This is a genomic window from Xanthocytophaga agilis (assembly GCF_030068605.1).
GTDB lineage: Bacteria > Bacteroidota > Bacteroidia > Cytophagales > 172606-1 > Xanthocytophaga > Xanthocytophaga agilis.
Genome location: NZ_JASJOU010000005.1, coordinates 1 through 57,671, shown reverse-complemented (window position 1 = coordinate 57,671; position 57,671 = coordinate 1). Strand labels below are relative to the sequence as shown.

Genomic DNA, 57,671 nt, shown 5'->3' with positions numbered 1-57,671 from the left:
CTTATGGTATAGTCCGTATTGATATCGAGCAGCTAAAAAAATATTTCTTCAACTATGTGATTCTGGATGAGTCACAAGCTATTAAAAATCCTGGGAGCAATGTAGCTAAAGCAGTACGCGAACTGCATTGTAGACACCGCCTGGTATTGACAGGCACACCTATCGAAAACAGTACGCTGGATTTATGGTCACAAATGTCGTTTGTCAATCCGGGTCTATTGGGTAATGAGCAATTTTTCCGGAATGAATTTCTGACTCCGATTGAAAAGAGAAATGATGATCAGAAGTTGAGACGTTTACATGCCATTATCCGACCGTTTGTCTTACGTAGACATAAGTCTCAGGTAGCTAAGGATCTGCCAGAGAAAATAGAGCACATTCAATACTGTAAGATGGAGCCTGATCAGGAAGAGGCTTACGAAGAAGCTAAATCTTATTTCCGGAATAAGATTCTGGAGAATATAGATGAGAAAGCAATGGCTAAGTCTCAGTTGCTGTTAATCCAGGGACTTACCAAGTTGCGCCAGATTGCCAATCACCCCAAGATGGTTGACCCTAGCTATGCAGGTAGCTCAGGTAAATTGCAGGATGTACTTCATCGCCTCGAGACAGGTATTAGTGAAAATCATAAGATTTTAATATTCAGTCAGTTTGTAAAACATCTGAATATTATTAGACATCATCTGGACAAAAAGGATATTACTTATGCCTATCTGGACGGTCAAACCAAAGATCGGCGTGGACAGGTAGAGTTGTTTCAGGAGAGCGAGGATATCCCAGTATTTCTGATTTCGCTCAAAGCCGGTGGCCTGGGGCTTAATCTTACAGCAGCTGATTATGTATTCATATTAGATCCTTGGTGGAATCCTGCTATTGAGGCTCAGGCAGTTGACAGAGCACACCGAATAGGACAGCAGCAGACGGTATTTACCTATAAGTTTATTACTAAAAATACGGTTGAGGAGAAAATACTGGCACTGCAGCAACACAAGATGCGTCTGGCTGGTGATCTGATCACAACAGAGGAATCCTTTGTGAAGTCACTTTCCAAAGAAGATATTTTGACATTACTTGATTAATAGAAGAAATTAAAGGTTTTTTTAACACTGACCAGGGTTCTGCTGAAATAGTATATTTTATCAAAACTCTGTCAGCGTTAAAAATGCAGATAGAATGATATGGCTTTATTTTTCTTGCATTTTTGATTTGCGCATAGTTCACAGCAAACTATTTTTTCGAAAGGGAAGGCAAGTTGTTCAATCAATGAAGAGATTGCATCTAACTCCGATCATTTTCTGTTTTGATCAGAGCTCCGATCAATTTTATGTTTGCGCATAACTCACGGCAAACTTTTTTTGAACGGAATTCCGATCACTTTTTCTTCTTGCGCATTATTCAACACACAAGCAGAATCTGAATGGAATTCACTGCAAAACTGCTGCTTGCATAAGACTATGCGCATCAAACAGGAACATTGTAGGGGAGAACTCGTGTATCTTATCTTGTCACCTATGTTTCTTGGAAATAAAGAAAGTGTCTTTGGTTCAGGTGAATACCCAATTCTATCGACGTAAGGATGCCACTCAGGAAACAACCCTTTTTTGTCTTTCTGTAATGATCTTCCTCCATGATGAACAGACATGGCACTACCGATGGCCGAGACTGGAGAGTATTCTATCTCTCAGAAACCAAAGAAGGCATTATTTGTCACACTTTTCCTGCTGTGGCGGGAAGTTTCTTGCAGAAGGACAGGAAGAAAGAAGAAAAAAAGAAACACCACAAACCTTACAGGCAATTCTTTTATGGAATCAAAAATAATTTTGAATCTATTAGTAGAGTCTGTATGTTAACGATTGCCTCACAAGGGTGACTAACCTGTATAGTACTCATACAGAACCAAACTCCTTCATAAAATAACACCCATTCAGTTACCAAACCTTTACAGGGTATGTTGTACAAAAACCTTATTATTACACTTATACCAGCTTTGTTTACATTTTTTGCGTACGCACAAAACAAAACCTCTATGCCCAATTATGATTATTCAGGTGCTTGGAAACAGGTACAACAATTTGAAGACAAAGGATTACCTGAATCAGCTTTGAAAGTAGTCAATGAGATCTTTCAGAAGGCTAAAACTGAGAAAAACTCTGCACAACTTGTCAAAGCTGTTATTCACCAGTTTAAGTTTACCGATTACAAAGAAGAGAATGCGTTTGTTAAGAATATCAATGAATTACGAACGCAGATTGTTTTTGCTGACTTTCTGGTAAAGCCTGTACTGCATTCCATGCTGGCAGAGATGTACTGGAATTATTACACCAATAACCGCTGGAGATTTCGTAATCGAAGTGAGACAGTAAACTTTAACAATGAGGATATTGAAACATGGGGTCTGGATAAAATTATACAGGAGACTTTTCATGAACACCAGTTGGCTTTACAAAATGCTGAGGAATCAAAGAAGTTAAAAATAGATGTATATCAGGAAGTTTTGCATAGTGGAAACACCGAAGGAAGAGTAGTACGTCCTACACTTTATGACTTTCTGGCACATCGGGCTTTGGGTTTTTATACTAGTGAGGAAGTTGAAATTACCAAACCTGCTTATTCCTTTACAATCAGTTCCGGAGACTATCTGAAAGATGCACAGTCTTTCGCAAATCTACAGTTGACATCACAGGATACACTTTCTCAGAAATTCCATGCTTTACAGATCTACCAGGAACTGATTCGGTTTCATTTGAAGGACGCAGATCCGGATGCGTTGGTTACATTAGATATAGAAAGGCTGTCTTTTGTGAAACAACATCTGACATTGACCACTAAAAATGAATTGTATCTGGCTGCCTTACAAAGTCTGGAAGAAAAAACAATCAAAAATCCTGTTTCAACTCATATCACTCATGCCATTGCTCAGGTATGGGTAGAAAAAGGTGGTCAGTATAAACCTTTACAGTCTGATGAGCATAAATTTGATTTGAAGAAGGCGTATGAGATTTGTGAGCAGGCAAAAAAACGTTTCCCTCAATCGGATGGCGCTGCTTTATGTCATAATCTGCAAATCTCTCTGGAGCAGAAATTGTTAGCTGCGAAAGTAGAGAAGGTTAACTTGCCCAATCTGCCTTTTCGTACGTTAGTTACTTACCGCAATGTAACAGAGGTACACTGGCGTCTCGTAAAAGTGAATCGTGAAGAAGTGCATGCGCAACGAATGAAGTGGCGTAATAACTATAATGTAGATCAGGAGCAAAAGTTTCTGGAGTGGTCTACAGCCAAACCAGCTCTGAAAACAGGCAAATACACATTATCAGATGACAAAGAGTATCAGCCTCATAGTGTAGAGATAAAACTGGATGGTCTTGCAGAAGGCGAATATATGGTTTTGCTAAGTAATACTCCAGATTTTAAAACTACTAAAAATGGCTTGGCTTATGCTTTCACTACGATCTCTTCACTTAGTTATATACACCGTAATCTGGATGAAGGTAGTACAGAGTTTTTTGTATTGCATCGTCAGACAGGGGAGCCTATGGCTGGTGTACAGGCTCAGGTATTTGTACAAAAATATAGTTCCAAGCTACAGGATTATGTATACAACAAAGAGAATGTATATGTGACAGATGCCAAAGAAAGATTTGTGGTTCCCTATCGCAATGCCAAAAGCTATGACGACCGTAATTTCTTTGTTGAGTTTAGTACTCAGAAAGATAAACTAAGCATGCGGGATATTGATGATGAAGGTTACTATGGAACTCATCTGTATCAGTATCCGCATGGCAAAGCTGAAACACATACAAATGCCATCCTGTTTCTGGATCGGGCTATTTATCGTCCTGGACAAACCTTGTATTACAAAGGTTTGGTACACAATACCGATGGAAGGACTTCCACGATTCTTCCTAACTATACTACAACTGTTACTTTCCATGATGTAAACCATCAGGTTGTAGCTACACAAACGGTAACTACCAATGAGTATGGAACCTTTAGCGGAACATTTACTACTCCTTCCAAAGGATTGATGGGGCAAATGTACCTGAATGTATCGGGAATAGGCACTGTTTATTTCTCGGTAGAAGAATACAAACGCCCTAAGTTTGAAGTAAAATTTAATCTGGTGAAAGGGTCATTCCGTTTGGGGGAAACAATTCAAACAGAAGGAACTGCACAAGCATATTCAGGAGCCAATATAGATGGCGCACAGGTTGCCTATCGGGTTGTTCGTACTGCACGATTCCCTATCTGGTGGTGGTACTGGAGAGGGTATTATCCCACTTCTCCTGAAATGGAGATTACTCATGGTGTAACTCAGACAGATGCTACAGGTAAGTTTCAGGTTTCGTTTACTGCTATTCCGGATGAGTCCATTGACAAATCATCTGATCCTACATTTGATTACAAAGTATATGCAGATGTGACAGATATCAATGGTGAAACACATAGTTCCCAGATGATAGTAAGTGTAGGATACAAGGCATTGGTAGTAGGAGTAGACGCACCAGATATAGACAAAGCAGATGCAAAGGCATTGGAAAAGAAATGGGCTATTCGTACCACTAATCTTTCTGGTGAGTTTGAAGCAGCAAAAGGTACTATTAAGATCTGGAAGTTAAAAAATCCTTCCCGTGCTTTCCGCGAACGTCTTTGGGAACGCCCTGACAAACATATTTTCTCTCAGGAAGAGTACTATAAACTGTTCCCTCAGGACTTATATGCCGAAGAGTCAAATTTTTATAAATGGGAGAAAGAAAAGGAAGTGCTGTCTATTGATTTCAATACCAGTGAAGCAAAAGAGTTTGCCGTAAACAATCTGAAGAGCTGGAGTTTGGGCAAATACCAACTGGAAATTACTTCTACTGATAAATACGGACAGGCAGTAAAGGAAACCTCCTATTTTACTGTAATGGACTCCGATGGAAAAACATTAGCTTATCCAACTATGTTTGAAACATCCAGTCTGAAGGCTACAGCAGAGCCAGGTGAAAAGGCTATACTGTTGGTTGGTACAGCTACAGACAAAGCAAAGATGTTGTATGAAGTAGAACAGGACGGTAAGATTCTTTCACAGGAATGGATAACACTCAAAAATGAACAACATCGGTTTGAAATACCTATAAAAGAGGAGTATCGTGGCAATATTATGGTTCATTATAGTTTTGTCCGGGATGGCAGGTTGTATACAGAGAATACCACCATTGTAGTGCCGTATACAAATAAGCAACTGGATATTCAATTTGAAACCTTCCGTGACAAACTTCAACCTGGACAACAGGAACAATGGAAGTTAAAACTGGCTGGCAAACAAGCGGATAAAGTAATGGCTGAAATGGTGGCTACGCTATATGATGCATCACTGGATGTATTCCGTCCACATGGTTGGTATGCCAGTTTCTACAATGCTGTGTCTGGTCGGTTAGGCTGGCAAAGTCAGAATGGATTTGAAGAAGACGATTTCAGAAGTTTTCAGAAAGAGTGGAGCCGTTCAGATTATCGGAGCTACTCCGGACCGTCTTATGATAACCTGAACTGGTTTGGCTATTATTTTGGTGGAGGAAGTAGATTATATAGAAGTAAAGGTTTAATGGCAATGGAGAATGCAAAGCCTGGCGCACCCATGATGAAGCAAAAAAAATCTGCTATGAAAGAAGAAGAAGAATCAGCTGATTTGGCAATGGCAGAAGCGGCACCTGCGGTAGTTGCGGATTCTGATGCTAAAAATTCTTCGCGTAAACAAGATAGTGTAAAAGGAGGAATTGAAACCAATGAAGTAGATATGTCCAATGTTAAAGTTCGGACAAACTTTAGTGAAACGGCTTTCTTCTATCCAAATTTGTTAACAAACGATAAAGGTGAGATTAGTATCAACTTCACCATTCCGGAAGCATTAACCCGCTGGAAGATGCTGGGTTTTGCCCATACAAAAGAGTTGCAGTCCGGTAGTGTGGTTAAGGAACTGGTTACCCAGAAGGACTTGATGGTAGTTCCTAATCAGCCTCGTTTCTTCCGGGAAGGCGACAAGATGCAGTTTGCTGTAAAGATTACCAGTCTATCTGATAAAGATCTGAATGGGCAAGCCCAAATGGAGTTTTTTGATGCTCTTACCATGCAGCCTGTTACTTTGCTGACTAGTAAAACAGAGAGTCAGAAGAGTTTTTCGCTGAAAGCCAAACAAAGCACTAGTTTAGAGTGGAGTATTGCTATACCTGAAGGTATTCAGGCTATTTCATATAAAGTAGTTGCCAAAGCTGGCGATTTTTCAGATGGAGAATCTATGGTGTTACCTGTAGTAACCAACCGCATGCTGGTTACAGAAACAATGCCTTTGCCAATCCGAGGCAAGCAAACCAAAGAATTCAAGCTGGAAAAACTGGTAAACAATAACTCTAAAACACTGAAAAGTCATCGGTTTACATTAGAGTTTACTTCTAATCCGGCATGGTATGCTGTACAAGCACTACCTTATCTGATGGAGTATCCGTATGAATGTGTAGAGCAGACCTTCTCCCGTTTTTACGCCAACAGCATGGCATCACATATTGCCAATTCCAATCCAAAAATCAAACGTGTATTTGATACCTGGAAGAATTATCAGCCAGATGCGTTGCTTTCAAACCTGGAAAAAAATCAGGAACTGAAGTCAGCGCTGTTGGAAGAAACTCCCTGGGTACTCAATGCCAAAGACGAAAGCCAGCGTAAGCGGAATGTAGCTTTGTTGTTTGATCTTAACCGTATGGCAGATGAGCAGGAGCGTGCACTGGATAAAGTACAGAAGGCACAGCTTTCCAGTGGTGGATTCTCCTGGTTCCCCGGTTTTCCTGAAGATCGTTATATGACGCAGCACATTGTGTCAGGCTTGGGACATCTGGATGCCTTGGGGGTGAAATCAGTACGTGAAGACAATCGTACCTGGCAAATGACCCAAAAGGCAATAGGTTTCCTTGATAGTAAAATGCATAACGACTATGAGTATCTGAAAGCGGAAGCTAAAAAAGGTCGTATCAAACTGGAAGAGAAACACATTGGATACTTTGAATACCATTATTTGTATACACGAAGTTACTTCAAAGATGTAGAAGTAAATAGTGCATACAGAGAGGCCTTCAATTATTATCTGGGACAGGCTAAGAAATACTGGCTGAACAATAATACCTATATGGAAGGCATGGTAGCACTGGCACTGCATCGTTTTAATGACAAGACAGTTCCTGCTGCCATTATCAAGTCGCTGAATGAACGGGCTTTGAAGTCTGAAGAGATGGGAATGTACTGGAAAAATGAATATGGTTACTACTGGTATCAGGCTCCAATCGAAACTCAGGCATTACTGATTGAAGTATACGATGAAGTTGCCAATGATCAAAAAGCTGTAGATGAGTTGAAGGTTTGGTTACTAAAGCAAAAGCAGACACAAGACTGGAAGACGACCAAAGCCACTTCGGAAGCTTGTTATGCTCTGTTGCGTAGAGGAAGTGATGCACTGGCAGACGATCGTTTGGTAGAAGTAAGTGTAGGCAAAGAGAAAATAGATCCACTGAAACAGGATGCTACAAAAGTGGAAGCAGGTACAGGTTACTTCAAAATGGCCTGGACTGGGAACGAAATTACACCAGACATGGGTAAGATCACAGTTTCCAAACCAGCAGACGGAGTTGCCTGGGGAGCAGTATACTGGCAGTATTTTGAGCAACTGGATAAAATTACTCCTGCTGAAACTCCATTAAAACTGAAAAAGCAACTTTTTTTACAAACGAATACAGACCGTGGACCTGTTATTTCCCCTATTACAGAAGGAACAGAACTCAAAGTAGGAGATCTGGTGAAAGTACGCATAGAATTAAGAACTGATCGTACAATGGAATATGTGCATCTGAAAGATATGCGTGCTGCCGGATTTGAACCTGTAGAAACTATTTCCCGAAGTAAATATCAGGATGGATTGTGGTATTATGAAAGCCCAAGAGATCTGGCTACCAATTTCTTTATGGGATATTTACCTAAAGGAACCTATGTGTTTGAATATTCGCTGCGGGTTTCTCAGAAAGGAGATTTCTCAAATGGAATAAGCACCATTCAGTGTATGTACGCACCCGAATTTAGCAGTCACTCAGAAGGTGTGCGGGTGAAGATTGCGAAATAGTACTAAGAGAAGTCTAACAAAAAAGCCCTTGCAGAAATTCTATCTGCAAGGGCTTTTATATTTTAAGCAGGTTGCTGAAGAAACTCACGGGTTTTTAGTGCTTCTTTAAATTTTTGCTTTAGAATGCGTTGTTGCCCTTTATCTTTCACTTCCTGTAAATCTATCTCGTGAAATTCGTTTCCAATCCATAAGTAGATTACAAACATACTCATTTCTGCTTTCTTAATTTCTGCCCAGTTGTATTGCCTGACTTTAGAGAAAAGAGAAAACTTATAACTTATCTTCTCCTCATTAAGTAGAAAAAAGGTTCCCAGTGGTAAAGAATAGAGATTACGCCCTCTATAAAGATATATTGCTCCAATTGCCAGCCCGAGGCATAATAGCGCATTGACTAGCGAAATGACCAGATAAATATCAGTCTGTGTCAGTCCTAAAATAAATAAGAAGACAGAGCCCATTCCAAATAGAATTCCTATGATAAGTAGGATTTGCCGCTCTGTTTGTGAAGGTGTAACCTGATTATATGTATCCAGGTCTACATAAAAATTTTCCATAGGCTTGTGGCGATGCCCCGAAAGATACAACGCATTTTTATTACTATCCTAATTTTAGTTTAGATATTAGTATACTTAAATATTGAGGTAGGCAAAGGTTGCGTATCTTGTCAGTTATGTACAAAAACTACGCCTGATGAAAAGCAGATAATACTGTTGGTTTGAAAATATCTTTGAAGAGATAAGTATCTGCAAAATGAAGTGGATAATATCTGATCTGGTTAAGAGAATTAGTATATTCGGATTTCTCAAGAGATTGATCGTGAGCGGATTGTTACAAAGATAAGCTAGCACAGGAACCCATTACTATTTTGCTTTCGAAAACATTACTTTTTGTTGTCCAGTTGTATCAATAGAAAGAAAATACATTTATTTCATAAATCTTGTCTCTCATAATGAATACGTTAAAACATATTGCTATCACAGAGAATGAACTGGGTTCTGATGAACAGATTTCATTGTTACATGTGGATGAGGCTACATTAAAAAAGCGAACAGATACATTACCTCTCTTCATGAATGATAATCTGTTTAATATTAAACGGTATTTTTTTCTGCGGTTTGGGAAGCTGTTTAACGTAATGGTATTTTATGATATTGATAGTCCGAAAATCAATAGTTGGATTCAGAAAGAGTATAAAGATGTACTGGAATCAATATATACCTATAAAAGTGAAGCATTAAGTGTACGCAAAAAGTCAGATATAGAGACAATCTTTGTGCTGAAAAATGAAATGATTATTCTACTGAATGAATATGAATTGTTGTTGTTACATTCAGATTCATCTTCTGACGTATCTGCGCTGACTCAGAAGCTACCTGAATTTGTCCGCAAACATCTGCAACGTGAAATTTATATACTTACAGGAAGTGAATATTTAAGGCTCAATTCTGTAAAGGTAAATCCAACTAAACTCAACATTCATACACATTACAATGATGATTTTGAACCTGTTCATAAGGTTATTTTGAAGCGTCTGAATAAGAAAAATGATAAAGGCCTGGTGTTATTACATGGTTTGCCTGGAACAGGGAAAACAACGTATCTACGCTATCTAGTTGGAAAGGTAAATAAGAAGGTCGTATTTCTACCCCCAGAACTTGCTGTAAACATTGCCCGTCCGGATTTTATGGAATTATTACTGGATAATCCCAATTCCATTCTAGTGATAGAAGATGCCGAAAATATTATAACAGATCGTTCACAAACACAGAGTTCTGCTATTTCTACCTTACTCAATTTATCTGATGGTCTACTCTCTGACTGCCTCAATATTCAGATCATTTGCACTTTTAATACACAACTTTCCTCTGTTGATAGTGCATTATTGCGGAAAGGCCGGCTTATTGCCAAATATGAATTTGGAGAACTTATACAGGAAAAAGCTCAAAAACTATCAGAGTCATTAAATTTCTCTACAAAGATTACTAAATCCATGCGTTTATGTGATATTTACAATCAGGAAGAGCAAACATACGAAGCACCCAAACCAAAAATTGGTTTCAGATAGTTTATCAAAATATTACTCGTTTATCAAATAGATATGGAAATTAATCATGATCAACACGATCAGGAAGCTGAAGCGCAGATTATCAGTGATATAGAAAAGTACGGGTTTCATATTGGAATAATTGAAAGCGATGGCTATTTGCCTGCTTTTGCTTATACAATCGGCTTATATGAGACCTATGAACATCCGGAAATTGTGTGTGTTGGATTAGAGCCAGAATTGTTGGGAGAAGTACTTAACAATGCAGGATATCTTATTGAGAAAGGATATAATCTTGAGACAGACTGCGCCTATGCAGACTTTCTGGAAGATTTTGATGTGGAATTTATAAAGGTAAGCAAAGAGTATTATTCTGATTATTTTGGATATGCCAGATGGTATTATGAAGGATCGGATTTTCCAGTTCTTCAATTGGTATGGCCTGATAACAAGGGGGTATTGCCTTGGAAAGAAGGATTTGATCAAGATCTGAAATTTATACAACCTTTACTGGATCGCAATGCGGATTTTCGATTTTTAGAAGAGCACAACCTTGCTGTATTTACAACCCAACATGTGCTTGATGGTAAGCCAATACTCTATGTATATCATAATGAAGATGGTGACTGGCAGTTCCATAGTGAAGCAGATCCACAGGAAAATGAGGGTATAGTGGTTAGTCTTAAAAGCTTGGTTGAGTTAGATTCCTCTTTAAATCAGATCTATTATCTACCCTATGGATGGCGTGCATGGCGCAATAATGTGCAGGATACATGGCATACAGAAGAGTGGGCAGAAGGATAATACTACCTGAAAACTTGCACATTATAAAGGATTTATGTGCCTTATAATACACGTTATATACCTGCCAAATAAATTTTAAACCTCCGCTTGCTTTAGATTTTCAAATACCATACCTTTGCAGTCCTATTTTTGAAAGCATAGGTTTTTACCTACTTTAAGATACTATTTTCACTCATGGATCATTTAAGTTACAAAACAGTTTCAGCTAATAAGGCTACTGCACAAAAAGGATGGGTAGTGATTGACGCTGAATCTCAAGTGTTGGGACGGTTGGCAAGTCAAGCTGCCAAGATCATCCGCGGCAAACACAAGCCTAGTTTTACGCCTCATGTAGACTGTGGTGACAATGTTATCATCATCAACGCCGACAAAATCCGTTTGACCGGCAATAAGATGACTGACAAAGTATACATCCGTCACACAGGTCATCCCGGTGGTCAGCGTTTCAAAACTCCCCGCGAATTCATGCAAAAGAATCCGGCTAAGATTGTTGAAATCGCGATCAAAGGTATGCTTCCTAAAAATCGTTTAGGACGCAGATTGTTCACTAACTTGTACGTATACAGTGGTTCTGAGCACCCTCATACTGCTCAACAGCCAAAAGAAGTAAAAGTTGGTAAATAAGCTTGCCTGTACTTCTTCTGGAAATCAGGTGATCGTTACATCCAATATAGCTGATAAACGAAAACAAATTAAAAAATAAACAAATGGAAGTGGTTAATACCATTGGTCGAAGAAAGACCTCAGTAGCTCGTGTATACCTGAAGCCAGGTAAAGGCGATATTACTGTTAATGCCCGTAGTTTTACAGAGTATTTTCATACAGAAGTATTGCAAACTATCGTTAACCAACCTTTTGCTACTATTCAGGCTTTGGGAAATTACGATGTGAAAGCAAACGTAAAAGGTGGAGGTACTACAGGTCAAGCTGAAGCATTACGTATGGCGATTGCCCGTGCGTTATGTGAAGTAAACGCTGAGTTTCGCCCAGCCCTGAAAAAAGAAGGTTATCTGACTCGTGACCCTCGCATGGTAGAACGTAAGAAATACGGTCGTCGTAAGGCTCGTCGTAGATTCCAGTTCAGCAAGCGTTAATCTGCTTTTGTTCTTGGCGCAGGTGGTTTCAGACCATTCCTAATAAGAACACTATTTTATTTTATTTCATTTGATTTAGCGGTGGCTTGCAGAGACCGATGCCCTGCTAATGATCTAAAACTCTGTAAATGGCTCAATTAGAATATAAAGACCTCCTGGATGCCGGTGTGCATTTTGGTCACCTTACCCGTAAATGGGATCCCCGCATGGCTCCATACATCTTCATGGAGAAAAATGGAATTCACATTCTTGATCTGAACAAAACTCTGGCTTGCCTGGATGATGCTACTCATGCTGTTCGTCAAATGGTTCGTTCTGGACGTAAGATCATGTTTGTTGCTACAAAGAAACAAGCACAAGAAGTGGTTTCAGAAGAAGCAAAACGCCTTAAAATGCCATACGTTACAGAACGTTGGTTAGGTGGTATGCTGACTAACTTCGCTACAATCCGGAAGTCATTGAAAAAAATGTCTTCTCTGGAGAAAATGATGAAGGATGAGTCTTACCAAAGTATTGCAAAGCGTGAGCGTTTGACACTGAGTCGTGAGAAAGATAAATTGGAGAAGTTGTTGGGTGGTCTGGCTGATTTAACTCGTTTGCCAGCAGCGTTGTTTGTAGTAGATGTAAAACGTGAACATATCGCTATTGCTGAAGCTCGTCGTTTGGGTATCCCTGTTATCGCTATGTGTGATACTAACTCTAACCCGAACCTGGTTGATTTCCCAATCCCAGCCAACGATGATGCTTTCAAATCAATTTCTTTAGTAACATCTGCAATCGGAAAGGCTATCGAAGAAGGATTGATGGAGCGTAAGAAAGACAAAGACGATCAGAAATTACAAGAAGAGGAAGATACAAAACGTGCTGTAGATGAAGCTCCTTCCGTTGCCTCTGTAGACACAGACGAAGCAGAAGGTTAATCCAAACGCTGAGTTTGTTTGATATATATCATCTATCAGAAATTGAACATTGAATCCTCAGTGTTCAATTTTTTTTAGATATCTACTATAGTTTACCCTAATCTGGTTAAATACATGACTGGATTAATCATTTGTTAATAAACAAGAATTCATTTATTGAAGGTAGGTTTTTATTTTGCAGGCTAACCTAATGGTTGCTTTGCTTTACGAAAACTTAACTCATTAACTTTTCACACATAACTATCCTGATTGATTATGGCAATTACTGCACAAGATGTTAACAAACTACGTCAAATGACCGGAATGGGGATGATGGACTGTAAACAAGCCCTGACCGAAGCAGATGGAGACTTTGACAAAGCAATTGAAATTTTACGTAAAAAAGGAGAGAAAATCTCTTTGAAACGTGCTGATAACGAGACAAAAGAGGGTGTTGTTTTCATTCAGACAAACGCTGCACAGACTGAATCTGTTATTTTTGGTTTGGCTTGCGAAACAGAATCAGTTGGTAAAAATGCTGAATTCCTAAGCCTGGGTCAGAAAATTCTAGATGTGGCTACATCTACTAAGCCTGCTGATAAAGATGCGTTGGTTGCTTCTAAAATAGATGATCGTACGATCCAGGAATATATCACTGAACTGACTGGTAAAATCGGTGAAAAAATCGATGTGGTTGGTTATGCAATTGTAACAGGAGAGAAAATCATTAGCTACCTGCATAGCAATAGCAAAATTGGTGTATTGGTTGCATTGAAAAACATCAATGGTGCGGAAGTAACAGATGCTGGTAAAGATGTTGCTATGCAAATTGCTGCAATGAAGCCAGTTGCTCTGGATAAAGACGGAGTACCTACTGACGTAATCGAGAAAGAAATTGAAATTGGTAAAGAACAGGCTCGTAACGAAGGTAAACCAGAAGCAATGTTAGAGAAAATTGCTCAAGGCCGTTTGAACAAGTTCTTTAAAGAAAGCACATTGTTGAACCAGGAGTTTATCAAAGATGGTTCTAAAACAGTTGCTCAGATGTTGGATGGTATCAGCAAAGGATTGACAGTTTCCGCTTTCCAACGTGTACAGATCGGATAATATAAATTTAGCGTATTCCTAAAAAATGGCTCACAAGATTATCTTATGAGCCATTTTTTTATCGGTTGCAGATCTTTTTAAATGTACACATAGTACATAATTTAACATTGGAGGTACGTTCAAAGGGCTGAGCTGGATCAAGAAGCTTGAACAGTAATTTCTGCAAATACTCTTCCGAATGTTTAACAAAAGATTCTGGTGTTCCTTCTCCCATTTGCAGGTGATCTTCCAGTAGACCATCTTTCAGGTTTCGAAATGAGTAAATACCTGCAACAAGCTGGCTTTGCTCCAGAGGTATATGACGATCTGCTAACTGAAGGCCTTTATCCTGTGCTACCTTCTTAGCAACAATGTATTTGTAGAGCCATAACTGACGAACTTTACCAGCTTCGCTATCCTGTAATAATAATTCTTCCTGTTCAGAACCATTTGTTTTCAGGTGTTTCTTCTCCACCTTACCTGTCTTGTAATCAATAATTCGTACCTGATTGGCAGTTTTGTCAATACGATCAATTTTGCCTGTAAGCTTTACGTACACAGGATCACCATGTACAAAAGTTTGCAAATCAGCAGTCATTTCTTTTTCTAATCCAAGAATCTCTACTGGAAAGACATTTTCTTCGACCTGTTGTTGCAAAAAGTTCTGAATCAGACGAACAGCAACTTTGTACATCACATGGTTGTATCCACTTTCAATGCTATAATCCGGGTAAGCATTTTCGAATTCATGTCGCACACGTGCTTCTAATTGTGGAAACAGGATCTCCAGGTCTTCTTTCTGAATAGCGGTTTTTCTTTCTGACATCTCACGATCCAGGCTTTCCAGTGTTTTGTGTACCAGATCTCCGAACTTTCCTGCATCAAGTGTTTCTCCAACTTCTTCTTCCATATGTAGCTTGAGTACATGTGCAAAATAGTATTTCAATGAGCATTCAATGAAGGTATTGACATGTGAGGGGTATAGTCCTTCTCCCAGCCTTTCACGTATCTTAGTGAGTATTGGCTCTGATTTTTGCACTTCATAATTGAGCAATACATCACTGAGTTCATTTTCCACAACTCTAACAGTAGGATAGTGGAGTGTAATATTGGGATTATAACGTACTAGCTCGCTTTCTATCTGTTGTATAAAACGACTCTTCTCATTTTTATTGGAATCTGAAGGTTGTGTGTACAATAGGTAAATTGTATCAGAACGTTGCAATAGCCGATAAAAATGGTAGCTCATAACCGCTTCCTGGGTCCGATAAGTAGGAAGCCCAAATTGAGTACTGGCGTCAAATGGAATTAACGATTGCTGCTTTTTACCTTGAGGAAGCGTATTCTCATTGGCAGACAACAAAATAACTGTATCAAAATCCAGTGTACGAGTTTCCAGCATACCCATAATCTGTAGATCGCTGACCGGTTCACCACTGAATGGGATCTTGGTTTGACGAAATAACTCATTAAGAAATAACCTGAATGAGCGTAAAGTAAGCTTTTCTGCATTAGGACGAGCTGCACGATCTTTCATGATATCGTCCAGCCGCTGGACCATTTGACGGAACAGATACAGATATTCAATCTCAAGTGCATCTTTTCGGTCCTGGTATACCTGGCGCAGATGTTCAATCAATTCATAAAAACACTTAAGTGCCTGTTGAGATTCCCCATGCCAAGGAGTAAACAGTGTAAGAAAGAATGGGTGATTTTCTGACAGTGCAAAGAGTTCGTCTGCTGTAAAGAAGACTTTATTATGAAAAGAGATTTGATACAAAATAGTATGCACATAACTATTGTGTTCAGTGCCATCCGCATTTCTCTGACGTTGTAACAGGTAATCATACTGTCGTATGAAGGGATGAGTTAATACTTTAGTTATATATCTGTGACTAAGTTTTACTGTCTTCTGTCCGTCACGTTTTTCAAGATAGGTTAAGTGATGCAGTTCAAATAGTGCCTCAACTAATGTATACAAACCGGAGTTTTTCAGCGATAACCCCATTGTCACATTAAAATCCTTGATTTCTGCTGGGAGAGTATTTAACAATGGCATTAACAGATTTTCATCTGGCAATACAATTGCTGTCATGGCTGACGTTGATTCTTCTTCTATATCTGTAAAATCCAACTGGATCTGTCCATTGGATTTTACAGTCTGGTTTTCCAGTAGCTGGTTGCGGTAAATCTGCATAGCAACTTTTGCCTGAATACTCACATTAGGGACACCAATAATGTAAATGTTTTTAGTCTGATGGAGCAAGTCATGTGATTGCCAGTTCCATTCTCCGAACTCTCCGCTATTTCGGTAATGGCGTAACGTATCACCTGCTTTCACATTCGTATTAGCATCCATGTAGTAGTCATCTGTATCCCATAAAATTTCACCTCTACCTTTCTTTGCCAATTTTGTGAAGATCTTTTGTTCAGACTGACTTAAAGCATTAAACCCAATAAATATGTATTTATAGACAGATTCATTGTCCAATAATATGTCGAGGTTTTCTGCAATGCGACGATACAACATACCTCTATACCCTTTTCCCTGTTCACTGAGACGTTCTTTTAAACGCAGGTAGACGTTGTGCAGATTATTCCAGAGCTTAAAATAATTAGGTAATGTATTGGTAAATGCTTGTGGCGTTCGTCCATCTGGCATGTCAGGTAACCATCGTTCAATGGTTTTGGCTTCAGATAAATACTCAAATAGCTGCGTTGCTTCGATCATGTATTGATCAATATGGTCAAAGTCCTGAAGCAGCGTATAGGCCCAGGAGGTAAACCGGTCAAACTGAATCTTGGGATCTGTTTCTCGGCAGGTGTCAAACAGTAACCAGAGCAGTTGTATGGGATCAATCAGTTCCGCATCTGCTGTCTGAGCTATAAAATCATCTATTGGTTGTATATTGGGAGACCAGACAGGCTGATCTGTTTGCATAGCTAAAGCTCTCTTAAAAAAATAACAGGCACGATTAGTAGGTAATATAACAACCACCTGCTCCAGATTAGCATGGTATTTAGTAAAGATATATTCTGCAGATTGCTCAAGAAACGTTTTATTCATTGACCTCACCCCCATCTCCTTAGCTGTAAGGAGAGTTTTCGATATGCAAAGGAATTTAACTCAGGAAGAAATGAAATGCGAGTTTTTACAAAATTAGGGTTTATCTGCAAGATCTTCCCATTTTAAAGAGTAATTTTCTTATTTTAATGAAAGGAGGGTATAAGAGTAGGGACAGACTGCTAAAATACAGCCTCAGATATCTGAGAAGTTATATAAAAGAAAAGTTAACAGATAGTGTTTTATATTAGGAGGATTTTAAAGAAACGGAAAGTTTTATAATCAGATATATTTAACGTTTGTTAGTCCACTATATGGATTTATTCTCTAATGAAAATCTCAAATAGTTTTTGACATTTGAAGAAACATAGTATATTTCAAAAGTTACTAATAAGGCCTCGGCCTGATTTTATGGATTTATCAGTTAATGTTCCTGCATTTATCTTTCCTACAATATCATTACTCATGCTGGCGTATACGAATCGTTTTATGGCGACTGCCAGCCTGATTCGTAATTTACATGCTCAGTATCAGGATAGTCATGACCCTAAACTAATTGCACAGATCCATAATCTGCGGCAGCGTATTAATTTGATCCGAAACATGCAGGTAGTAGGGGTGATGAGTCTGTTTTTAAGTGTAGTGAGTATGTTTTTGATTTTTAATGAAAGCATGAAATGGGCTACCTATGCTTTTGGAGCTTCCTTAGTAACTCTCATGGTTTCATTGAGTATCTCTGTTGCAGAGATTTATAAGTCAACTAAAGCATTAAATATCCAATTAAGTGATATGGAAGAGAGTCTTCCCTCTGAATTTGGAATAGACTTACCTGATAGAATAAATTTCAAGAAGAAGCATAAATGACACAAGGTGGTAGAGTATTATTAATCATGTGCTGTGTGCCCAATCATTGGCCGAGAAGTTTAATCTTCAGTTGAGATTGACTGGGATTCTGTAAGGTAATGTTCTTGTAATTCCATGACTAGTTTTTGAACTGCTTCTTTGAGGCTAAATGGAGATTCGATAGTGACAGCATTAGTGTACATAAGTAGCCAGTGAGCCATGCCCATAGTAGAGCCTACCAGAAAACGCATGCGTACCTGATTCCCCAGATCTTCTTCTGATACAAATCCATATCCATATCTTTGTGGAGCTGCATAACGCAGTATTTCCTTATCAAAGATAATAACAGCTTCCTCCAGATGTTCAGTCCTGGCAAGACTATCCAGGTAATTTTGAAGAGTATCGGAAGACCGGCTTTTAAATGTTTTGGAAAATGTCAGACTTTTGATCCGATCTACACGGAAGTCCCTGTAATCATTTCGAAGCAGACAATAGGCAATCATATGCCAGTCTGAGTTATAATAGAGCAATCCTACAGGCTCTACTGTTCGTTCGGTAAGTTTTGTATTGTATGAAGAGAAATATTCTATGGTTACTGTCAGGTGTTGGGCTAGTGCCTGTTGAATGTCAGCAAGAAAATGGCTGTCGAAGGTTTGGGGTGCAGTACGTGTATTAGAAACTACTTTTATTCGCTGATCCAGATCTTCCAGACTTTCTTTGGAATGTGACTTTAATACAGATTTGATTTTATATAAAGCTGATTGGAAGGCAGTATCTACTGATTGATCGGCCATATTCTCTATTAATTTAGCTCCTAATAAAAGTGCATGTGCTTCTGTATTAGAAAACATTACAGGAGGTAGATGATATCCTTCCATTAGATAGTAACCTATCCCGGCTTCAGCTCCAATGGGGACTCCTCCTTCCTCTAAAGCCCGTATATCCCGGTATACAGTACGTAAGCTAATCTCAAACCGATCTGCAATCTCCTGTGCTTTTACAATTCGTTTGCTTTGTAACTGGGTCAGGATAGCCTGTAAGCGATCTATACGGTTCATATTTATTTCTGATAAAAGGTTACAAATACAAAAATAATAGGATTTTGGCAGCATACACTTTTTATATTTCCTAGCTTCCTTACCATTCATCCATATTTTTTTCCTTTCAACCTATGAAGAATACTTATCTTATAAAGTACCTTGTTTTGCATAGTACCTTCTTTTACCTTTGTGATGTTCAGTAAATAAAACAACGAGTGAATAACACTATGGCAGTTTGATTCATCAATGCTTTTATCATTCAATTAGTGAGAACATATGAACGTCGAAAATACACAAGTGCAGATGCGTAAAGGGATTCTGGAGTTCTGCATACTTCATATCATATCCCGTGGGGAAGTTTACGCATCCGATATGCTGGAGGAGCTGACTGCTGCTAAGATTATGGTAGTGGAAGGGACACTATATCCTTTATTAACACGATTAAAGAATGCAGGATTAGTTGAATACAAATGGGTTGAATCAGTTTCTGGCCCTCCTCGCAAGTATTATACACTTACAGACACAGGCAAACAGTTTCTTATAGAGCTACAAAAGACATGGGAGGAACTGGTATCTTCTACACAGCAGATAATCCAGCATAAGAATGGGAATACTTCAAACGGAAATCTATTTTCAGAAGAAGAATATGCTCCTTAGAGAAAATAGTCAGGTTACCAGCTGTTACGATATTCATAAATAATTGATAATCAAACTTAGTATAGATCAGAATCTATTGCAGTCGGCTTCCAAACTTTATACATATGAAAAAGACAATCAGTATTAATATAAGTGGTATGATCTTCTACATTGAAGAAGACGGGTATGAGAAACTGAAGAGTTATTTGTCCGGAGTACAACGCTATTTTTCCAATTATGAGGACGGAGTAGAGATTATATCAGATATTGAAAACAGAATCGCTGAAATATTTTCCGGTAAGCTAAATGCCGGCAAACAGGTAATTACATCTGAAGATGTAGATAATTTGATCGCCACAATGGGTAATATTCCTGATTTTGAGGCGATCGCTGACGAAGAACTTGCTACTACAACTACGAAAACTAAACAGAACAACAACGCTTACAATGAGGCTGCTAGCTTGAACAATGCCAAACCCAAACGATTATTTCGGGATCTCGACAGAAAGGTGCTGGGAGGTGTTTGTTCAGGCATAGCTGCTTATTTTGAAATTGACCCTGTCTGGATACGCCTTTTATTTGTAGGAACATTACTGGATTTATTCTTCTTGCCAGGTTCTTTCTCAGGTACTGCATTCGTTGCCTATGTTGTACTTTGGATTGTAGTTCCTGGTTCGAGAAGTCTGGAAGAGAGCCAGCCTTTTAAGAAATTATATCGTAATCCTGATAATCGTACTCTAGGTGGAGTATGTAGTGGGCTTGCTGCTTATTTTAATACTGATGTGACCATTATCCGGTTGTTATTTGTGTTGGCAGTATTATTATTTGGAACAGGTATCCTTCTATACATTGTATTATGGATTAGTATGCCAGAGGCAAAATCTCTTACAGAAAAGATGGAGATGCAAGGGGAGCCTGTGACATTAACCAATATAGAGGCCAATGTAAAAAAAAACATTCAAGGTGATGTAAATGCTCCTGAGAATACAGCCACTAAAATTATCCTGTTTCCGTTTCGGGCAATAGCTGCCATCTTTGAAGCATTAGGAAAAGTGTTAGGACCTTTGGCGGTTTTTCTGGTAGAAGCTGCACGAATATTTGCAGGGTTAATGGTGGTTATCATAGCTGTATCCTTGTTGTTTGCTGCTCTTATATTTCTAGGTATAGGAATTGGATGGGATGCTCCTGATTCAATTGTTGTGGGTAGTATGCCGGTAGCTATGTTTCATAACACATTCCCGTTCTTTGGCTGGCTGGCTGCATTTGCTGGCATGGGAATTCCTGCCATATTTTTGGGAGTCATTGGCCTGAGTTTATTGTCAAAACGTGTTGTATTGAATCAACCTGTTGGTTGGACACTATTTAGCCTCTGGATATTGGCACTTTTGGGAGTTGCGTTTACAGTTCCTAGAGTAATAAATGAATTCAGACGAGAGGCTACCTTTGAAAAAACTACAGAATACACGGTTGGTGACAAAGGTTTATTTATTGATCTAAATGATGTTGGTGATGACTGGAATCAACGTGCCAGACTGGAGATTGAAGGGTTTAGTGGGAACGAACCTAAACTGGAACAGAAATTTGAAGCAAGAGGATCTTCAAGAGAAGATGCCCAGGAAAATGCTCAGATGATAGACTATAATGTAGTGCAAAGAGATACAACACTGATCTTTGATTCTCATTTTGAATATAAGAAAGGGGCAAAATTTCGTCACCAGGAATTACATATGAAGTTATATGTTCCTTATGGAAAGAAATTCCGGATGGACCCTGAACTGGAGAATATTCTTGAGAATACATTATATCGGAATGGATATAATACCTCACAAATGAACGGAAATATTTTCCAGTTTACGGAGAGAGAAGGATTGGTTTGTATTACATGTAACCAGGGAAAAGAGTTTGATAATGAGGAATTTTATAGCAATAGTACCAGACGTGATTACAGAGATTTTAAACACTTACGTATTAGAGGACCTTTTCAGGTGATTGTTGAGCAGGACGATAGATATCGAGTAGCTATAGAAGGTAATGATGACGACATTGATGATGTTGAATTTGATAAGAATGGAGATGAGCTGGAAATTACCTGGAGAAAGCCTTTGTTTAAATGGGAAGAGTGGAACCGGGAGGAAGGGCCACGTTTAACAATACATATTACTATGCCTGATGCAGAAGGGTTCGATTTCTCAGGTGCAACTTCATTTGAGGTACATAATTTTGATGATTTACATGACCTGGATATTGATATCTCTGCAGGTGCAAGAGGTGAAATAGATGTAGATGCTGATGAATTAAAGGTAGATGTAAGTTCTGCCGGACAATTAACTTTAAGAGGAAACACAAAAGATCTGAATGTTGACGTGACCAGCGCCGCTCAGCTATCAGCATTTGACCTGGAAGCCGAGAATGCTGATGTTAATGCAAATAGCGGCGCTTCTGTTGAACTTAATGTAAATCAACAGTTGGAGGCAAATGCCAATAGTGGTGGCCACATCCGCTACCGTGGCGATGCTCGCGTAAATGGTAAAGCAAATAGTGGAGGCTCTATTGATAAAGAATAGATTTGCTCCTGTTTGTTACAAAAAAAGCAAGCCAAACGATCGTTTGGCTTGCTTTTTTTGTAACTTGTTTATTATGAGAGGGGAACGAAAAAAGACATATGATTCAGAAGGGCATAAAGCTTTACGAAAAGAGTTAATCAATAGCTTGACTGAGAAAGGAATTACCTCTTCAGAGGTGTTGGAGGCAATAGAGAGAGTGCCACGGCATTTCTTTGTACCCATAAGAACATCACCCGAAGATGCCTATGCTGATCATGCACTGCAAATCGGCGAGGGGCAGACAATTTCTCAACCATATACAGTAGCCTATCAGACACAGTTGCTGGATATTAAGGAAGGGAATAAAATTTTAGAAATAGGTACAGGGTCTGGGTATCAGGCTGCAGTATTGTACCAATGGCCAATTGAACTGTATACAATAGAACTTAATCAAACACTTTATCAAAGAACTAAAGAATTATTTGACCAATTAAATTATTCTATTCACATATTTTTGGGCGATGGATCGTTGGGATTGCCAACTTATGCGCCATTTGATCGTATACTGGTTACAGCAGGTGCACCATCTATTCCTGAGGATTTATTACATCAATTGAGTCCTGGTGGGAAACTAGTGATACCTGTAGGACAACCTAAAACCCAGAAGATGTATCGAATAACATGTAATGTTTTTCAACAGTTTGATACAGAAATATTTGACTTATTTAGTTTTGTGCCTCTTTTGGGTAAATACGGTTGGAAATAATTTTTGATTTTTTTGATATTCCGTTATTTTTGTTCGCAATTACGCTGTGCTAACCATTTTTTTATGAGAAAAGATATTTTACACTTTACATGTGGATTCGTTTTATTGGCATTTTTTCTGGCTACAAGTGTAGCCGAAGCCCAGAGATCCCGCCAACGGGGGCCTTTGCGAAATTCCCGCTTGTATAGTGGGCTTAGCAACTATGGAGTAATGAAGCTTTCTGTTGGAGTAGGAAGCGCAACTTACTTTGGTGATTTGTGTGAAACAGGAGATTGTATAAGCGTAAGACCTTACTTTAATCTGGGATTTGATTATCGTTTTGGCGGACGGGTTCGCGCACGTATGGAAGGTGCTTATTTTCGCTTAGCATCAACTGATGCAGGAGGGAAAAATGCTGTACGGAATTTGTCTTTTCGTTCAGGAAATATAGAAGTAGCAGCTACTGGTATATTTGAGTTTTATTCCTATAATAAATTCTTTAACCAACGTCCTCTTTTCAGTCCTTACTTATTTGCTGGTATAGGTGTTAGCTATTTTACTCCCCGTACCAAGTATCAGGGAAGTTGGTATACCCTGCCCCGTTATGATACAGAAGGTGTAGACTATAGCCAATTTACACCTGTGATTCCTTTTGGCTTTGGTGTACAGATCGCATTGGCAAATGAATGGGATTTAAGCCTTGAAGTTGGCTATCGGAAGATATTTACAGACTATCTGGATGATGTAAGTACGGTTTATCAGAACAATGCAACAATGGATCCGATTGCTGCTGCATTAGCAGACCGGACAAAAGAATTGGGTAGTGCCGCTCCTACCTATGACTCAAATGATAAAATTCACTGGAACGAAGGACATAAGAGAGGTAATCCTGATAGAAAAGATTCTTATATTATTGTTGCTGCGAAATTAGAATATACAATCAATCCATTGGTTAAAACCCGCCGCAGTAACGTTAAATTCAGAAGACCTAAATTTTCTGGTGGTACAGGCGGTTCTCGTCAGAAGAAAAGAAGGTAGATCAGATACATATATTGTGTGAGGCAGTCTGGATAAATACAGACTGCCTTTTTATTTTGGTATAAATCGTTTTACCTTCGCATCCATATTAAAATGGCCTTCTAAATGACAGAGAAAAAACTTGTTAAAGAGTCACTTACCACAATGACCGAAATGGTATTTCCTAATCATACCAACGGTTTAAATAATCTAATGGGAGGGTGGCTGATGTACTGGATGGATATTGTAGCTGCTATAGCTGCTCAGCGACATGCCAGTGCAATTGTAGTAACAGCTTCTGTAGATAATATCTCTTTCTCAGAACCTATTAAGGTAGGAGATGTAGTAACGCTAAGAGCACAAGTTACCCGTGCCTTTAATACCTCAATGGAGGTATATATTGAGGCGTGGACGGAAAATATCCCTAATCGTCGAAAGTTGGCTACCAATAAAGCTTTTTTTACATTTGTTGCTTTGGATAAAGATGGTAAACCAACGGCAGTACCTGAGGCAGTACCTGAAACAGATGGAGAAAAAGCTTTGTTTGATGGGGCTTTACGCAGACGTCAGTTACGGTTGATTCTGGCTGGACGTATGACTCCCAATGATGCAAATGAACTGAAAGCAATTTTTGATATAAAAGAATAAATGAAATGCCCCTCATCAGAGGGGCATTTCATTTATTGCATAGCACTGTAATATAATGTGGAAGTATTTTCAGGTTTTAATGTTTCGATTGCCATTTGATGAAGGGTGGCAGGTGTAATAGCTTCGATTCGTTCTGTCTCCCGATTAACCTCTTCAACATCTCCCATATTAGCATAAAAGGCAAGGTTCATTGCCCGATTAAGTAGCTCTACTTCTGAATAGATCAGAGAGGATTCAGCTTGGTTCTTCACTTTTGTTACCTCTGCTTCTGGAATACCATCTGCTACTATTTCTTCTATAATTTCCTGAATCGCAGCATCCGCTTTTTCCAAAGAAATACCACCATTGATCTGTCCCTGAATTACCATGAGGCCAGGATCTATAGAGTTAAGTGTATAAGCAGATATATTACTGAAAAGTTTCTGATCCTTAACCAGATTATCATACAAGCGAGATGACTTTCCTCTCCCGAGAATGTCACTTAGCAGATCCGCATTGAAATAGGCTGAAACCTCTGTTTTTCCTGCAATATGAAATGCTTTATAAATGGCATTCAACGGTACAGGAGCCTCTACTGCAAGTTTGCGTTCAGCAGTTTGTATAGGTTCTTTAGGCAACTCACGAACATACGGTTTTCCGGCAGGAATAGGCTCAAACCATTTTTTGCACAATTGCTTTACTTGTTCTAAGGTTATATCTCCTGCAACAACCAGAACCGCATTATTGGGCAAATAGTACTTATAAAAAAAGTCCTGTACGTTCTGTAAAGTAGCTTGTTCTATATGAGAAATATCTTTTCCAATAGTCGCCCAGCGATAGGGGTGTACTTCATAGGCTAGTGGCCGAAGTTTTAACCATACATCTCCATAAGGTTGATTAAGATATCGCTGTTTGAACTCTTCTATCACCACTTTTTGCTGAACTTCCAATACCTTTGGATCAAAAGAAAGACTCAGCATCCGATCACTTTCAAGCCAGAAAGCCGTTTCGATATTAGCTGCTGGCAATGTGATATAATAATTGGTAATATCAGGAGAAGTGAACGCATTGTTTTCTCCACCTACTAATTGTAAAGGTTCATCATAGGATGGAATGTGTTTACTACCACCAAACATGAGGTGCTCAAAAAGATGTGCAAACCCCGTTCGATTTTCATATTCATCTCTTGATCCCACATTATAAAGTATGTTCACTGCCGCCATGGGTGTACTATGATCTTCATGTACATATACCTGTAAACCGTTGTCTAATATAAAATTTTGATAATGAATCATGATAATTTCGTTGGTTTTAAGATTCTATTTCAGGCAACCTATACTGCTAAACCCTGATATGTTAAAAAGGTTGCACAACCCGAAAGAAATTGAAAATTATGAATATAAACAAATGAACCTTTAAAGTAGTAATTTCTTATAACCCATACTTCAGAAAAGTATGAGTTGAATTTCTAAAAAACATTTGCACATTTGCGATACGCTATTGTTTTACCTATATGAAATTTGATCGCAAGCATTACTCTGATGATACATTACATAACCTCTATCATGCTTTGGTAAAACCTAGGCTAATAGAGGAAAAAATGCTGATTTTGCTTCGGCAGAACCGTGTTTCAAAATGGTTTTCCGGTATAGGTCAGGAAGCTATTGCTGTGGGCGCCACTGCTGCTCTGGAATCAGATGAATATGTATTGCCCTTACATCGCAACTTGGGCGTATTTACGGTGCGTAATTGTCCGTTGCCTAAATTGTTCGCACAATGGCAGGGGAAGAAGGAGGGGTACACAAAAGGAAGAGACCGGTCTTTTCATTTTGGGACACACGATGAACATATTGTTGGTATGATTTCTCATCTGGGCCCTCAGTTGGCTGTGGCATGTGGAATAGCTCTGGCAGATAAACTGGCTGAGAATCCGAAGGTTACCCTGGTATTTAGTGGAGATGGAGGAGCAAGTGAAGGTGATTTCCATGAAGCATTAAATGTGGCAGCTGTATGGGATCTGCCTGTTATTTTTTTAGTAGAGAATAATGGATATGGACTCTCTACACCCAACAGCGAACAGTTCAGATGTCGTTCCTTTATTGATAAAGGAATTGGTTATGGAATGGATGCATTTCAGGTAGATGGTAACAATATTCTTGAGGTATATGACACTGTGCAGCAACTGGCGCGTAATTTAAGGAAAAGACCTCGTCCGGTTTTGCTGGAAGCGTTGACCTTCCGAATGCGGGGGCATGAAGAAGCTTCGGGCACAAAGTATGTGCCTCAGGAGCTTTTTGAGGAATGGGGAAAAAAAGACCCAGTTTTAAATTATGAGAACTATATATTGGAACAAAATATTTTGACAACTGATGAAATTGAGAAAGTGCGTCAGAATATCCGACAGGAGATAGAACAGGCATTGTCTATGGTTTTCGATCTTCCTGAAGTCAATATAGATACAGAGGAAGAAATGGCAGATATGTATTATACTCGTGTCACTTCAGGGAACCCTTCTAATGAGAATCCGCCAGCAGGTGAGCGGGCAATCCGATTTGTTGATGCTATTTCTGAATCATTGCGGCAAAGTATGGAGCAGTTTCCGGAACTGATACTTATGGGGCAGGATATTGCAGATTATGGCGGGGTATTCAAGATTACAGATGGTTTCGTAAGCAAGTTTGGTAAAGACCGAGTTCGTAATACGCCCTTGTGTGAATCTGCAATTTTAGGTGCTTCATTGGGTTTATCTATCAAAGGATATAAGGCTATGGTAGAAATGCAGTTTGCCGATTTTGTAACAAGTGGATTCAATCAGATTGTTAATAATCTGGCAAAGAGCCATTATCGATGGGGACAAAATGCAGATGTGGTTGTACGAATGCCTACTGGGGCTAATACTGCGGCAGGGCCCTTTCACTCTCAGTCCAATGAAGCGTGGTTTTTTCACACTCCTGGATTAAAGGTAGTATATCCTTCTAATCCCTATGATGCCAAAGGATTATTAAATGCTGCATTAGCTGATCCTAACCCATATTTATATTTCGAACACAAATATCTTTACCGATCTATTTCTGGTCCAGTCCCTGAAGAATATTATACAGTACCTATTGGAAAAGCTGCCTTGGTAAGTGAAGGTGAGGATCTAACAATTGTAACCTATGGATTATGTGTACACTGGGCAAAAGAAATTATTGCTGAGTTGGGAGTAGATGTCTCTGTTGATATCATTGATCTGCGTACTTTATTGCCCTGGGACAAAGAAGCCGTAGCAAAGAGTGTCCAAAAAACAGGCCGCATCTTAGTAGTACATGAAGACACACTTTCAGGAGGAATCGGAGCAGAGATTGCTGCCTGGATAGGCGAAAATTGTTTTATGTATTTGGATGCACCTGTTATGCGTGAAGGTAGTCTGGATACGGCAGTACCGTTTTCTCCTGCATTGGAGAAAAACTTTCTACCTCGAAAACGTATGGAGGAAAAGATTAAGAAATTACTGGCTTATTGATTTAAAAGACCCGCAAACAAAAAATCACACAGAACGTTTGAATCTGACAAACGGCCTGTGTGATTTTTTACAAAGTTATTTACCCTATATTTTTTGCTGGTACTAGATAATTCAGAAAAGGCAACTTTCAGAACTTATTTTTTCTTTTTCCCCATGGTAGACTTATTTCCAGAGCTACCCAACCACAATAATCCGTCTATAATCAACTTGTTTTGTGTCTCGTTGGCAAATGTAAAGGATAGCTCCTTATTGGTGCCATGCTCATAATCTATATCATTGTGACCCATATTAAGATATATCATCTTGTATTTTTTGTTAGTCCAGATTACAGGATAGTATCCACTATGCCATATTTCATGGGGTTTAGGTCCGGTGCCTAGGGGAAAGCTGGTTGAATCAATAGATAATAGTATGTCAATATCTGGATTCTTGCGCAAATCATTGCTCCAGCGATACCATTCATTGGGAGAAGATTTAAAAGTAACAGGCAAATTTTGAACAGCAGGATGCCTAGGTTTTTCTACGCGTAATACGGCTGAAGTGGGTCTCCATGTGTTACTGCCATATGATCCTGAACCAAGAAATGTATTGTGGTACCAGTCCCAGTTTTGGGGATAGGTAGATGGCGTCAGCGCAAAGCCTGCAAAATGAAAACCCATCCATGCACCCCCATTTTCCATGTATTTTTGAAATGCTTTCCGTTGGGCAGGGAGTTCCGGACGTGTGTCCAGAAATAACACTACCTGATAGCCAGATAAAAAGTTCTCATTCAGATTGTTCCAGTTAGAAGTAGTGTCGTATGTAAAATTGTATTTGTCTGCCATTTGAGGAAACCACTTATTGGCTTCGTGAACGAAACTGATATGAGCCTGATCGTTCTTTGCTGTATAAAAGGCAATTGCTTTGAATTTGGAAGTTGCTGTTTGAGCCTGAAGTAGACAAAGACCTGTAAGAAAGTAAATACATATTTGTAATACTGGTTGCAAAAAGTGTGTGAGTGGTTTCATACTAATGTGTGAGTAGTTTACTAATTTGGGTTATAACTGAGAGTACAATTTTAAAATCCAAAGGAAAGACCTGCGGTGAGGGCTTCCTGATAATTCTTTTCATTGAATCTATAATAGTAAGGTGATTTATGTGGTCCTACACTTTTTCGTTCTTCTAACTTTTCTAAAATACCCAATCCCATTATTTTCTTTTGGAAATTGCGGCGATCCAAAGGTTTGTCTAATATTGTTTCATATAGTTTCTGTAATTCGGGCATAGTAAACTTATCCGGAAGCAGATTATATCCAATAGGTTGGTAATGTAGTTGTGATTGAAGTGTCAGCAACGCCAGATTTATCATATGATCATGGTCAAAAATTAGTGCTGGTAGTTGATGAATGTCCCACCAAACACATTCTTCTGTAAAAAGATCAGGTGTAGGAGTTGCTTTTGAAAATTCTACCAAGGCATAGTATCCAATGGATACAATTCTTTCCATTAACCAGTTATTAGGTGGTATAGGTATTTGTACAGCATTGAGAAAATACTGACTACTTTGCGTTTTCAGACGATCCGGATCTCCAAATGTCTGGTACTGCTTCAAAAATATTTTATCTAGGCCAGTCCGTTCTTTCAAAATACGTTGTGCTGCTATGTCAATGTGTTCATTCCGCTGTATATGTCCACCTGGTAATGCCCATCCATCCAGATATTTTGACCGCAAAAGCAGAATCTTTAATTGATTGTCATGAAATCCAAACACTGCACAGTCTATTGATAGGTGTGGAACGTAATTAAGATGGCCATTAAAAATGAAGTCGTGTAGTTCTGTTGTTACATTCATACTGAACAAATCTAATATTTTTTATTGCGTAACTAATACATTCTATATTTTTTAGTATTATTGTGTATTAAGTACGCAATAAAAATTTTCTGAGTCAACTTCTTGCCTTATAACGATTACAATCTCCCGTTCTAACACCTGTTTATCTTTCATATTTAATTCTTTTTTTATGACCAATTATACTCTTTCACTATGGTCAATTACGCGAATGGTCTTCCCAGGTATTATTGCTTTGGGTTTATGGAATTATCATTCCAAGCCAGAAACCATCCAGACTGTAGTACAGCCTACTCCACCTGAAGAGAATCGTTTTACCAAGATTGTTCTGGCAGAAAAGCTGGATGAACCTATGGAAATGGCACCCTTACGTGATGGAAGGGTATTGTTTATTGAACGGAAAGGTAATGTAAAGCTTTACAGTCCAGACACAAAGCAGGTAAAAGTGATTACAACAATACCTGTGAGTACCAAATACACAGATAAGGAAGGAAAGCAAACAGAAGCTGAGGATGGATTGCTGGGACTAACTCTCGACCCAGGCTTTGAACAGAATCATTGGTTGTATCTTTATTATTCACCTGCAGGAGAAACGTCTGAAAATATATTAGCCAGATACGAACTGAGAGGCGATGAACTGGTGATGGATTCAAAGAAGGTTATTCTCCATGTTGCCACACAAAGAGAACAATGTTGCCATACAGGAGGATCTATGGCATTTGATGGAAAAGGAAATCTATTTCTTTCTACTGGAGATAATACAAGTCCACGGGCAACAGGATTTAGCCCTTTGGATGAACGACCAGGACGTAACCCCTGGGATGCACAGAAATCGTCCAGCAATACCAATGACTTACGTGGAAAAGTACTTCGTATCCATCCAGAACCAGATGGTAGTTATACTGTTCCGGAAGGTAATTTGTTTCCCAAAGGTACTGCCAAGACTCGTTCTGAAATTTATACGATGGGGCATCGCAATCCCTATCGTATCTCAGTAGATAAAAAGACTGGCTATCTGTATTGGGGGGATGTAGGAGCTGATTCCGGGGTAGATTCTACCGGGCGGGGAGCCAGAGGTCATGATGAATTTAATCAGGCAAAACAACCAGGTAATTTTGGCTGGCCTTATTTTCAGGGAAATAATAAACCTTTTTGGGATTATGATTTTGCTACCGGAAAATCTGGCTCTCCTTTTGATCCTACCAAACCTGTTAATAATTCTCCTAACAACACCGGACTTACTGAGTTACCTCCTGCCCAGAATGCTATGATTTGGTATCCTGCCAATGAGTCAATTCTTTTTCCTCAATTGGGCAAAGGAGGACGTAGTGCTATGGCAGGCCCTGTCTATTATAAAGATGATTTTCGTACTGCCAAACGAGCTTTTCCTGACTATTACAATGGCAAACTGTTCATCTATGAATGGATGCGGGGGTGGATTCTAGCTGTGACATTGGATGAAGATGGAAATTATCTGCGTACAGAACCTTTTATGCCATCACACAAATTTTCGAACCCCATTGAACTGGAGTTTGGACCAGAAGGTGACTTGTATATGCTGGAATATGGAACTGGGTGGTTTCAAGGCAATGACGATGCTCGGTTAGTACGGATTGAGTACAATGGTGGTAATCGGAAACCTATCGTGGAAGCTACCGTCGATAAGAAAATAGGAGCCAATCCTCTGGCTGTTAAGTTTTCTTCAGAAGGAACACAGGATTATGATCGCGATGTGCTTACATACGACTGGTCTATTACAGACAAAAAGGGGATGTCTGTACAGTCATTTAAAGAACCTAACCCTGCATTTACTTTCACAAAGCCAGGTGTGTATAACGTGGTACTTACTGTATCAGATGGGAAAGGTGAACCCTCTACCCGTTCAATGGAGATTGTTGCTGGAAATGAAGCACCTAAACTCACTTTTTCTATGAATAAGGGAAATCGGTCATTTTATTTCCCCAATAAGCCATTTGAATACGCCGTTGCTGTAACAGATAAAGAAGATGGCAGCCTGGCCAATGGAAAGATTTTACCTGCTCAGGTAGCTGTTACCATAGATTATCTGAAAGATGGAGTAGATCCTGTAGAAATCGAGGCTGGCCATCGTACTGCTGAAGCTTCAGCTTCATTGGCTACTGGCAAGAAATTGATGGATGCCAACGACTGCAGGTCTTGCCATTTTGTAGATAAGAAATCTGTTGGACCTGCTTATCAGTTAGTTGCACAAAAGTACAAAGGTAACCCTCAGGCCATAGATCGCTTAACTACCAAAGTAGTACAGGGTGGTGGTGGTGTTTGGGGAGATGCAGTTATGCCTGCACATCCGCAATTATCTGTTTCAGATGCCAAAGAGATTGTGCAGTATGTGCTTAGTCTGGGAGACTCCAAAGCCGCAGCAGTGTCGTTGCCTGTAAAAGGAAGCTATACTCCTAAAGCTACTACAGGTAATGATCAGGGAGCATATATTATCAGGGCAGCCTATAAAGATAAAGGTGCCAATGGCGTACCATCTGCCAGTGCAGAAGATGTACTGGTATTGCGTAATCCATCTGTTCCTGCTGGCAATGCAGATAAATCAGGAGGAGTTCAGAAATTTAAGCTTCCTGAGCCACCTGTTGAAATGGTAATTGCTATGGCACCTGATAACTACATTGGATTTAGCAAGACTGATCTGACAGGTATAGACCATGTTACTTTTGTTGTAAGTGCCCCTGTTCAGCAATTAAATGCTGCAGGAGGAGTTATTGAAGTGTATCTGGATTCCCCAACAGGACCGATGATTGGACAAAGTCCCGCTATAGTACCTAAAGATACACCAATTACAGGAACTTCATTTACGCCTGATATGGTCAATGCCAAACTTACTCCTACTCAGGGTATTCATGATGTATACTATGTATTTAAGAATGATAAGTCTGGCGGAAAACCATTATTTATTGTTTTAACGCTGCAATATAGTGCGGGAGAGAGTGTTGCATCTGGAAAGTAATGTAAAAGAGAAGTGATATAAACTAACAGAGTCTGATTTATACAAATACATGTATTCTTTCACTTTTTAACCCTATTATTATGAATACACATACATCACGTCGCAGATTTATTGAGAAATTAGGTCTTTCGGCAGCTGGTCTCGGATTGGCTGCGACTATACCTGAAGAATTATTTGCAACCCCTAAAAAGATGTTTTTTGACATCTCATTAGCTCAATTTTCTCTGGCTGGTTCTTTGTTTGCTGGCAAGCTATCAAATCTGGACTTTCCGGCTATGGCAAAAAATGATTTTGGAATCAGTAATGTAGAGTATGTCTCTATGTTCTGGAAAGACAAAGCTACAGATCAAGCTTATCTAAAAGAACTTAAAATGCGTACAGATGATCTGGGAGTTCGTAATGTATTGATTATGGTCGACTCAGAAGGAGACTTAGGTGATACGGATGATGCCAAACGAAAACAGGCTGTGGAGAATCACTACAAGTGGATTGATGCCGCTAAGTTTCTGGGCTGTCACTCAATTCGGGTGAATATTAGCGGCAAAGGAACTGATGATGAAATTGCGAAGGCAGGAGTAGATGGGTATGGGCGATTGGTAGAATATGGAGCCAAAAATAAGATGGGAGTGATTATTGAGAACCATTTTGGTCCATCTACCAATCCTGACTGGTTAGTGAAGCTTGTTAAGCAGATAAAGAGTCCCTATGCAGGAGTATTACCTGACTTTGGAAACTTCACCCGCCGTACAGAGCCCGAAGCACAGACGATGGAGGCATTTATGAAAACGCAGGTAATCAAGGAATATGATAAATATGATGGAGTAACGAAAATGATGCCTTATGCCAAAGGTGTTAGTGCTAAAACGCATGTGTTTGATGATAAAGGCAAAGACACAGAGACAGATTTTAATCGCATGTTGAAAATTATTAAAGATGCTGGATTCAAAGGATTTATTGGCATTGAGTATGAAGGTGGTTTTATGAAGATGATGGGCGCTTCTGGAAATTACCTTACAGAATACGAAGGCATCATGGCAACAAAACGTTTGCTGGAAAAAGTAGGTGGGCAACTTTCTTAAATCACAACCTGAACTGCCATGGAGATACAAGATACCTGTACTTGTGGCTCCATGGCTTTTATTTGAAACACTAACATATGTCCACCAGAAACTCACTCTTTCGTAAAATAAGTAAAGTAATTGGATTCGTTGTGTTAGGTATAGCCCTGCTAATGGGAGCTTTTGTGATTATGGGATTATATGTGACCCGCAAGTTACCTTGGCAGACCCCTATCTTTGATACTGTACGTCCTGCAGATCCGGGGATTATAGGTAGCAAAGGGGTACTCATTTTTTCTAAGACCAATGGTTTTCGGCATGAGTCTATTGAAAAAGGTATTGAAGCTTTTCAAAAAGCAGGTAAAGAAAGAGGGTGGGATGTAAGGGCAACAGAGAATGGTGCATTCTTTACAGATGATTACCTAAAGCGATTCAAAGTAGTGGTATTCCTTTCCACAACTGGAGATATATTGACTCCTGAGCAAAAGAAAAGTTTTGCCTCATTTATTGAAAACGGGGGCGGATATGTAGGAATTCATTCAGCTTGTGATACAGAATATGACTGGACGTGGTATGATCACCTAATAGGGACACATTTTCGGGATCATACACTATTTCCAGAACAATTGCCGGAAGCTGTTCTTGTTACAGAAATAAAAGATCATCCTACCACAAAGCATCTGCCAGCTCACTGGAAAAAATCGGATGAATGGTATAATTTCAAACAGAATGTACGAGGCAAAGGAAACATACAGATTTTACTATCTGTAGATGAGAGTTCCTATCCGGCTTCTTGGCCAAAAGCAATGGGTGGAGATCATCCTATCTCATGGACTAACCAGATAAATAAGGGGCGTATGTTCTATTGTGCACTAGGACATACCGAAGAAACATTTACAAATCGTTATTCATTTCTGCATTTGGTAATGGGCATTGAATGGGCTGGACAGTTTGTTGAATAACATATTGTTTTACTTAAACCATAATATAGTCTACAAAGCCTGTTCGTTTATATCATCAACTTACATGCTTTGTAGTTATTCGTTTCTATTCATTTTAGTGAAAAAATGTTAAATATTGTGCGAGCAATCCGGTCTTTGAAGATACTAGTGTATATTTAAAGCATGATTAGGGATTGTAGATATTTGAGAATTGCTTGTATAGCTATTATATGCCTTCTCTCCAGGGCTGGACACTGTTTGCCCATTCAGGACTCTTCCACTGCTGTAGTCACTAAGATTGAACAGATTGTACGGTTATCTCCTACTGTACGAAGTATGATTAACGAAGAGAGCTTTCCTGACTATATTACTCAGGACGCCAAACTACAGGCCGGTATTATCACAAATGTAAAGTCTGCTATTCGTCGTAAATTTGGCGTAAAAGATGTGGTGATAAACCAGCCTGCCGGAAACTGGCTTGATTTCAGAAATATAACGGTTCCTGTACAAGTAGATGTCAATCGTGGGAGTGGTGCAATCTATGTTGCTATTCAGCAGGTAATACAGTTGACTACCACTTCTGCTGATACGCTGGGAATGACTGTTAAAAACTTTATGAGCACGTGTTCTATTCTGGCACAAGATAAAGATGGAAAAACTTTGTATACAGCCAAGTTAATCCAGCCTTTTAGTACTGCCAACCGGGCCGGACAAGTGTATGGGATAGTGGAAATCAGTGCAGAAGACTGGGAGAAATTGCTTATCAATGCTATTAACACAGGTTTTGAGAATACAAACAAACGCTTGCCTCATCAAACATTCTATCGTCCTGCTACAGAAGTTTCAGCCTATGGTTTAACAGGCGCATCTCCCCGTTTTTATATTTTACAGGAAACAGAAAAGACTGCAAGTAGTTTCAAAGGATCTAACCGTGAAAAGATTATTTCCTTCCGGCAGTCTGGACGTGTGCCAAGAGTATGGCAATTTAACCAAAGCTATTCATTAAATGAAAATTTTTTAAGAGGGGAATACCGTACTCGTATTTTACTCAATGATAAAGCATACGGAACTGAATATGAAATTACTGTTACAAGTAATGTAACGAAAGATTCTACGAATATATATTCTCGTACTGTGTCTCCTATACAAATCCGGTGCACTGCTCAACGATTACTGGTAGGAGATTATACCTTGAGTGAAAAACGTTTTGAAGGTCAGGTTGGATATGATGTTTTTGGGATCAGGGCAGTTGCTCCCCGAAATACATTTGAGGTGACTATTAACGATAAAGTGAAGGCTTTGATCCAACGTGGTGGCATTCGGAATCAGAATGGGCAAAAACGCCTTGATACCTATACATTTATTAGCAGAGACATGGATGATAATATGACAGACAAGATATTTTTATCTTATCTCATTTTTCAGATAGCAAATGAACTGGGAAGGGATTTTCTAGGATATTGATTACTATTTTCTTTTATAAAGAGAGCCTTACTAAAAAGGCTCTCTTTTCTTTAACGGGATATATTCTCCATAGATTTTAACCTCGCTTCCAGTTCTCGTTCCTTACGGAACATTTCTTCCTGGGTAGCAGCTAGTTCTTCCATATTTTGACGCATCTCTTCTTCCTGCGATTTTAGCATCTCTGCTTGCTCCTGTGATTCCTGCAAAAGCTTTTCCGTTCTCATAGCAGTTTTTGCATTCATAATGGCGGAGGCCATAAACTCTCCTGCTTTTTCCAGAAAACGAACCTGATAGTCTTCAAATTGATTAAAGCCCGCAAGTTCTATCAATGCTTCTACCTGGTCATTGTATCTCATTGGAACAATAACTAAGCAGCCTGGGGTGGCATCACCTAATCCAGAGGTAATTTCAATATAACCTTGAGGAATATCCGTAAGTAGGATAGATTCTCCTTCGAGATAGGTTTGCCCCAGCAGTCCGGTGCCTGCAGGTATTTGTTTCTGTATAAACTTCTTTCTGTCAAAAGCATAACAGGCTGTTAATTCCAGATATACATCTTTCTCGGTGCCCTGTACAACAAATAAACTTCCTTGTTGTGCATCGATATATTTTGTGAGAAAACAAATGACCTCATAAGAGAGCTTCTCTATATGGTGCTGATGATTGCGGACTATTTCAGAAAAACGAGCCAAGCCTTCATTGGTCCAGTTTCGTTTTTCTTCTTCTGCTTTTAGTTTTTTCATTTGCTCTCGCATTTGTAACAACTCTCCAGCAAGATTAGACTGATTGAGATAGATATTCTGCTGAGTGAGACCTTGCCAGTCTACATTGTAATTTCCCTGACTTATTTCCTTAACAAAGGAAGATGCTTTCTTGATATTATCAATAGAATGTTCAATGCTCTTATGTGCTTCATTCGTATTTAAAGCAGTGCCTGGATCAAAAAGATACTTCCGGTTATTAGCATCCAGATTAGTCAGAAGCTGAAATCGTTGTGTTCCTTCCTTCCGAAGCCGTTGAATAACGAATAAGATAGATGGAATACCAATTAACGTCAATAAAATTTGAATGTATAAATTAGTGCTGTTGGCATTTGCATATTCTTGTTCTGCTTCGCGCAGACGCTTTTCTTCAAATGCATTAATTGTAATCAGCAGCTTTTCGTATACTTTCCAGAGTGAGAAGCCTTTGTCCTTACTGAACTCTGTCAGAAAGTCCTGCATGTTATCTTGCTTTATCAACTTTATCATGGATTCATGAAATGTTGCATAGTCACGCATAGCTTGTTTCATTGCCTTCAATTGTTCCCAACCTTTAGGATCATTGTACTGCTGTACTCGTAATAAGCTATCCAAGCGTGTAAATGCCCGTTCCATGTCACCACGAACTTCTGATGGTTTGATGTATAGAAATCTATCCTCATGAATAAGAGCATATCCTCGTAAACTCACATCAATGTGCCGTACAGGAAGTTCATAACAGTTCTTTAACTCTCTGGCAACAGCTTCAGCCTGTAGCTTCATATTTGTAGTATTTTGTACCACAGATCTATTATAAATACTAAGGAAACTACCTAAAAATAGTGTAGCAAGCGTAATTAGCAATGAAATGTATATGACATACCGTCTCTGAAATAACTTGCGTACCAGCATAATGGAGAATAATAATGAATGGATAGACTCCTTAATGAAAAATAGAAGGGCTTGTTTTTCAGGCAAATGTAGTTTAATCAGATCAATACTAACACTGATGTTTTGTTGGTTTACTAAGAGGCGTAATATGAAATGGTATTTTGTTTGGGTGATACCTTAATGAGAAGAATAATTTGGTTGTTAGGTAAATAGAATCAATGCTGAAATTATTTTTTGAGGATATTTACCCTGTACTTACCCGTTTTTCAGAATTACTTTTAGAGTAAGGGCAAGGGTTGGTAATGATAGAGCTATGTAACTTTTAGTAAAGATTTAAAGTCTTGACAGTCTACGGAAGTAAAATACGTGTTAAGTTCACATGTTTACTGCAAAAATGCTATTCCATTAGTTCATGTGTGAATCTTCTACTATGTGATAGAAGGTAAATGAGTATTTTTTAAGCTTATACTGGTTTATTTGATTTTGTGTTATCTCTGATTTCCCGCAGCAGATCTCGAATTTCTGTCAGAATAGCTGTTTGGGATTCAGGTGGTGATGTGCCTGGATTCTTTGTAAGACTTCTTTGAGTTAATACTTTGCTTCGAAATTCGTGAGCATTGATAACACCAATAAGTTTCATCTGGCTTCCATACTGGTGAGAAGATCCAGCCGTTTCTACTTTAATCATTGATAAGTGCCATGCTTTTAGAATGGGACCTTCCAGAAACGTCAAATCCTGAATATTTTCGAGTGGAATAGTTTTCTCAATCTGAAAGATAATACCATTACGAAGACGGAGGTTCTTTGTGGTTAAGACACATACCATATTTTCGTAAAACTTGCGGCTATACCATTGTCCCCAGCCTAAAACCCATACCAATGCTACAGGTATGCCAATCACAGTAGATACTAGGATAACGAGTATGTACCAGAAGATATATGTTTTTACTACAGGGTTAAAATCTGCCTTTAAAATTTCGGATTCATCAGGAGACAGATGAAATTCAGTAGACTGATCCATCAATGTAGATTAAATAAAGAGAGAAAAGATATAAAAACTCCCCTGACATCACAGATATCAGAGGAGCAGAGAGGTATAGTTTTAATTAAATAGCATCAGATAAACTGGTAAATGTAAAATCGCGAATCTTAAGTGGTGGTATCAGATAATTTATATCTGATTCTGTGCTTACAACACGCTCTGATTTTCCAATAGCTTCCAGATTATTAAGCATAATGATTGGACTTTCATTAAAACGGAAGTTTTTAACAGGATATTTGATTTGTCCGTTTTCAATGTAGAAAGTACCATCACGGGTAAGACCTGTGAGTAACAATGTCTGAGGGTCCACTGGACGAATATACCAAAGCTTGGTAACTAAGATGCCTTTTTCTGTACCTTTGATCAACTCTTCCAGAGATGCTGTTCCTCCAACCATAATCATATTGTTGGGTTGAGGAATTGCTTTTACGCCTTTCTTTTGAGCCCAATACCGTGAGTAGGATAAGTTCTTGACTACACCTTTTTCTATCCAGTTAATTTTTTCCTGAGGTAGACCATCACCAGACCATGGAGAGGCAGGTAAGTCAGGATTGGTAGGGTCAGAGTAAAAAGTGACACGTTCATCTACAATCTTTTCTCCCAATTTAGTTTTACCTCCCGCTTTACTAAGAGAGGAACGCCCTTCGTCTGCACTACGTGCATCCATATCAAAGAAAAGGTTCTCCAGGAGAACTGCAGCTGCTGTTGGCTCCAGTATAACAGTATATTTACCCGGTTCAATGGCTTTTGCTCCAACAGAATTTACAGATTTCTGAATAGCAATAGTCGTAGCCGCTGCTGTATCCAGCTTTTTAAAATCGCTGTAGCCGCGTATAACATATCCAGAACCTGTACCTTCCTCTGTACGAACAGTTAAGGAAAAGTTTACATTTGTGCTTGGATAGTAAGCAAAGAGGCCTTTGGAATTCATCATAGCAGAATATCCGCTGCGATCTTCCATGAAACCGGCCGCAACCAGTTTCTTTTCCTGAGCCAGCTGGAGACTCTTTGCTACCGCTTCGGCCCGAACATCGGGAGATACGGCGGCTGTACTGTCAAAGTATCCGGTTGCTTTAATGTATTGTTGAGGACCTAGTAATCCTACATATTCAGGGTTTTCCGGAGCTAGTTTTGCTAGTTCTTCTGAACGGCGTACTACCTTTTCCAGTGAGGCATCATCGAATTCATCAATAGTGGCTGTTCCTACTTTCTTCCCAAAAGCAGACTGTACAACCAGGTTTTTATTGATCAAAGATCCACTGGTAGAAACGGAACTGCGGGCATAACGGATGTTACCTCGTTGTTCTCCCGATATATTTACTTCACATTCATCTGCTTTAGAATAGCTTAATACTTTCTGAAGCAATGCCTTAGCTTCAGCTTCTGTTAATATAACTGACATAATTATTCTTGTGTAGGTGTGGTTGACTTTATTTTCCTTTTCTCATGCATTAGATAGAGTTACGAGTATAGTTTCTTCTATCTATACCATTGTACTCTCCATACCATAGACACCATTGTTATAGCTTACGGGCAGTGTTGATGACATTGACACCATTAAAGCGGGCAGTAGAACTTCCATGTGATACTGCACTGGATTGAGAAGGTTGTCCTTTGCCATCAAAGAATGAACCTCCCAGGCGGTAGTCTTTCTCGTCGCAAACCTTTACGCAAGAATTCCAGAATTCCTGAGTATTGGATTGATAAGCTACATCTTTCAGCATACCTACAATCTGACCATCTTTTATTTCATAGAAAAGCTGTCCACCAAACTGGAAGTTATATCGTTGCTGATCAATAGAAAATGACCCATCACCAATAATATAAATACCACGTTTTACATCTTTAATCATTTCTGCAACTGATAATGGTGTTTTTCCGGCAGCAAGAGAAACATTTGCCATCCGTTGAAACTGTACCGAACTCCAGCTATCGGCATAACAGCATCCTTGGGATTCAGCTTCGCCGATGATATGCGCCTGATCGCGAATAGCCTGGTAATTAACAAGGATACCATCTTTAACCAGATCCCATCGTTTAGTTTTTACGCCTTCGTCATCATATCCTACAGCGCCTAATGATCCTGGTTGAACTTTGTCGGCAAACAGATTGACTTGTTTGCTACCATAGTTAAAGTTTTTTGATTTCCATTTATCAAGTGTAGCAAAGGAAGTACCGGCAAAGTTGGCTTCGTATCCAAGCACGCGATCGAGTTCCAGCGGGTGACCTACTGATTCGTGGATCGTAAGCCATAAGTGAGAAGGATCTAATACCAGATCATATTTACCTGCTTCAACAGACTTGGCTGTTAGCTTTGCTTTTGCCTGTTTTGCTCCTGCTATTACATCTTCCAGCATGTCATATCCTTTATTATAACGGGTTGTAATACCTGTCACCTTATCTTTAGGATTAACTTGCAAATATTCATATCCCATTCCCATAGGCGCACTTAGTGATTGGCGGGTCTCAAACTTACCTGTCTTAGGATCAATAGCAGTTGCTGTAAATACAGGCCATATCCGATGTATATCCTGATCGATATAAGACCCATCCGTTGACGCAAAGTACTTCTGTTCGTTTACTAAGAATAATAGAGAGTTAATATAATTGGCTCCATTTTTTAAGGCTTCCGCATTAACATTCAATAGCAGGTCCACTTTTTCCTTAATAGGTACCTCAAACGCATTTTTCTGAATAGGTGCTTTCCAGCTTACCTCTCCGAATCCTTTTTGTGGAGCTAGCTGAACAGGTTCCTTCAATAATTTGGAATTGGCCTTCGCAATGGCTACTGCTTGTTCTGCAGCTTTGGCAGTGTCAGCTTCACTTTTAGCATCTACCACAGCAGCAAATCCCCAGCAACCATTGGCAATGACACGTACACCTACTCCATAGGACTCTGTATTCACAATGTTCTGTACTTTGTCTTCGCGGGTTATGACAAATTGGTTCAGATAGCGGCCAATACGAATATCAGCGTAGGTTGCACCTTTTGATTTGGCCGCATTTAATGCTGCATCTGCTAAACGTTTTTTAACGGCGACGTCCATGGGAGATTCCAGCATGGCTTCTACTGCAATAGGACGACCGGAAACTGGAATGTTAGGTAGCATAAATGCTCCTGCTCCCATACCGGCTAGTTGGATGAAGTCTCTACGATTCAAGGTAATTTCCTCCTTGGTTTAAGTTAGGTTGGTTTTGAAAAAATGACTCTTCTGCAAACTCTCTTCGGAGAAATACACAATAAGCCATATAAAATTACAGATTTTTAAATTACATAAGATTAGGAGTGGCCGCAATAAAGTTATAGTCAAATTTTTTGAACGGCAGGATTCAGGGAAGTATGGTCTATGTATCAGGATAAGTGGGATGATAGAATCACTCAAAATTGAAGATTTTTTATAATTTATGTAGTTGAGTTAGTCTATTAGTACCTTGTTTCCGCCATTGTTGTATACAATATATAAATAGTAATTACTCTTCTTTCGTGAAAAATATATGGCAAATTCGCTTATTTAATATAATTTGGTGAAGGATGCTTTTCACAAAAGAGTATAATGTTTTACATACTACCGCCCATCATTTTTTTCTTCCATTCATATAAACAAAAATTATATTTGGGATAATTGAAGAATATAGCTTGTTGGATTTGACTTATAGCAACAGGATATATAATATTTCCAATAAGAGGAGTTATCAACCTAAAAACCAATCAAAGTGAAAAGAAGAGACTTTATTCAAGCTGCTGGACTTGGATTAGGCGGACTTATGATGCCTATACCTATGTTTGGAGAATCTGTTGACCCCTCTGTATTTCTGAACTCAGGAATGGAGGTATCTCAGAAAAAACAATTGGCTGATGTTGCCTTACAAGCCGCAAAAAGTAGTGGAGCCTCATACGCAGATGTTCGTATAGGTCGCTATTTGAACCAGTATCTGTTTACCAGAGAAGATAAGGTGCAGAATATTGTAAATACAGAATCTTTTGGCGCTGGAATTCGCGTCTTAGTAAATGGCACCTGGGGATTTTCAGCAACTTCTGAAGTAACAACTGAAGGTATTGCTAAAGCAACAAAGCAAGCTGTTGCAATTGCCAAAGCAAACTCCCGTTTGCAAAAAGATCCGGTTCAATTAGCCCCGCAAAAAGGATATGGGGAAGTGACTTGGAAGACTCCTATTCAGAAAAATGCGTTTGAAGTACCTGTTTCTGAGAAAGTAGACCTATTGCTAGCCGCTAATGCTGCTGCTATGAAGAATGGCGCCAACTTTGTGAACTCTGCCCTGTTCCTTATAAATGAACAAAAATATTTTGCCTCAACGGATGGATCTTACATTGATCAGGATATACATCGGATATGGCCTAATTTTACAGTAACTGCCATCGATCCTAAAACCAACTCTTTCAAAACCCGTGATGCGTTGAGTGCTCCCATGGGAATGGGATATGAATATTTGACTGGAAAGGGAGCAGGCAAAATTGCAGGGCCAACAGGTACAGGTCTCTCTTTATATAAGAACTCATACGACATTATAGAAGATGCCACTGCTGCAGCCAAACATGCCAAAGAAAAGCTGACTGCTAAATCTGTAGAACCGGGAAAATATACAGTTGTACTGGAGCCTAACCACTTGGGTCTAACGATCCACGAATCGGTAGGTCACCCGCTGGAGCTGGATCGTGTGCTTGGATATGAAGCTAATTACGCAGGAACCTCTTTTGCCACACTGGATAAGTGGAAAACGAAAAACTTTAATTATGGTAGCAAGCAGGTAACCATATTTGCGGATAAGACTCAACCAGGATCATTGGGCGCTGTAGGATATGATGACGAAGGCGTAAAAACTAAACGATGGGATCTGGTTAAAGATGGTATCCTTGTTAATTACCAGGCTATTCGCGACCAGGCGCATATCATCGGCGAAGCTGAATCCCAAGGGTGCTGTTATGCCGATAGCTGGAGTTCGGTACAGTTTCAACGGATGGCGAATATATCTCTTGCTCCAGGAAAAGAGAAATGTTCTGTCAATGACTTGGTTAAAGATGTAGAGAAAGGTATTTACATTGCAGGTCGTGGGTCTTATTCCATTGATCAGCAACGCTATAACTTTCAGTTTGGCGGACAGCTTTTCTATGAAATAAAAGGTGGAAAAGTTGTAGGTATGCTAAATGATGTAGCCTATCAATCCAATACTCAGGAATTCTGGAACTCGTGTTCGAAAGTATGTGATGAAAGTGATTATCGTTTGTTTGGGTCTTTCTTTGATGGCAAAGGACAGCCTTCTCAGATAAGTGCGGTATCACATGGAAGTTCTACTGCCCGCTTCGATGGTGTCAATGTCATTAATACCGCCCGGAAAATCTAATCATCTATCCTTAAAACAAACCTAACCAATGGCAATATTAAGTAAAGAGGAAGCAAAACAATTGCTTACAAAAGTATTGGGCTATTCAAAGGCTGATGAGTGTTCAATAAGCCTGAATAATAATCATGGTGGGAACATTCGTTATGCTCGTAATACGGTCTCTACCAGTGGTGAAGAAACGAACATGACGTTGTCTGTCCAGTCTTCATTTGGAAAGAAAACAGGAACTGCCAGTATCAATGAATTTGATAGTGCATCCCTGGAAAAAGTAGTGAAGCGAGCAGAAGAACTAGCAAAACTAGCTCCGGAAAACCCTGAATATGTAAGTATATTAGGACCTCAGCAATATGCTGAAGCTAAAGCCTATTTTGATAGTACTGCAAAGATAGATCCTGAGTTTCGTGCCAATGTAGCAGAGAAGAGCATTTTGCCAGCTTCTAAGAAAGATATAACAGCAGCTGGTTTCCTGGAGCATTCTTCTGGTTTTTCTTCCATTATGAATTCCAAAGGTCTGTTTGCCTATCATACACAGAGTGACCTGAACTTTACTGTGACCATGCGTACTAACGATGGGCTAGGTTCGGGATGGGTTACCCGTGATTTTAATGATGCTGCCAAACTGGATTCCGGCGAAGCTTCTGAAATTGCTATTCAGAAAGCAATAGGCTCCCGTAGTGCAAAAGCTATTGAACCAGGTAAGTACACAGTTGTGTTAGAACCTGCTGCTGCTGTAGATCTGATTGAAAATATGATGCGCAGCTTCAATGCCCGTAATGCAGATGAAGGTCGTAGTTTCCTTTCTAAAAAAGGAGGAGGCAACAAATTGGGAGAAAAGCTGTTGGACGAACGAATCAGTATCTACTCTGACCCATTGAATGCAGAAGTTCCGGGCTCTACCTGGACCAATGATGGCCTACCTCGCAAACGTACAGACTGGATACAGAATGGTGTAGTAAAGACAATGGCCTATGATCGTTTCTGGGCACAGAAAAAAGGCACAGAAGCTATTGCCTTCCCTTCTAATATTATCATTCCTGGGGGTAATGGCAGTCTGGAAGACCTGATTAAAGGTACAGAAAAAGGCATTCTGGTTACTCGTTTCTGGTATATCCGCTCTGTTGATCCTCAAACATTACTCTATACAGGTCTTACTCGTGATGGTACTTTCTACATTGAAAACGGACAAATCAAATATCCTGTCAAAAACTTCCGTTTTAATGAAAGTCCGGTCATCATGTTGAACAATCTGGATGCCATGGGAAAAGCACAACGTGTGAATGGCAACCTGATTCCTCCTATGCGGATTCGTGACTTTACCTTTACCAGTTTATCTGACGCTGTTTAAGAGACGAATAGCATTACAGTTTAACTCTCTTAGACTGTAATGCTATCCCTGTTACAAAAATATGGAGTTTAGCAAGGCTTTTTTCTTTACACGATTACAATACACATCTGGTGACTGGAATACAGACCAGCGTATGCCTACCAATCTGATGAACTCGCTGATTGAGTATACAACCATACCTGTCGATATCGAAGAAAAGGTTGTCTCTTTATCAGACAAAGCTGTCTTTTCTTCGCCATTCTGTTATCTGAGTGGACATAAACTGGTTGAGTTTACCAAACAGGAGAAAGAGAACTTTAAGGCATATGTACAGCGTGGTGGATTTGTATTTGTAGACGATTGTAATCATGATATCGATGGTCTGTTTGCCAAGTCATTTGAGCGACAGATGGAAGAGTTGTTTGGTGCCAATGCTTTACAGAAGCTCCCTAACGATCATGCCCTCTATTCTTGCTTCTTTGAATTTGAAGATGGCCCTCCCGCTACCAGTGTAGAACTGAATGGTTGGGGTGATGATCTGGTACACGATTATCTGAAAGCCATTCTGGTAAATGGACGTATTGGAGTTTTGTACAGTAATAAGGATTATGGCTGTGAATGGGACTACGATTATCGCAATAAACGTTGGCTGGCCAAAGACAATACGAAATTTGGTGTCAACATTGTTGTTCATGCTCTGACTCGTTAAGCACTTCATGATAAAGAAGACTTTATTATTTTAAAACATCACTTACTATACGGAACTTCCGTATCAGCAACTAATCAAACCATACAAATGTTGAATACGACGACTTATGTACAGGAACTTCAGCAAAAACTAACCCTGTTGAAGAAGGAAATTGGCAAGGCTGTGATTGGGCAGGAAGATACGGTAGAGCAGTTGTTAATTGCTTTGCTGGCGAGTGGACATGCTTTGCTGGAAGGTGTTCCTGGATTAGGTAAAACACTTTTGATACGTTCTGTAGCGCAAGCATTACATCTGAAATTCCGACGTATCCAGTTCACTCCTGATCTGATGCCTTCAGATATTGTAGGAACATCTATTTTACAGGAAGATGAGTCTGGCCAGCGAAAATTTAAATTTATACCTGGACCTTTATTTGCCAATATTATCCTGGCGGATGAGATCAACCGAACTCCTCCAAAGACACAGGCTGCCTTGCTGGAAGCCATGCAGGAAAAGTCGGTAACCTACTCTGGGAAAACCTACAAAATGCAGGCTCCCTACTTTATTCTGGCAACCCAGAACCCGCTGGAACAGGCAGGCACGTTTCCGTTACCAGAAGCGCAGTTAGACCGTTTTCTTTTATATATCCAGATGGAATATCCGGAGTCTGCAGACGAATTGGAAGTGTTGCGTCAGACTACAGGAAGCAAACAAGCGGCTATTGAACCTGTACTAAGCCAGCAGGAAGTATTGGATTTGCAACATTGGGCTCGAGAAGTGACAGTCCATGATGATTTACTTTCCTGGATCAACCGTCTGGTGCGCGCTACTCGTTCCGGATCTGATAGTCCACAGGAAGTAAAAGATTGGGTACAATGGGGAGCAGGTACACGTGCAGGACAGGCACTAGTTGTTTGTGCGAAAGCGCGTGCCTTAATAAAAGGTCGATATGCTGTGACACCTGAAGATATTGAGGCATTAGCAAAACCTGTATTACGTCACCGCATTCTGTTAAACTTTAAAGCAGAAGCAGATGGTGTATCTCCTGACCGGGTTATTGAAGCACTGCTTTCAAAAGTTCGTCCAGCCAAGGCTTAGTTCATGTATTGTTTTTTACCATAAATTCTTCTACATAAAGTTAAATCTATTGCTTGATGTCTCAGTCTGTCAAAGTTGAGATATTAATGCATTACAGTTAGGACTATGAGTCAGTCTAAAAATAAATCTGTTTCCTTAACCCAATGGTTTACTCCTGAAGAACTTCGAAGTTTAAAAGGATTGGAGTGGCTGGCCCGTAAAGTAGCCCATGAGGCTATTTCGGGTTTGCATGGAGGCGTGCGGCTAGGGCAAGGTACAGATTTTAGTCAGTACCGGACGTATATGCCCGGCGATGACTTGCGTCGGATAGACTGGAAGATTTTTGGGCGTACAGATCGGCTGTATCTGAAAGAATCCGAGCTGGAAAGCCGTACCCGATGGTATGGATTACTAGATGCGAGTTCCAGTATGGTATATGAAGAGAACGGAATGAGCAAATGGCAGTATGCAAAAATACTCTGGGCTGCTATTGCATTTATTGCCCGCCAGCAAGGTGATGCGGATGGATTAGCTTTGATTAATGATCAGCAGGTATTGCATTTACCTCCTAAAGCAGGCATGGAAAACGCTCGTATGCAGATGCTTTTTCAGGCAGACAGCAAAGGGAAATGGCCTGAGAAGATTCAATTGCCTCTGCAACAGGGCGGGTTTCAACATAAATTCATTCTCATTACTGATTTGTATGAACATACTGATGAGCTGGGAGCTTTTATTCGCAGCCTCTTGCCTGCCCGCAATGAGGTAATGATCTTTCATCTGATGGGAAAAAAAGAATTGAATCTGGATTTTTCCGGAGTGACAGTCTTTGAAGATGCCGAAACCGGGCAACAACTACAGACAGATCCAAACCGCATTCGAAGTCAATATGAGAAGCAGGCAACTGAGTTTATACGGTCATCCCGCGATCAGATTCTGAAATGGGGAGCCAACTATTATTTATGTACGATTGAGGACTCTCCAGTATCTGCATTAAGAGCATTTTTAAAAGGTCAATCTTCTGAAGCATATGTGGCAGGCAGTTAATCCGATTTATTGGTGGGGATTGGGAGCATTGGCTATTCCCATACTGATTCATTTATATAACAGACGTCCTACTAAAGTAAAGATATTAGGTAGTCTGAGATGGATTACAGAAGTGCAGCCTGCCCAGGCTAATTTTCGTCGTGTTCAGCAATGGCCATTATTGCTGATTCGGCTTGCATTATTGGTAGTGGTGATTTTGTTACTGGTAGATCTCTATACTACTCATACAAATAAGGATCTTAGTAAGATTACAACATTAATCCTGATTCATCCGGAAGCAGGAGATTCCATACAGTTCCGGCAACTAGCTCAGAAATGGCAAAATGATTCGGTGCAAGTCCGCTGGCTCACACCCAGGTTTTCAGTTATAAATGATCCTTTGGAAAAAGATACTGGTAACACCTCCATATGGTCACTGTTAGCAGAGGCAGATAAAAAATTCCCTTCTGACAGCATTCATGTAATAGCTCCTGACAGATGTGATTATTGGCGTGGAAAACGAATACCTACACGAGCTCCATTGTCATGGGAACTGATTCCTTTGAAGAAAGATACTTTCCAATTAATACAAGCTTCTCTAATCAGTAAGGAGCCTGAACTACTCTGGTTTCATTCTTCTCCAGAACAAACAGGTTATATATGGGAAAACGGAATTGTTAATGCTTTTGGGAAGAAACCACAAGTCGAGTATCTGAAAGATCAACAAATTATAAAAGTAAGTCAAAGCCAAAAAAGCTATGAAGTTACAGTAGGAGTGGCCGACACTTTACAAATAGCAGGAGCAATTGCGGATCAGTATCTGGACGAGTGGCATATTTTTCAGGCATCTGTTCGGGCGGTTGCTGCATTTCATAAAATACCTGTTCGATTTGTTGGGGTTTCTGAAAAAGCAGACTGGTTGGTTAGCATGGGAAAAGACTTACCAATAGGTAATTCTGCACAACCAGATCTTTGGTGGAATTACTATCCAGGTAATCATGCAGGATGGATTCAGACAGTAAAAATGGATAGCCTTACTATACGTAAGAAACTATCTGCGGGTCAAGTATTGGAAGGTGGATGGTTGCAGGCTATAAGACCCTATGTACTGGCTTTCAAAACGAAGAACGTCATCCCGCCTGCACTTGATTACAGAAAGATTGATTTGCGTAGTGACAGCCTTACTGTAAATCCCAAAATGATAATTGCCGGAACAGACCATTCTGCCTCACACGATTACAGAGTGTGGTTTGGAATGGCTGCATTAGTACTATTAGCCTTAGAAAGAATATGGCCAAAACAAGCGAAATAGAAATACAAGCACAATCTGTTTGGAAACAATTACGTTTTCAGCATCAGTTGGGGCATTTTGTACAGCTATTCTTTATAGCTGCCTCTTGTTATTTGCTGGTTGACTTACTTGTACGAACTTTCAACCTTACTACAAGCTTTGCTTTACCTGCTTTTGTAAGTTTAGCTGTGGTTGCATTTATGAGTATTCGGTTTAACCGATATTGGCATGCAGAAGCATTGATTCAGTACCTCAATCACCAATATTCCTGGCTGGAATTCAGTGCTCAGTTAATTCCTGTAACTCCAGAAGGTGTGTTGCCACAGTTACAGCGGCAGAGGGTATTGCATACATTGGTAAATAAGAAACGTGAAATAAAGGCATGGCCTGATCTGCGTCGGATTACAGTTGTATTTGCGGGTATAGCTCTTATTTATTCGGTTTGTTGTATATGGTTTCTCAAAGGATATACTCCAACTGCAGAGTCAGGGAATATAGAGTCTACTGCCTTACCCTCAGTTCCTAAAGCACTAACTGGGAAATTACCAGAAGTTGTTTCCATAAGGATAGAAGTGACACCACCTGCTTACACTCATAAAAGCAAATGGAGTGCAAAAGACCTTTCTTTGGAAGCTCCTGAACAATCTGGGATTCAATGGGATTGCCAGTTAAGTGGAGCAGCAGAAGCTTTTCAGGTAATATGGAATGGCAAGGATACAATAGATGTCTCTGCTATAGAAAAGAATCACTATACCTGGAAATATAATCTGAAGTCAGCCGTATATTATCAGTTTCGTTATGGTATACATGACAAATGGTTTGTAAGCCCAGTATATACATTGCATGCTATAGATGATCAGGCACCTGTAATTACAGTGCAGAAGCCCGGACCTTATACATTGGTTTTATATGGACAAAAAACAGAAGTGCAGGTAGGAATACAACTTACGGATGACTATGGATTGGATCGGGCACATCTGATTGCCACAGTGAGCCGGGGAAGTGGAGAATCTGTGAAATTCAGAGAGATAGAGTTAGCATTTCCAGATAATATAAAAGGTAATCGTACTGCCTCTTTGCAAAAGAAGCTTGATTTTACCAATTTGAAAATGGAGCCAGGAGATGAACTGTATTTTTATGCAGAGACATGGGATCAGGCAAGCCCTGCACAAAAGAGCCGGACGGATACCTATTTTATTCAATGGGAAGACACTACCTCGCAAAAGACATCCGTAATGGCGGGGATTTCACTAGACAATATGCCAGCTTATTTCCGTAGCCAGCGACAGGTGATTATAGATACAGAGAAATTACTAGCTGAGAAGAAAGGGCTGGATAATCAGACTTTTAAGACTCGTAGTAATGATCTGGGTGTGGATCAGAAAGTACTTCGTTTGCGGTATGGTCAGTTTTTGGGTGAAGAATTTGAAACAAGTATAGGTAGTGACCGTCATAACCATGAGGAAGAAGAACATGAAGGTGAAGATGAGCACGACCATGATGAACATGCAGAAAAAGAAGGGTCACAGGAGAAAACCGTTGAGCAGTTACATAGTCACGATCATGGAGACAATAACTCTCCCACTAAATTTGGTGAACTAGGAGATATGCTCAATGGGTACGCTCACCGCCATGATATGGAAGATGTTGCTACCTTCTTTGATGAGACCATGAAATCTCAGTTGAAAGCTGCATTGGCTCAGATGTGGGAAGCGGAATTACGGTTACGAACCATGCGTCCTGCCGAAGCATTACCTTATGAATACAAAGCACTGGAGTTAATCAAATCTTTGCAACAGAAGAGTAGAGTTTATGTTGAGAAAGTAGGCTTTAAACCTCCGCCACTCAAACCTGCAGAGAAAAGGCTTACTGGTGAACTGGAAGATATACAAAGTCCTCATGAAGCATGGAATGCTCAAACTATAGCTGTGGTTTATCCTCATCTTCGGCAAGCAGTAGGTGTTTTGGAAAAGATGCATAATCATCAACCTAATTACGCTACAACTACTCTGGATCGGCAAATACTGGAAAAAGCCAGTGGTGAGTTAGCTTCTTTAATCCTTAAACAACCAGGTATTCGGGCAAGCACTCTAAATGATCTCCGGAAAGTTATAGCAGGAGAGAAGATTTCGCCAGATACTATCCGACGTATGCAGTGGCAATTACAACGACTGCTACCAATTGAAAACAAACAGCCTGGATTAGTAGGGAAGGGGAATGAACCAGAACTTGATAATTTTGTAAACGAACTTCGTAAATAAGTATGCATTGGAGTCAACTTCCAACAACAGAAACACTACTGACAGGTTTGGTGGCAGTTGGTATTTTGGGGTTATACCTTTTTGTATCGCGACAAACGGTAAGTGGGAAAGAATTGCTATTACGTAGTTTACTGCTTGCTGTAGTATTGTTTAGTCTTTGTTTGATCATCTGGAAGCCTCAATATGCAAAAGAACAGCAAACAGGTAATGCTTTCTTAGTAACCGAAAATGGATTATCTGTACCCGATTCTTTACCAGGATTTGTATTGCCTGGTGTAAAAGCAGATGAAGCTGTGGCTCCTATCACTGATCTTGCTACACTGGAGCGTAACCATCCGGAAATAAAACAGGTGTTTGTTGCTGGTTATGGACTAGATCCCGAAGAAACAAAGTCCCTACATAGAATTCAGCTAATTTTTTTGCAAAAAGATAGGCCGGAAGGATTCAACTGGCTGGATTATCTTCATAAAGTAAAGGCTGAGGAAGCATTGAGAGTGAGTGGAAATTACTACATTCGTTCTGAAGATAGCCTGAAGATTCGGTTAGTAACTTCTGAAGGTGCTCAAGACTCTGTTTGGATAACTCACAAACATCCAGATTTTACACTGAATGCACATCCCCGATTGCCAGGAAATTTTGTTGGTGAAATACAGGTAATACAAAACAAAGAGGTCAGGCATGAACCTTTACCTTATATTGTTACTCCCAAAGAACCTCTGAATGTTATTGTACTCCAAGCCTATCCGGATTTTGAAACCAATTATTTAAAAGACTGGCTCGCTGACCAAAAGCATAGAGTACAAATTCGTGCCCGCATTAGTCGGGATAAATATTCGTTTCAGCAGATTAACCTTCCTACTCAAAAGCAGCAACTGGCTATTTTATCGAAAGCTTCGCTTGAGAATGCAGACCTACTAATTGCAGATACCGAAAGTCTGGAACAGCTATCTGCCCAGGAGAAAAAGCAGGTACAGACGGCTGTAGCACAGGGATTAGGACTACTTTTATTACCAGATGACAAATGGTCTCAGAAAGCAGATGTATTAGGTCATAAATTTGCCGTCCATACTACTGGTATAAAGCAGTTTATTCCAGTGCACTTATCCACTTCAGGCGCTGTCTCTGATGCAATCGAAAAGCTGCCTGTGGCATTCAGTGATAGACAAATTGTTGTTCCAATTGTTTACAGCAAAGATAAAGAACCTGTTGCTGCCTATATGCCTGTTGGATTAGGTAGAGTAGGGGTACAATTGGCTAATGGCACATATACCTGGATACTTAATGCAAAAGATAAAGTATACAGCACATTCTGGACAGAGATACTACAGGGATTTAGTCGTAAAAAGGAGCACATAGAAGTTAAATTTAAGCAGTTTCCATTTGCATGGGAAGATAATATATCCCATTTGTTATATACGGATACTGCTGTAGCTGCAATGACTGTTCAATATCTGTCTGGTAGTAAAGAAAAAATACAACCAAAGATTGATTTGCCGGAAACGAGTGTTGCTACCTATCCATTTCATCCAGATGAAGCAGGCTGGCTAACGGTCACGTCAGACAATGATACTACTCATGCTGCAAGTGTTTATGTAGTACAAGCTGATAAATGGAAAGATTTAAAACAGGCAAGCTGGTTTCAAACGAATTCTCAAATTAGAAGTATTACTAATATCAATACAAATCAGAAATTTACAACTTGGAAAAATATTCCATTAGTGTGGTTCTTTATGGCTTTGCTCATAGCCCTATTTATACTATGGTGGAGAGAGAAGGCATAAAAAACACCTCTCTATCAGATGATAGAGAGGTGTTTTTTATGTTTAGAATAAAGAACCTTATATTTCGCGAATCTGATCTAACCTCTCATAGGTTGAATTATTGCTAATATATTCGGGCACAATCTTCTTCATTTTCATAATAATAGAATCATTGTCCTGAATAGACAGCAGGTGATTCATTTCTCCTAGGTGTTGCTGAATCAGATTGAAATCATATTCCCTAACCTTGGCAATCATGATTTGGGGATGGTGAGTGGGTATTGTATTCTCCTCATTACTCAATAATTCTTCATATAATTTTTCACCTGGACGCAAACCTGTAAATACCAGCTGAATATCTTTTCCAAGTGTTAAACCTGACAGACGGATCATTTTCTTGGCAAGATCTACAATTTTGATAGATTCTCCCATGTCAAAAAGGAATATCTCTCCGCCATTACCCATCGAACCTGCTTCCAGTACTAGCTGACAAGCTTCAGGAATTGTCATGAAATAACGGGTTATCTCAGGATGGGTAACGGTAATTGGTCCGCCTGCATTGATTTGTCTCTGAAAACGAGGAATGACAGATCCATTTGAGCCCAACACATTGCCAAAACGGGTAGTAATAAACTTGGTATGTTGTAATACTTCATTTGGTTGACGACTTTCCAGTTCTTCATTCAGGGATTGAATATAGATCTCCGCAATCCGCTTAGATGCTCCCATCACACTTGTAGGATTAACCGCCTTGTCTGTTGATATCATAACGAACTTTTCAGCATGATATCGAGCCGATAAGTCTGCTATGATTTTAGTTCCCAGTACGTTGTTAATGATGGCCTCTGACGGGTTATCTTCCATGACAGGAACGTGTTTGTACGCTGCTGCATGAAACACGATTTCAGGCTGATATTTTCGGAATATTTTACCCATGCGTTCTGCATTAGTAATATCACACAAAATAGTTCTGAAATTGATACGTGAGGACAGTGCAAGTTCTTTTACTTCCAACTCCAGATCATACAATGCAGATTCGGACTGATCGACCAATAATAGCTTCTCTGGTTGAAACGCTGCAATCTGTCTGGCTAGCTCACTTCCAATTGAGCCTGCTGCTCCTGTTACCAGCACAACTTTACCTTCAATATCCTTCTTGATTCGGGTTTTATCCAATTGAATTGGCTTACGTCCAAGTACGTCTTCTATATTTACATCCTTGATTTGTTTCAGACTAAGCTCTCCATTGATCCATTTATGTACAGGAGGAATGTTACGCACCTGTACATTCAGTGTCAGGCATTGGTCAATGATATGTTTTTTACGTTCAGGAGTAATATCCTGAATAGCAATAATAAGAATCTCTGCCTGTTTATTTTTTACAATCTTAAGTAGATTCTCTGGCGTATTAGGAAGAATAGGGACTCCATCAATCGTATTACGTGCCTTGGAAGAATCATCATCAAGAAAAGCTACTACATGTAGGTGTGTATCTTTATCCTGTGATATCGTTTTTTTCGTAATAACCCCTGCTTCTCCTGCTCCATAAATAATTACATTGATCTTCTCGCTTTGTTGGTTTTTCCATTCAAAGTAAATAATCTTTACCAGAATACGGAATGCCCCCATAAATAACATGGAGAAAAAATAATCGATGAGCAGAATAGAAACAGGAATCAGATATTGCCCATAAATATTAGAGCTTCTGTATGCAAAATCTATAGCGCCTACCACCAACATGCTATAGGTGAGAGCTAAAAAAATCCGTTTTGCATCTTCTATACTCGTATAACGGATGATGCCAGCAAAACTTTGAGTAAATAAAAAGAAGATGGCTTTTACAATAACAACAACCAGTAAAGAAATCCAGAATTCAGAAAAATTGATTTGTTCCCATTCAAAATTAAATCTAAGCAGATAAGCTAGTGAGAGCGCAAGGCTACAAAGTAAGAGATCTAATTGCAATACCGTCCATCTGGGAATAACTTTTATAAGTCTGAATAGATTCAAATATCTCATATATGGCTGGTTTATCGGTCGGTTGCTTATTTTAATGTTTTAATAATCAGTAATTTATGCATGATGTGTGCTGGCGAGTTTTCAGAGTAAAAAACTGTACCAGCACACATGAGGTAAATCATTATCAGGCTACACTCATTGCCTCAGCAGAAGAACTAATCTTCTTGACAAGTCCTTGTAAAACTTTTCCTGGACCACATTCTACAAATTGTGTTGCACCATCTGTCAACATGTTCTGTACACTTTGTGTCCAGCGCACAGGAGCTGTAAGCTGATCTATCAGGTTTTGTTTAATGATTGTAGTGTCTATGGCAGGCTGTGCATTTACATTCTGGTATACAGGACATATAGGCGTACTAAAAACTGTTTTTTCAATAGCTGCCGCTAATTCTGCACGAGCTGGTTCCATTAACGGCGAATGGAAGGCTCCACCTACTGCCAGAATCAATGCCCTTTTTGCTCCTGCTGCTTTCAGTTTCTCACAAGCTAGTTCTACACCACGTATAGTACCAGATATCACAAGTTGACCAGGGCAGTTGTAATTGGCAGGGACAACAACGTCGTCAATCTCTCTACATATATTTTCTACGACTTCGTCATCAAGACCAAGTACTGCTGCCATTGTAGAAGGTTGAAGTTCACAAGCTTTTTGCATAGCAGCAGCACGTTGTGCAACCAGACGTAGACCATCTTCAAATGAGAGTGCACCATTGGTTACCAGTGCAGAAAATTCACCCAAAGAGTGACCAGCAACCATATCTGGCTGGAAGTTAGAACTTATCTTAGCTAATACTACAGAATGTAAAAAAATAGAAGGTTGAGTAACATTAGTCTGTTTTAGTTCTTCCTCAGTACCAGAAAACATTGTATCTGTAATTCGAAATCCTAAAATCTCATTTGCCTGTTCAAATAATTCGCGAGCTTTGGCTGATTCTTCATAAAGATTTTTTCCCATACCTGTAAATTGTGCGCCTTGACCCGGAAAGATGTATGCTTTCATGTAGTTAATAAGAAGAAGTTAGTTAAATAAGAGTATTTGTTAAAGTATAACCCTCTTTTCCATTAATTGTATTTCAAATCTGGAAAGAGCTTAATACATTTCAGGATGTATTTCTTTTACAAACGATTAATACTACAAAGTATAGGAATTCATCTCTGAAATGCAACTCTCTGACTAGCAATGAATGTATTTCAAATAGGTTATACGTACGAAAAAAATAGAAGAAAGGTTTGATTAAAGGTAGATATTTACTGGTGTAATATATAAAAAATGCAACAGCTGATGAGACCAAATTGACTATCAGGTATTCTTGTTTAAGTTATTGTATTTATGGAAAAACCTTGCACAGATAAATATATGCAAGGTTTGTTCACAATTTGTATGTTGTATAATAATTAAAATACTTGTAGCCAGCCTTTGATCTTTACTATTTCATCTTGCCGTTTTAACCGAATAAATTTTACTTCTGCCAGATAATAATATACTCCTGATGACACTATTTCTGATAGATTATTTTCTCCAGAACCTATTCTTCCTGACCAGTTTATGTAAATGCTTTCATTTGTCTCGTACACTTTTCGGCCCCAGCGATTATAAACTGAAAATTTTACTGACTCAACAAAACGTGGACAAGGATAGGGTTTGAATAAGTCATTTTTTAAATCTGTCAGTGTTGGTGTAATCACATTAGGCAACACATAGTAAGGACAATTATCCTGACAAACAATGTTGCTTGGAGCACTCTCATTGCCACTTCGGTCTACCACTGTCACATAATAACATCCGGCAAATGAGCTTAGATTCATATGGTCATACACCTGAAC

The 57,671-nt window shown here is 39.4% G+C and carries 41 protein-coding genes (1 of these 41 running past the window's edge); 28 read left to right on the top strand and 13 right to left on the bottom strand.

The features are described 5' to 3' along the window. The 3 genes from QNI22_RS15925 to QNI22_RS15915 form a co-directional block, all read left to right on the top strand. On the top strand, positions 1–1,079 hold the 3' portion of the coding sequence (locus QNI22_RS15925; protein WP_314512070.1) for a DEAD/DEAH box helicase. The gene continues 1,870 nt to the left of window position 1, outside the view; the window shows 1,079 of its 2,949 coding nt (coding positions 1,871–2,949); the start codon falls outside the window, past its left edge; the stop codon is at positions 1,077–1,079. Positions 1,080–1,518: 439 nt separating this feature from the next. Then, a complete protein-coding gene (locus QNI22_RS15920) occupies positions 1,519–1,818 on the top strand; it encodes a hypothetical protein (protein ID WP_314512069.1) in 300 nt (99 codons plus the stop codon). A gap of 130 nt (positions 1,819–1,948) precedes the next feature. Next, complete coding sequence (locus QNI22_RS15915; RefSeq protein ID WP_314512068.1) at positions 1,949–8,140, top strand: alpha-2-macroglobulin family protein; 6,192 nt, start codon at positions 1,949–1,951, stop codon at positions 8,138–8,140. 62 nt (positions 8,141–8,202) lie between these two features. Here the strand turns inward: QNI22_RS15915 and QNI22_RS15910 are convergent, their stop codons facing one another. Continuing rightward, positions 8,203–8,694, bottom strand: a complete 492-nt coding sequence (locus QNI22_RS15910) for a hypothetical protein (protein ID WP_314512066.1) — start codon at positions 8,692–8,694, stop codon at positions 8,203–8,205. A 395-nt stretch (positions 8,695–9,089) separates the two neighbouring features. Between QNI22_RS15910 and QNI22_RS15905 the strand changes: the two genes are divergently transcribed. From QNI22_RS15905 to tsf, 6 genes are all read left to right on the top strand, one after another. Next, positions 9,090–10,205 carry an AAA family ATPase gene (locus QNI22_RS15905; protein ID WP_314512064.1) on the top strand — a complete coding sequence of 372 codons (1,116 nt, stop codon included), beginning with the start codon at positions 9,090–9,092 and terminating at the stop codon, positions 10,203–10,205. Positions 10,206–10,238: 33 nt separating this feature from the next. After that, positions 10,239–10,988 (top strand): DUF4262 domain-containing protein, encoded by a 750-nt coding sequence (locus tag QNI22_RS15900; protein WP_314512061.1) that lies wholly within the window; start codon positions 10,239–10,241, stop codon positions 10,986–10,988. A gap of 174 nt (positions 10,989–11,162) precedes the next feature. Next, positions 11,163–11,612 (top strand): 50S ribosomal protein L13, encoded by a 450-nt coding sequence (gene rplM / locus QNI22_RS15895; protein WP_313980865.1) that lies wholly within the window; start codon positions 11,163–11,165, stop codon positions 11,610–11,612. Between the two features lie 83 nt (positions 11,613–11,695). Further along, positions 11,696–12,082, top strand: coding sequence for a 30S ribosomal protein S9 (gene rpsI / locus QNI22_RS15890; RefSeq protein ID WP_313980862.1), 387 nt, complete (start codon positions 11,696–11,698; stop codon positions 12,080–12,082). 128 nt (positions 12,083–12,210) lie between these two features. Next, complete coding sequence (rpsB, locus tag QNI22_RS15885) at positions 12,211–13,002, top strand: 30S ribosomal protein S2 (RefSeq protein ID WP_313980860.1); 792 nt, start codon at positions 12,211–12,213, stop codon at positions 13,000–13,002. Positions 13,003–13,257: 255 nt separating this feature from the next. After that, positions 13,258–14,088 carry a translation elongation factor Ts gene (gene tsf, locus QNI22_RS15880; protein ID WP_314512058.1) on the top strand — a complete coding sequence of 277 codons (831 nt, stop codon included), beginning with the start codon at positions 13,258–13,260 and terminating at the stop codon, positions 14,086–14,088. A gap of 58 nt (positions 14,089–14,146) precedes the next feature. Here the strand turns inward: tsf and QNI22_RS15875 are convergent, their stop codons facing one another. Beyond that, positions 14,147–17,134, bottom strand: a complete 2,988-nt coding sequence (locus QNI22_RS15875) for a PD-(D/E)XK nuclease family protein (protein ID WP_314512056.1) — start codon at positions 17,132–17,134, stop codon at positions 14,147–14,149. Positions 17,135–17,542: 408 nt separating this feature from the next. On the opposite strand from QNI22_RS15875, the gene QNI22_RS15870 reads away from it, so the two are divergent. Next, complete coding sequence (locus QNI22_RS15870) at positions 17,543–17,995, top strand: DUF2721 domain-containing protein (protein WP_314512054.1); 453 nt, start codon at positions 17,543–17,545, stop codon at positions 17,993–17,995. A 59-nt stretch (positions 17,996–18,054) separates the two neighbouring features. On the opposite strand, the gene QNI22_RS15865 is transcribed toward QNI22_RS15870, so the two are convergent. After that, complete coding sequence (locus QNI22_RS15865) at positions 18,055–19,032, bottom strand: helix-turn-helix transcriptional regulator (protein ID WP_314512053.1); 978 nt, start codon at positions 19,030–19,032, stop codon at positions 18,055–18,057. A 258-nt stretch (positions 19,033–19,290) separates the two neighbouring features. Between QNI22_RS15865 and QNI22_RS15860 the strand changes: the two genes are divergently transcribed. The 5 genes from QNI22_RS15860 to QNI22_RS15840 all read left to right on the top strand — a co-directional run bounded on the left by QNI22_RS15860 (position 19,291) and on the right by QNI22_RS15840 (position 24,603). Further along, positions 19,291–19,671, top strand: coding sequence for a PadR family transcriptional regulator (locus QNI22_RS15860; protein ID WP_314512051.1), 381 nt, complete (start codon positions 19,291–19,293; stop codon positions 19,669–19,671). A gap of 104 nt (positions 19,672–19,775) precedes the next feature. Next, positions 19,776–22,214: a PspC domain-containing protein gene (locus QNI22_RS15855; RefSeq protein ID WP_314512049.1), complete on the top strand. Its 2,439-nt coding sequence runs from the start codon at positions 19,776–19,778 to the stop codon at positions 22,212–22,214. 73 nt (positions 22,215–22,287) lie between these two features. Then, complete coding sequence (locus tag QNI22_RS15850; protein WP_314512047.1) at positions 22,288–22,959, top strand: protein-L-isoaspartate(D-aspartate) O-methyltransferase; 672 nt, start codon at positions 22,288–22,290, stop codon at positions 22,957–22,959. Between the two features lie 63 nt (positions 22,960–23,022). Next, complete coding sequence (locus tag QNI22_RS15845) at positions 23,023–23,976, top strand: DUF6089 family protein (RefSeq protein WP_314512045.1); 954 nt, start codon at positions 23,023–23,025, stop codon at positions 23,974–23,976. A gap of 105 nt (positions 23,977–24,081) precedes the next feature. Further along, positions 24,082–24,603, top strand: coding sequence for an acyl-CoA thioesterase (locus QNI22_RS15840; protein ID WP_314512044.1), 522 nt, complete (start codon positions 24,082–24,084; stop codon positions 24,601–24,603). 32 nt (positions 24,604–24,635) lie between these two features. On the opposite strand, the gene QNI22_RS15835 is transcribed toward QNI22_RS15840, so the two are convergent. Beyond that, entirely contained in the window at positions 24,636–25,877 is a 1,242-nt protein-coding gene (locus QNI22_RS15835; protein ID WP_314512042.1) for a M16 family metallopeptidase, read from the bottom strand. A gap of 218 nt (positions 25,878–26,095) precedes the next feature. Between QNI22_RS15835 and QNI22_RS15830 the strand changes: the two genes are divergently transcribed. Next, positions 26,096–28,087, top strand: a complete 1,992-nt coding sequence (locus QNI22_RS15830; RefSeq protein WP_314512040.1) for an alpha-ketoacid dehydrogenase subunit alpha/beta — start codon at positions 26,096–26,098, stop codon at positions 28,085–28,087. A 134-nt stretch (positions 28,088–28,221) separates the two neighbouring features. Here QNI22_RS15830 and QNI22_RS15825 read toward each other — a convergent pair whose 3' ends face one another. Together QNI22_RS15825 and QNI22_RS15820 are read right to left on the bottom strand one after the other, a co-directional pair. After that, on the bottom strand, positions 28,222–29,094 hold the full coding sequence (locus QNI22_RS15825) for a ThuA domain-containing protein (protein WP_314512039.1): 873 nt from the start codon (positions 29,092–29,094) through the stop codon (positions 28,222–28,224). Between the two features lie 50 nt (positions 29,095–29,144). Continuing rightward, positions 29,145–29,918, bottom strand: a complete 774-nt coding sequence (locus tag QNI22_RS15820; RefSeq protein ID WP_314512038.1) for an NUDIX hydrolase — start codon at positions 29,916–29,918, stop codon at positions 29,145–29,147. Between the two features lie 169 nt (positions 29,919–30,087). Between QNI22_RS15820 and QNI22_RS15815 the strand changes: the two genes are divergently transcribed. From QNI22_RS15815 to QNI22_RS15800, 4 genes are all read left to right on the top strand, one after another. Next, positions 30,088–32,907: a PQQ-dependent sugar dehydrogenase gene (locus QNI22_RS15815; protein ID WP_314512036.1), complete on the top strand. Its 2,820-nt coding sequence runs from the start codon at positions 30,088–30,090 to the stop codon at positions 32,905–32,907. 80 nt (positions 32,908–32,987) lie between these two features. Beyond that, the gene (locus tag QNI22_RS15810; RefSeq protein ID WP_314512034.1) at positions 32,988–33,986 is read left to right on the top strand and encodes a sugar phosphate isomerase/epimerase family protein; all 999 of its coding nucleotides are present in this window, start codon (positions 32,988–32,990) and stop codon (positions 33,984–33,986) included. 77 nt (positions 33,987–34,063) lie between these two features. Continuing rightward, the gene (locus QNI22_RS15805) at positions 34,064–34,927 is read left to right on the top strand and encodes a ThuA domain-containing protein (RefSeq protein ID WP_314512032.1); all 864 of its coding nucleotides are present in this window, start codon (positions 34,064–34,066) and stop codon (positions 34,925–34,927) included. A gap of 237 nt (positions 34,928–35,164) precedes the next feature. Further along, entirely contained in the window at positions 35,165–36,370 is a 1,206-nt protein-coding gene (locus QNI22_RS15800) for a hypothetical protein (protein WP_314512030.1), read from the top strand. A 50-nt stretch (positions 36,371–36,420) separates the two neighbouring features. Here the strand turns inward: QNI22_RS15800 and QNI22_RS15795 are convergent, their stop codons facing one another. From QNI22_RS15795 to QNI22_RS15780, 4 genes are all read right to left on the bottom strand, one after another. Next, a complete protein-coding gene (locus QNI22_RS15795) occupies positions 36,421–37,893 on the bottom strand; it encodes a GAF domain-containing protein (protein WP_314512029.1) in 1,473 nt (490 codons plus the stop codon). 571 nt (positions 37,894–38,464) lie between these two features. Beyond that, positions 38,465–39,022: a PH domain-containing protein gene (locus QNI22_RS15790; protein WP_314512028.1), complete on the bottom strand. Its 558-nt coding sequence runs from the start codon at positions 39,020–39,022 to the stop codon at positions 38,465–38,467. Positions 39,023–39,107: 85 nt separating this feature from the next. Further along, entirely contained in the window at positions 39,108–40,445 is a 1,338-nt protein-coding gene (locus QNI22_RS15785; RefSeq protein WP_314512026.1) for a TldD/PmbA family protein, read from the bottom strand. Positions 40,446–40,563: 118 nt separating this feature from the next. Then, positions 40,564–42,204 (bottom strand): TldD/PmbA family protein, encoded by a 1,641-nt coding sequence (locus QNI22_RS15780; protein ID WP_313978562.1) that lies wholly within the window; start codon positions 42,202–42,204, stop codon positions 40,564–40,566. A 553-nt stretch (positions 42,205–42,757) separates the two neighbouring features. On the opposite strand from QNI22_RS15780, the gene QNI22_RS15775 reads away from it, so the two are divergent. From QNI22_RS15775 to QNI22_RS15740, 8 genes are all read left to right on the top strand, one after another. Continuing rightward, positions 42,758–44,404 carry a TldD/PmbA family protein gene (locus QNI22_RS15775; RefSeq protein ID WP_314512024.1) on the top strand — a complete coding sequence of 549 codons (1,647 nt, stop codon included), beginning with the start codon at positions 42,758–42,760 and terminating at the stop codon, positions 44,402–44,404. Between the two features lie 28 nt (positions 44,405–44,432). Then, positions 44,433–45,749: a TldD/PmbA family protein gene (locus QNI22_RS15770; RefSeq protein WP_314512022.1), complete on the top strand. Its 1,317-nt coding sequence runs from the start codon at positions 44,433–44,435 to the stop codon at positions 45,747–45,749. Between the two features lie 61 nt (positions 45,750–45,810). Next, positions 45,811–46,437: a DUF4159 domain-containing protein gene (locus tag QNI22_RS15765; RefSeq protein WP_313978555.1), complete on the top strand. Its 627-nt coding sequence runs from the start codon at positions 45,811–45,813 to the stop codon at positions 46,435–46,437. Between the two features lie 87 nt (positions 46,438–46,524). Continuing rightward, complete coding sequence (locus tag QNI22_RS15760) at positions 46,525–47,514, top strand: AAA family ATPase (protein ID WP_314512019.1); 990 nt, start codon at positions 46,525–46,527, stop codon at positions 47,512–47,514. 105 nt (positions 47,515–47,619) lie between these two features. Beyond that, complete coding sequence (locus QNI22_RS15755; RefSeq protein WP_314512017.1) at positions 47,620–48,537, top strand: DUF58 domain-containing protein; 918 nt, start codon at positions 47,620–47,622, stop codon at positions 48,535–48,537. Further along, a complete protein-coding gene (locus tag QNI22_RS15750; RefSeq protein WP_314512016.1) occupies positions 48,521–49,828 on the top strand; it encodes a BatA domain-containing protein in 1,308 nt (435 codons plus the stop codon). Before QNI22_RS15755 ends, QNI22_RS15750 begins: the two co-directional genes overlap by 17 nt. Then, positions 49,807–52,068, top strand: coding sequence for a hypothetical protein (locus QNI22_RS15745; protein ID WP_314512013.1), 2,262 nt, complete (start codon positions 49,807–49,809; stop codon positions 52,066–52,068). The genes QNI22_RS15750 and QNI22_RS15745 overlap by 22 nt, the downstream gene beginning before the upstream one ends. Positions 52,069–52,070: 2 nt before the next feature. Further along, positions 52,071–53,849, top strand: a complete 1,779-nt coding sequence (locus QNI22_RS15740; RefSeq protein ID WP_314512011.1) for a hypothetical protein — start codon at positions 52,071–52,073, stop codon at positions 53,847–53,849. Between the two features lie 57 nt (positions 53,850–53,906). Here QNI22_RS15740 and QNI22_RS15735 read toward each other — a convergent pair whose 3' ends face one another. From QNI22_RS15735 to QNI22_RS15725, 3 genes are all read right to left on the bottom strand, one after another. Beyond that, positions 53,907–55,847 carry a polysaccharide biosynthesis protein gene (locus tag QNI22_RS15735; protein WP_314512008.1) on the bottom strand — a complete coding sequence of 647 codons (1,941 nt, stop codon included), beginning with the start codon at positions 55,845–55,847 and terminating at the stop codon, positions 53,907–53,909. A 124-nt stretch (positions 55,848–55,971) separates the two neighbouring features. Beyond that, positions 55,972–56,847: an ACP S-malonyltransferase gene (fabD, locus tag QNI22_RS15730; protein WP_314512007.1), complete on the bottom strand. Its 876-nt coding sequence runs from the start codon at positions 56,845–56,847 to the stop codon at positions 55,972–55,974. Positions 56,848–57,242: 395 nt separating this feature from the next. Continuing rightward, the coding region (locus tag QNI22_RS15725; RefSeq protein ID WP_314512006.1) for a T9SS type B sorting domain-containing protein at positions 57,243–57,671 on the bottom strand (429 nt) is incomplete at its 5' end.

Bases quoted from the DNA above. Each gene is read 5' to 3' on its own strand.
- QNI22_RS15915 (WP_314512068.1), top strand. From the start codon at position 1,949: ATGTTGTACAAAAACCTTATTATTACACTTATACCAGCTTTGTTTACA.
- QNI22_RS15910 (WP_314512066.1), bottom strand. From the start codon at position 8,694: ATGGAAAATTTTTATGTAGACCTGGATACATATAATCAGGTTACACCT.
- QNI22_RS15905 (WP_314512064.1), top strand. From the start codon at position 9,090: ATGAATACGTTAAAACATATTGCTATCACAGAGAATGAACTGGGTTCT.
- QNI22_RS15900 (WP_314512061.1), top strand. From the start codon at position 10,239: ATGGAAATTAATCATGATCAACACGATCAGGAAGCTGAAGCGCAGATT.
- rplM (WP_313980865.1), top strand. From the start codon at position 11,163: ATGGATCATTTAAGTTACAAAACAGTTTCAGCTAATAAGGCTACTGCA.
- rpsI (WP_313980862.1), top strand. From the start codon at position 11,696: ATGGAAGTGGTTAATACCATTGGTCGAAGAAAGACCTCAGTAGCTCGT.
- rpsB (WP_313980860.1), top strand. From the start codon at position 12,211: ATGGCTCAATTAGAATATAAAGACCTCCTGGATGCCGGTGTGCATTTT.
- tsf (WP_314512058.1), top strand. From the start codon at position 13,258: ATGGCAATTACTGCACAAGATGTTAACAAACTACGTCAAATGACCGGA.
- QNI22_RS15875 (WP_314512056.1), bottom strand. From the start codon at position 17,134: ATGAATAAAACGTTTCTTGAGCAATCTGCAGAATATATCTTTACTAAA.
- QNI22_RS15870 (WP_314512054.1), top strand. From the start codon at position 17,543: ATGGATTTATCAGTTAATGTTCCTGCATTTATCTTTCCTACAATATCA.
- QNI22_RS15865 (WP_314512053.1), bottom strand. From the start codon at position 19,032: ATGAACCGTATAGATCGCTTACAGGCTATCCTGACCCAGTTACAAAGC.
- QNI22_RS15860 (WP_314512051.1), top strand. From the start codon at position 19,291: ATGAACGTCGAAAATACACAAGTGCAGATGCGTAAAGGGATTCTGGAG.
- QNI22_RS15855 (WP_314512049.1), top strand. From the start codon at position 19,776: ATGAAAAAGACAATCAGTATTAATATAAGTGGTATGATCTTCTACATT.
- QNI22_RS15850 (WP_314512047.1), top strand. From the start codon at position 22,288: ATGAGAGGGGAACGAAAAAAGACATATGATTCAGAAGGGCATAAAGCT.
- QNI22_RS15845 (WP_314512045.1), top strand. From the start codon at position 23,023: ATGAGAAAAGATATTTTACACTTTACATGTGGATTCGTTTTATTGGCA.
- QNI22_RS15840 (WP_314512044.1), top strand. From the start codon at position 24,082: ATGACAGAGAAAAAACTTGTTAAAGAGTCACTTACCACAATGACCGAA.
- QNI22_RS15835 (WP_314512042.1), bottom strand. From the start codon at position 25,877: ATGATTCATTATCAAAATTTTATATTAGACAACGGTTTACAGGTATAT.
- QNI22_RS15830 (WP_314512040.1), top strand. From the start codon at position 26,096: ATGAAATTTGATCGCAAGCATTACTCTGATGATACATTACATAACCTC.
- QNI22_RS15825 (WP_314512039.1), bottom strand. From the start codon at position 29,094: ATGAAACCACTCACACACTTTTTGCAACCAGTATTACAAATATGTATT.
- QNI22_RS15820 (WP_314512038.1), bottom strand. From the start codon at position 29,918: ATGAATGTAACAACAGAACTACACGACTTCATTTTTAATGGCCATCTT.
- QNI22_RS15815 (WP_314512036.1), top strand. From the start codon at position 30,088: ATGACCAATTATACTCTTTCACTATGGTCAATTACGCGAATGGTCTTC.
- QNI22_RS15810 (WP_314512034.1), top strand. From the start codon at position 32,988: ATGAATACACATACATCACGTCGCAGATTTATTGAGAAATTAGGTCTT.
- QNI22_RS15805 (WP_314512032.1), top strand. From the start codon at position 34,064: ATGTCCACCAGAAACTCACTCTTTCGTAAAATAAGTAAAGTAATTGGA.
- QNI22_RS15795 (WP_314512029.1), bottom strand. From the start codon at position 37,893: ATGAAGCTACAGGCTGAAGCTGTTGCCAGAGAGTTAAAGAACTGTTAT.
- QNI22_RS15790 (WP_314512028.1), bottom strand. From the start codon at position 39,022: ATGGATCAGTCTACTGAATTTCATCTGTCTCCTGATGAATCCGAAATT.
- QNI22_RS15785 (WP_314512026.1), bottom strand. From the start codon at position 40,445: ATGTCAGTTATATTAACAGAAGCTGAAGCTAAGGCATTGCTTCAGAAA.
- QNI22_RS15770 (WP_314512022.1), top strand. From the start codon at position 44,433: ATGGCAATATTAAGTAAAGAGGAAGCAAAACAATTGCTTACAAAAGTA.
- QNI22_RS15765 (WP_313978555.1), top strand. From the start codon at position 45,811: ATGGAGTTTAGCAAGGCTTTTTTCTTTACACGATTACAATACACATCT.
- QNI22_RS15760 (WP_314512019.1), top strand. From the start codon at position 46,525: ATGTTGAATACGACGACTTATGTACAGGAACTTCAGCAAAAACTAACC.
- QNI22_RS15755 (WP_314512017.1), top strand. From the start codon at position 47,620: ATGAGTCAGTCTAAAAATAAATCTGTTTCCTTAACCCAATGGTTTACT.
- QNI22_RS15750 (WP_314512016.1), top strand. From the start codon at position 48,521: ATGTGGCAGGCAGTTAATCCGATTTATTGGTGGGGATTGGGAGCATTG.
- QNI22_RS15745 (WP_314512013.1), top strand. From the start codon at position 49,807: ATGGCCAAAACAAGCGAAATAGAAATACAAGCACAATCTGTTTGGAAA.
- QNI22_RS15740 (WP_314512011.1), top strand. From the start codon at position 52,071: ATGCATTGGAGTCAACTTCCAACAACAGAAACACTACTGACAGGTTTG.
- QNI22_RS15735 (WP_314512008.1), bottom strand. From the start codon at position 55,847: ATGAGATATTTGAATCTATTCAGACTTATAAAAGTTATTCCCAGATGG.
- fabD (WP_314512007.1), bottom strand. From the start codon at position 56,847: ATGAAAGCATACATCTTTCCGGGTCAAGGCGCACAATTTACAGGTATG.